We start from the raw sequence: 56,434 nt of genomic DNA, 5'->3' as shown, positions 1-56,434 counted from the left end.
CCCTTTGATGCTTGCTTCGAAAAAGGCGTGGCGGTCGTCGGTGAAGGGGCGTAGTACGAACAGGGTGAGCGATGACGGCTTGACCCTCCGCACCCTGACCACCGACGACCTGCCCGCACTTTCGGACATGCTGGCGCGTGCTTTTCTCGCCGACCCTTCGGAAGGGTTCCAATACCGCGAAGGGCTGGTGTTCGAACCCGAGCGTTCACACGGCGTCTTCGAAGGCGACGAGCTGATCGGGATGGGGGAGATCCTCACTCGGAAGATCACCGTTCCCGGTGCGGGGCCGACGCCGTTCGCGGCGATCACGTCGGTCGGCGTCGCGCCGGGGCATCGGCGGCGGGGCGCGCTCACCCGGGTCATGCGGGCGCAGCTGCACGGCCTGCACGACGAGGGCCGCGAACCGATCGCCGCGTTGTGGGCGTCCGAGGCCGTCATCTATCCCCGCTTCGGATACGGGCTCGCGGCGCAGTTCTACCGCGCGAAGATCCGCGCGAAATCCGCGTTCCGGCCCGGTGTCGAACTCGAAACCGAGCGGGTGCGCGAAATCGGCCGCGAGCAGGCGATCCCGCTGATCAAGGCGATCTACGAAAAGGAAGCGCCCCAACGGGTCGGCGCGCTGGACCGGCCAGGGGCGACGTGGGAGTTCAACCTCGACGACCCGGAACGGCGGAGGAACGGCGCGACCGCGCTGAGGTTCGCCGTCCTGCCCGACGGCTACGTGATCTACCGGGTGAAGAACGACTGGAACGAAGAGGGCCCGCGAGGGATCCTGAGCGTGCAGGAACTGGTCGCGACCACGCCGGAGGCGTACGCGACGCTGTACCGCTTCCTGCTCGACTACGACCTCGTCGTCACGGTGGAGGTGTTGGCCGCTCTCGACGAACCGCTCGTTCATCTGCTCGCCAACCCGCGTGCCATGACCCGGTCCGGCGGCGATTCCCTGTGGCTGCGCATCGTCGACGTCGATCGAGCCCTCGTCACCCGGCGCTACAACGGCCCGGTGGACCTGGTGTTCGGTGTACGCGACGCCTTCTGCCCGTGGAACGCCGGGAACTGGCGGCTCGTCACCGACGCCGACGGCCACGCGGAAGTGACGCGCGTGGAGGACGCGCCGGATCTCGAACTGGACGTCACCGACCTCGGCGCCATCTTCCTCGGCGGGACCAGGCCGAGCACCTTGGCCGCCGCGGGCCGGATCAAGGAGCGGACCGCCGGCGCGGTTTCGCGGGCGACGGCGGCGTTCGCAACCGACCGCGAGCCGTCCTGCCTGGAATCCTTCTAAGGGTTCAGGATTCCGTGCTCGGTCACCACCGCGGTGATCAGCCCGTGCGGCGTCACGTCGAAGGCGGGGTTGAACACTTCCGCGCCTTCGGGCGCGACCTTCGTGCCGCCGAAGGCCAGGATCTCGCCGGGATCGCGTTCCTCGATCACGATCCCGGCGCCGTCCGGCATCGCGGTGTCCACAGTGGACGATGGGGCGACGACGACGAACGGGATTCCGTGGTGCTTCGCCGCGATCGCCAGGCCGTAGGTACCGATCTTGTTGGCGACGTCGCCGTTGGCGGCGATCCGGTCGGCGCCGACGAGGACGCAGTCGACCAGGCCCCGGCTCATCGCCGCGGCGGCCGCGCCGTCGGGCTGGATCCGGTACGGGACACCGGCTTCGGCCAGTTCCCAAGCGGTCAGGCGGGCACCTTGCAGCAGCGGCCGGGTCTCGTCGACGAGCACGGACTCGACCAGGCCGCGGGCCTGCAGATGCCAGACGACGCCGAGCGCGCTGCCCCAGGCGACCGTCGCGAGGTGCCCGGCGTTGCAATGGCTCAACAGCCGCAACGGCCGCCGCCCGCAATGCTCGATCACCACGTCGGCCGCCAGCCGGGAGGCCTCGTGGTTGATGCGCTCGTCCTCGTCGAGGATCGCCAGGGCTTCGGCGAGAACGGCTTCCGACCCCTCCGGGAGCTTCGCGAGGGCGCGGGAAACGCCCCAGCTCAGGTTGACCGCCGTCGGCCGCGCCTGCGCGACACGGCGCGCCTCGGCCTCGACGTCGCCCTGCGCGCGGGTGGCGAGCACGACGCCGAGCGCCCCCGCCGCGCCGAGCGCCGGCGCCCCGCGTACCGCGAGCCGCTGGATGGCGGCGACTAGTTCGCCGACCGTGCGCAATTCGAGCACGCGGTACTCGGCGGGTAGAACGGTCTGGTCGATGATCGTGACCGCGTCACCGGTCCAGTCGATCGTCCTGCGCATGGCTCCCCCGTGAAATCCGGTTGTCCCGTCGCGACCGCCTCGGTGAGGATGCGGCTCGTGACCATTGAACGCCACCATCCGCCCGGTCTGCACCCCACTCCCACCTACCACCACGTGACCATCGTCGAAGGCCGGAGGGACGTCCACCTCGCCGGCCAATGCCCGCTCGCCGAAGACGGCAAGGTCGTCGAAGGCGACGTGCTCGCCCAGGTCGACCAGGTCGTCGCGAACACCGCCGCCGCGCTCGCCTTCGCCAAGGCGACCCCGGCGGACGTCGTGCGCACGGTGATCTACGTGGTGACGCCGGACGCGGACGTCCTCTCGGCGGTGTGGGACCGGTTCGTCGAGTCGGCGATCGGGGAGGCCTTCACCACCGCGAGCACCCTGCTCGGCGTCGCGCAGCTCGGCTATCCCGGGCAGCTCGTCGAACTCGACGTCACCGCCGCCACCGCCTGAAGCTGAGGTACATGAAGGCCCCCTTCCTGTACCTAGGCGCAAGGATGGGGGCCTTCATGTACTGGGAAGGTGTGAAGGTCCAGTACCGCATGCCTGTCGGTCAGAGACCCGCCATGAGGTCGGTCTCCGTGATGCCCGGCCCCTGCCCGGCACGGATGAACCACTCGACGCCGAACGCCTGCGCGAAAGCCTCGTCGGGCATCGCCAGGAAGAACGAGTCCTCGCTGATCTGACTGGCGTGCGCGCGCATCGCGGCCCGCTTGGCAGGCAGGTACGCGGTGACGTCGACCCTCGCCGTCAGGATCGCCTCCGGCTTGCCGAATTCGGAACCGTCCTCGAAATCGGGAAGGTCTTCGGCCTTCATCTGCCCGGTCCGCACCGCCTCCTCCATGCCGCGGCGCATCTCGTCACTGTTGCTCGTCGCCTCGTAGACCCGCGGCGTGCCCGCCAGCTCGGCCGCGCGCATCCCGACGCGGTGCACCTGGATGTGGTCCGGATGCCCGTAGCCGCCGTTGTCGTCGTAGACGGTCAGGACGTCGGCCTGCTCCTCGCGCAGGATCGCGGCCAGCCGCTGCGCGGCCTCCTCGACGTCGGCCTGCCAGAACGTGCCGGGCACGTCGTTGCGCGGCTCGCCCATCATGCCGGAATCGGTGTACCCCAGGAACTCCACACGCTTGGCCCCCAGGACCTCGGCGGATGCGTGCGTCTCCTGCACGCGGCGCTGCCACAACTCCTCTCCGTCGTCGAGGAACCCGTCCGGCACCTCGCCGACCTCCCCCCTGGTCGCGACGACGAGCACGACACGGTGACCTTCCTCGAAGGCCTTGCGCATGACGCCTCCCGCGACGATGCACTCGTCGTCGGGGTGGGCGTGAAAACTCACCAATGTGGCCATGGTGGGGAAACTACCGGGAGGCACCGACATATTCCGGTGGACGCCGACGCCGCCCGTCCATCAGCGCCCGGGAACGCCGCCGTCACCGACCGTGAGGGTCACAAGTCGGTAACCGTGGAAGCCTCGATCTTCTTCGCGGGTTGCGGAACGCACCTTCGAGGCGACTCTCCCGGCAGGCGCCGAGCATGGAGGTCGGATGAAAAACCGGGACGGCTATTTCCCGTTCGAACTGGAACTGGAGCCGGAATGCCTCGGTCTGGTTCGCGGCGCCGCCTCCACCACGTTCGGGGAATTGCACTATGTGCGAACCGCCGAGGAGGCGAGATCCGGTACTCAAGTGACACTGTTCGTGCACGGGGTGGCCAACGATTGGTCGACCTGGACGCCGCTTTTGCGGCAAGCCGAGAAAGACGGTGTCGACCTTGGCGACGTCATCCTCGTCGACCTACCGGGATTCGGGGAATCCCAGAACCGCAAGTCCGATCTGGAAAGCGGTGAGGTGGGCCGGGTACTGATGGAACTGGTCGCCGATTGCGGCTATCACTCTTGCCGTCTGGTCGGGCACTCGATGGGCGGGTTCCTGGTGCTGGACATGGCAGGCCGGGGTGACGACCGGATCAGGTCCGTCCATCTGGTGGCGGGAGCGTACTTCTCCGTGATCGAAACGGTGCAGAACCCGTTGCGAAGCCTCGTTCTCCTGAAAAAGGTCGCCATCGCGTACTGGATGCAAAGCGTGCTGGCCGCGCTGGGAAGGCCGGGGCTGCGCATGGTCAAGGTCGGCAGCGCGATCGGTCTGCTCCCGCTGGCGCTCAACGGTTTCCTCGCTCATCCCTGGGGGATCGGCAAGAGCTTTCGCAAGTCGCTGGTCAAGGGGATGCGGCCGGATCAGTTCGTCCTCGCCGCGCAGAACGGCCTCGACTACGACCCCGATCAGCACTGGTCGGAGATCAGCTGTCCCATCCACGCGGCCTTCGGTGTCGAGGACAAATTGGTTCCGCCCCGTGACATGGTGCGCTTGGCCGCGATCTGCGAAAGTGCGAAAACGGTCCTTGTCGGTGACTCCGCTCATTTCCCGCATGTGGAGCGTCCTCGCGAGACCTTGGCCGTGCTGTTCGGGACGGCGCTGTCGTGAACGGGAAAAGACCCTCGCGGCCGTCGCGCCTGGCGTGGGAAGTCGGAATCGTCATGGTCCTCCCCGTCATCATGCTCTACATGACGGCGTCGACGATCCTGTCCGGAGACTTCGCCGCGGCGGGCTGCGGGTTCGGCCGGATCCTCCGGCTGACCCTTTTCGGCCCTGACGCGAGCGGAGTCGCCTGCGTCAGGCTGCCTTTCAGCGCCGATATCCCCAGCATCGCACTCGGGATCACTTCGGAAGTGGCCGTGATCAACTACGTGCTGCTCGTGCGCAGGCTCAGGTCTCTCGATATCCAGCTCTCACACGGAGAACGCAGCCTGTTCGCGGCCGATCAGCTCGAGCGTGAGCCGATGAAGGTGCACTACGAGCGCATCGGGCGCTGGCTCAGGGTCCGGCTTCGCTGGCAACTTCTGCTGCTGGCGTTGGTCTTCACCGTGGGAACATGTTTCTATCTCTGGGTCGTCGAAAACAACCACTTGTTCAAGGCCATGGCCTCGATACAGGGCGATGCGCGGCCGAGCGGCGCCGTTCGCGACGGATTCCGTGACAGCTGGTGGGCCTCTTGGGAAAGAAACCCCGGTATGGCGATCTCATGGACCGTGGTCGGATCCCTCGGAACGTACTTCGCCTGCTGTCAGGCCTACCTTTACTACCACCTGTCCAAGATCTTCCGCACGGCTCCGGGTTTGATGGTCTTCCGGCACGTTCCCGCCCGCGTGGACCGGGACCACGGCTGGCGCCCGATCGGCCGCATCATCGCCATCGCCTATGTCTCCTCGATCTCCTTCATCTGTTCGGTCATCGCGCTCATCTACATCCTGCGTGATCCGGAGGCGATCCCGTTGGTCAGGAACACCATCACCGGGATCCTGGTCTTCGTCGCACTCGGCGGTACCGTGCTGAACATGCTGCTGGTGTCCACGCTCCGGCTCGGCGTGGCGAGGACGTTCGCCAATACCGTGAGACTCAAGTTGATCAGATTGAATCAGGAGATCCGGGAGCTGCTGGAACGGGGGAACAACGTCGAAGCGCGTCTGGTCCTGCTCGAAGCCGAGCAGCTCGCTCGCGAAAAGCCGTATCCCATCCAGGGGACCGCGATCCGGGTGTTGTCGCTCGCTTCCGGGGTGATCCCGGTTTCGAAACTGCTCAACGACATATTCCATCTCGTTTTCTGAGTTCGGCCTAGGATCACGCCGGGTAGGTCCGCCCCAGGAACTCCAACGTCAGCGCCCAGGCCGCCGCGGCGGGCTCCGGCTGATGGAACATCGGCGCCACGTGGTTGTGGAACGCGTGCCCCGCGCCCTCGTGGATGTGGATCTCCGCGCCGTCGTGGGAGGCGACGGCGTCGGCGAGGCGACTCACCCCCTCGGCGGGAATGTAGGGATCCGCGCCGCCGAACTGGAACTGGATCGGGCAAGTGATCTTGTCCAGCAACGGAAGTTGCTCGGGAACGCGGGAGCCGTAGTACGAGACCGCGACGTCCGGGTCGCCTTCGGCGGCGGCCGCGTAGGCCATCGAGCCGCCGAGGCAGAAGCCGAAGACGCCCGCGCGGCCGCCGGTTTCGGGCAGTGCGCGCAGTGTCGCGAGGGTCGCGAGCACGTCGGTGACGGCGCTCGCCGGGTCCAGCCGGCCGGCGACGGCCATCGACGCCGAGACACCGGCTTCGTCGTGCGTGGCCGACCAGCCGGGGGAGATCCGCCAGAACAGTTCGGGCACCGCGACGACGTAGCCGAGGGCGGCCAGGTCGGCGGCCACCGACTTGAGGTAGTCGTCGAGACCGAAGATCTCCTGGATCAGCACCAGCCCCGGGCCGGAGCCCGATTCGGGCAGCCAGAGCGGGGCGTCGAACGAGCCGTCGGCGACGGTCACCTTGGTCATCGGGGTCCTTCCAGTGCGCGCACGAGGCAGTCCGTCACTAGGGCGGCCTGCGTGCCGTCGGGGTCGAGGTCGGGATCGAAGATGGTCAGTTCCAGCCCTGCGGCGCCGGGGATCGCGAGCAGGCCCCGGAGCAGCTCGACGAGCTTGTCCGGGCTGAGCCCTCCGGGATCGGGACTGTCCACGGCGGACACGAATTCCGGGTCGAGGGTGTCGATGTCGATGTGGATCCAGAAACCGTCCAGCGGCGCGAAGATCTCCCGGGCGGCGGCGAGCGCGCCGTCGGTGCCGGACGCCATGATCTCCTGGCTGGTCACGATCCGGAGCCCGGCGTCCCGTGCCTCGGCGGACTCCTCCGCGCGCACGCCGAGGACGAGGACGTTTTCGTCGCGGACGTAGGGCTTCAGACCGTCCACATCGGCCAGTTCGGGTTGGCCACGGCCGGTGACGACGGCGAGGGCCTCGCCACCCACGTTGGCGACGTACTCGGAATTGCCGAGATGCCGGAAGTCGTCGTGTCCGTCGAAGTAGACGATGCCGTAGCGGCCTTCGCGACGCAGCGTCAGCATCGCGGCGAGCGCGATCGAGCAGTCGCCGCCGAGCACTACCGGGAAGCCGCCGTCCGCGCGGATCTTCGCGAGACGTGCGGCGAGGGCCTCGGTGTACGCCGCGATCCCGGCCGCGTTCCGCACTCCGCCATCGGGTGACCATGCGGGCAGATAACGCGGTGGGGTGACGACGCCGCCGTCGGTCGCCCCCAACCGGGTGAGCAGGCCGTGGTCACGCAGCGCGCCCGGTGCCTTGTAACAGCCGGGGACCACGCCTTCGGCGGGCGGGCGCAGCCCGAGATTGGACGGTGCGTCGAGCAGTACGAGATTCCCCATGGTCACACCGTAGTAGCGATGTCTGGTGCCGCGCCGTCCGTCCCTTTAGGTTGAAGGGACGGACGGAGGAGGCTCAATGGCGGAGCGGACCAAATACATCCTCGACGAAGCGGACATGCCGACCAGGTGGTACAACGTCGTCCCGGATCTGCCGGAGCCGCCGCCACCGCCCTTGCATCCCGGCACCCGCGAGCCGGTCGGCCCGGACGATCTCGCGCCGCTGTTCCCGCAGGCGCTCATCGCCCAGGAGGTCAGCACCGAGCGGTACATCGACATCCCGGAAGAGGTCCTCGACGTCTACCGGCTCTGGCGTCCGTCACCGCTGTTCCGGGCGCGGCGGCTGGAGAAGGCGCTCGGCACCCCCGCCCGCATCTACTACAAGTACGAGGGCGTCAGCCCGGTCGGCTCGCACAAGCCCAATACCGCCGTGCCGCAGGCGTTCTACAACGCGGCGGAGGGCGTCACCAGGCTGACCACCGAGACCGGCGCCGGGCAGTGGGGCAGCGCGCTCGCGTTCGCCTCGGCCACCTTCGGGCTCGAGTGCGAGGTGTGGCAGGTCCGCGCTTCCTACGACCAGAAGCCGTATCGCAAGCTGATGATGGAGACCTTCGGCGCGACGGTGCACCCGAGCCCGTCCGAGCTGACCGAATCCGGCCGCGCGATCCTGGCCGCCGACCCGGACTCGACCGGGAGCCTCGGCATCGCGATCAGCGAGGCCGTCGAGCAGGCGGCGCAGGCGGAGAACACCCGCTACGCGCTCGGCAGCGTGCTCAACCATGTGCTGCTGCACCAGACGATCATCGGCGAAGAGGCACTCAAGCAGTTCGAGCTGGCCGGGGACACCCCGGACGTCCTCGTCGGCTGCACCGGCGGCGGATCCAACTTCGGCGGCCTCGCCTTCCCGTTCCTGCGCGAGAAACTCGCGGGCCGGATGGACCCGGTGATCCGCGCGGTCGAACCGGCCGCCTGCCCGACGCTCACCCGCGGGAAGTACGCGTACGACTTCGGGGACACCGCGGGGCTGACGCCGTTGCTGAAGATGCACACGCTCGGTCACGACTTCATCCCCGACCCCATCCACGCCGGTGGTCTGCGCTATCACGGGATGTCCCCGCTGATCTCGCATATCTACGAACTCGGGCTGATCGACGCGATCGCCATCGGGCAGGAGGACTGCTTCGCCGCGGGCGTGCGGTTCGCGCGCACGGAGGGCATCATCCCCGCGCCCGAGCCGACGCACGCGCTCGCCGCGTGTATCCAGGAAGCTTTGCGGTGCAAGGAAACCGGGGAGGAGAAGGTGATACTGACCGCGCTGTGCGGGCACGCGCACCTCGACCTCCCGGCGTACGGCGCGTACCTGGCGGGCGACATCTCCGATCACGCCCTGCCCGACGAGGCCCTCGAGAAGTCCCTCGCCGGCCTTCCCTGAGCGCGTATCGCATTCAGAGGACGAAACGCGGGGGTCAGCCGGTCACCTGGTAGCCCGAAGTCCGGTTCCGCCCGGTGTTCTTGGCCTCGTAGAGCGCCCGGTCCGCTACGGCGATCACCGTGTCCAGATCGGCGACGCCCGGCCGGTCGGCGAGCCCGATCGACACGGTGACGTGCTCGGGCAGGTCACCGGCGCGCGAAGCCACGCTCGACCGGATCCGTTCCGCGATCGCGTGGGCGTGCACGGCGGGTGTGCCGGGCAGCAGGACGACGAACTCCTCGCCGCCGAAGCGCCCGACCAGATCCGTGCCGCGCACCTCGGTACGCAGCGTTTCCGCGATCGCCGCCAGATACCGGTCGCCGACCAGATGCCCGTGCCGGTCGTTGATCAGTTTGAACCGGTCGACGTCGACCATCAGCAGGCTGGTGTGCCGTCCCGCGCGCCGCGCGCGGTCGAGTTCGTCGGCCGCGGCCTCACGCCACGCCTTCGCGTTGAGCAGCCCGGTCTTGGCGTCGCTGCGCGCCTGCCGTTTCAGCTGCCGCAGCAGGACACCGCGATGCAGCACCAGCGTGATCCCGACGACCAGCAGCAGCACCACCGGCCAGTCCCGCAGCGCCCACGCGACGATGACGCCGAGCGCGATCGTCGCCGCTTCGAGCGCGTACTCGAACGGCTTCGCCAGCGCGTCCCGGAGGCGTTCGTGCGGCGTGCCGTAGTACACCGCGACCGTCATCAGCACGGTGTTGACCAGCAGGAACACCCCGCCCGCCGCGACAACCGACCCGAACGACGACGCATCGCGGGGGAGCACGTCGAACGGCACCGCGTACCGGGACAGGTAGGCGGCCGCCGCGAACCCCGAGAGCACGGTCGCCGAGGTGGAGAACACCCGGCGGAACAACGGGTTCGGCTGCCCGCGGAACCAGCGGTAGAAGAACGACACGGCGATGACCAGCGCGGCGAGCGCCGGATGCACCAGCAGCACGGCGGCGAAGGTCCACACGCTGTCGAGTGAGATGTGCGGCGTGCCGGCGAACCGTTCCCGCACTCGCTCCACCGGACGCGACAATTCCGTGTAGAGCACGGAGCTGAGGATCAGGATCGCGAAGGGGAGCGCGTCGCCCTCGGTGAAGGGGACGCGGAGAAAAGACCAGGCGGATCCGGCGATCGCCGCGACGTCCACCAGGAGGACGAAGCCGATCAAACCACGGTTGGGTAGCCGCCACAGCGCCCAATTCGTTAGCGCCACGGAGACGAACGTAATCGGTTGGATACTAGGTGTCACTACGCTGTATGGGTAGGCGTGGGTGCACCACGCGTGACCGGAACGGGGAAGCGGAGGGGGTGAGCCCTATGCGCGGGCAGAACTGGTGAGTACCGGGTTCCGGTCTAAAGGGGGTGCGGTGGGGCCACGTGGCGCCAAGCCCGGGTGGCCGGAACAGCCACTACGAGACCGGCGAGTGCGATGACCGAGACCGTCGTCGCCGGTGAACCGAGCACGCCGACGAGCAGGCCGCCGGCGATCAGCCCGATTCCCTGCACGGCGATGAGTCCCGACCCGGCGAGGCCGAAGGCCTGGCCTCGTTCGGTGTCGGGTACCAGCCGCATGAACGTGGTGCTCGCGGTGACCTGGTAGGCCGCGCACATCCCGGACAGCACGAGCAGTCCGGCGGCGTAGGGGAGCGACGGCCGGAACCAGAACGCCGCGAGCGGCACGATAGCGCCGAGCGCCAGCGCGCCGACCAGGCGCAACCGGATCTCGGGCCGCACGAGGCGGCCCAGCACGAACACCCCGAGCACGATCCCCGCGGGATGCGCCGCGAGCAGCAGGCCCGCGGTCACCGCCCCGCCGCCGATCTCCGCGGCGTAGGGCACGGCGAGCCCTTCCGGCACGATCACGAAACCCGCCAGCCACGCCAGGCCGACCAGCGCGCGCAACCGGCGGTCACGCCAGATCGTCCCGGCGCCCGCCGAAAGCCGCCGCAGGGTCGACGTCGCGGGGCCTGCCGCGCCCGTCGCGGACCGCGCCCGCACGCCCAGCCGCAGGACGATGGCGGAGACGGCGAACGTCACCGCGTCCAGCGCCAGCCCGCGGCCCGGCCCGATCGCGGCGATCACCGCGCCGCCCAGCGCGAACCCGGCGAGCTGACCGATCTGGTTGGTGATCTTCAGCAGGGACTGGCCGAGCACGTACCGGTCCCCGCTGAGCACCGACGGGAGGACCGCGGCCTGCGCGGCCGTGAACGGCGCGTTGGCCAGCTGCACCACCACCAGCACGGCGGCGAGCACGGGCAACGGGATACCGGGGACGGCGAGCACCGCGACCAGGAGCGCCCGGACGACGTCGGAGCAGACCATCACCGCGCGGCGCGGGTACCGGTCGGCCAGACCGCCGAGCAACGGCCCCCCGATCAGATCGGGGAGATAGGTGAGCGCGTACGTCAGCGCGGGCCACGTCGCCGAGCCGGTGCGCTGGAACACCAGCACCGACAGGGCGACCCTGGCCACCTGGTCACCGAGGATGGACTGGAGTTCCGCGAACCAGATCGCGCGCAGTTCACCGACCGCGAGGATCTGCCGGAAGGTCGCCTTGGGTTCCACGAGGTGACCACCCCCGCCCGGTCGAGTGAGTCACTCAGCGTACCGCTCCGGGCGCGGGTGGTGAACCCTCCTGGCTACTCAGTGCCGCAGGTGATCTTCGGCTGCGGGTTGTAGTGCACGTTCCGGGTGTGGCGCCGGATCTCGCGGCCGCTCGCGGCGTCCTTGATGACCCGGGTGTCCGACGTGGTGAAACCGGGCGCGCCGTTGCTGGGCTTGCAGTTCTCGGCGGGGCCGGGTTTCGTCGGCGGGTCGGACGGGTTGGTGCGGCCGCCCGGGATCGACTCGACGGTGTACTTCTTGGTGCCCCACAGCCGGATCGTGATGTCCGACGGCGTCCAGATGGTCTGGATCGCGACGCCGGTGTCCCCGTCGTTGGTGAACTTCAGGTCGATCACGCTGCCGCCGTTGTGGTTCTGGAACACGGTCGCCTCGCGGGCGGCCGGGTAGCGGCTGATGTAGTAGCTGTGTTCCTTGTGTTCGGTGTCCTTCATGCCGGCGAAGTACGAGGCGTTGTACAGCGTGGTCGCGAACTGCGAGATCCCGCCGCCGACCTCGCGGCCGGGTGCGCCGTCCTTGATGACACCGGCCTCGACGTAGCCCTGCGCGGCACCGCGCGGCCCGGTGAACCCGTTGAGGCTGAACGTCTCGTTCGGCTTCACGATGGCGCCGTTGACCTTCTGCGCCACGACCCGGATGTTCGTCCCCGAGTCCGCGGCGAACCCGCCGGTCTTGAACTCGCTGACGACCTCCTTGATGCCGAGCTGGTTCGCCTGCTCGGTGGTCACCTTGGCCGGGGTCTTCTTGTAGGTCACCGGCAGCTCGCGGGGTGCGGCGCGCTTGAGCACGTCGAGCACCGGCTTGAGGCTCGGCTCCCAGTCGACGACGTTGGCGTCCTCGGACGGCTGGACGGTCGGCTTGCCGCCTTCGAAGACGATCTGCGCGTCCTTGCCCTCCTTCTCGGTGGACTTCAGCTGCGGACCCGCGGCCTCGATGATCTTGTTGTTGTCCACCTTCGGGTTCAGCACGCCGCCGTCGACGGGCTCGAAGGTCAGTGCGCCCGCGATGTCCTCGGGTTTGACGACGGCGTCCTTGCCCTCGCCCTTGATGACCATCGGCGCCGAAACGGCGGGCTTCGCGATTTGCTCGAGGGCGGCGTGGACGGCCTCCGGCGAGACCTTGACCGGGGTCTGGGTGACGGCGAGGTTCAACGGCTCGCCACCGGCCCAGCGCTCCAGGATGGTCTTCTTGGCGGCTTCGAGGTCGAGCTTCTGCCCGGTCTTCGGCTCGACGGCGACCGGCTTGGCCTCCTCGAACCGCACGGTGCCTTCGACGGGGTCGCGGTCGACCTTGTCGCGCAGGTTCTCCAGTGCGCCGGTGAGCTTGGCGTCGTCGGTCTGGGTGACGACGCCGACCTCGGTGGTCGAGAAGAACGACGCGATTCGCGTGAACGGGTTCAGCGGCTGATCGCCCGCCTGGTCCAGGGTGGCGGGCCAGTCGAGGCGCAGGCCGGCGTTGTTCGGCGCCAGCGACTCCTCGGCGTCGCCCGCGACGATCTTCACCGGCCGGGTCAGCCGCGGTTCGATGCCGCCCCGGAGCTCCTTCTCGGCCGCGGTGCGGTCCATCCCGCCGACGTCGACCCCGGCGACGGTGACGCCGCGGGGGACGCTGCCCTGGGAGACCAGCACGTCGAGGGCGTACGCGACGACCAGGAGGCCGAACACGCCGCCGCCGATGAAGGCGGCCTTGCGATAGCTGCGACGGCGTTTCGGTGGCGTGGGCTCCTGCGGCGTGGCAGACTCCGCGAACCCGGGCGTGACGACCGGGAGAATGTCCGTCTGCTCAGCGTGGGACTCGGGCCAGCGCGGTTCCTGCGGCAACTCTCCACCCTCCACGGTCCGGCGAGCGCCGGGCTTCGTGATCGAACATCCGGGCTTCCACATGTTCCGGACGTAGGTTCAAGATACGGGGCGCGTTTTGTGGGCCTGCAACTCGCCCGGTTGGGTGAGCGGGTCACTCCGTCGGGTGGTCACTGGGCGTCAGGTTCCGGGTTTTCGCCCACCCGCGCGAGAAAATCGAAGTCACAACCTTCATCAGCTTGCGTGATGTGTTCGGAGTACAACGCGCCGTAACCACGTTCGTAGCGCGGCGCGGGCGGGTTCCAGGCCTCCCGTCGGCGTTGCAATTCCGCATCATCGACGTCGAGGCTCAGCCGTCGCGAAGGGACGTCCAAGGTGATCGGGTCGCCGTCGCGGACGAACGCGAGCGGACCGCCCACATGGGATTCCGGCGCGACGTGCAGCACGCAGGCGCCGTAACTGGTGCCGCTCATCCGGGCGTCGGACACCCGGACCATGTCGCGGACCCCCTTGGCCAGCAGGTGATCCGGCAGCGGCAGCATCCCGTACTCGGGCATGCCGGGGCCGCCTAGCGGGCCGGATCCGCGCAGCACCAGGACCGAATCCTCGGTGATGCCGAGCGCGGGGTCGTTGATGCGCTTCTTCAAGTCCCGGTAGTCGTCGAAGACCACCGCGGGTCCAGTGTGGACGAGCAGCCGGGGCTCGGCGGCGATGTGCTTGATCACCGCGCCCGACGGCGCGAGATTCCCGCGCAGCACCGCGACTCCTCCTTCCGCGGCGACGGGATCGTCACGCGTGCGGATGACGTCGTCGTCGTGCACCCGCGCCGAAGCGAGGTTCTCGCCAAGCGTCCGGCCGGTGACCGTGACGCGATCGGTGTGCAGCAGCTCGGTCAGCCGGGAGAGCAGACCGGGAAGCCCGCCGGCGTAGTAGAAGTCCTCCATCAGCCAGTCGCCGCCGGGCCGGATGTTCGCCAGTACCGGGACCTGGCGGGCGATCGTGTCGAAATCGTCGACGGACAACGGGATCCGGCCGCGTCCGGCCATCGCGATCAGGTGGATGACGGCGTTGGTGGAGCCGCCGAGCGCCAGCACGGTGGTGATCGCGTCGGCGTATGCGCGCTCGTCGAGGATCTTCGTGATGGTGAGGTCCTCCCACACCATCTCGACGGCACGCGCGCCGCTCGCCGCGGCCATCCGGTGGTGCGCCGAATCGACGGCGGGGATCGACGCGGCTCCGGGCAAGGTCAAGCCGAGCACTTCGGCGACCGACATCATCGTGGACGCGGTCCCCATCGTCATACAGGTTCCGGGAGAACGGGCCAGCCCACGCTCCAATTCGGACAGTTCCTCGTCGCCGATCAGCCCGGCCCGCTTGTCGTCCCAGTACTTCCACATGTCGGTGCCGCTGCCGAGCACCTCGTTCCGCCAGTGCCCGCGCAGCATCGGCCCGGCGGGAACGAAGATCGCGGGCAGCCCGGCGCTCGTCGCGCCCATCAGCAACGCGGGCGTCGTCTTGTCGCAGCCGCCCATGAGCACCGCGCCGTCGATCGGATAGGACCGCAGGATCTCTTCGGTCTCCAGGGAAAGCAGGTTGCGGTAAAGCATCGGCGTCGGCTTCTGGAACGTCTCGGACAGCGTCGCGACCGGGAACTCCAGCGGGAATCCGCCCGCCTGCCACACCCCGCGTTTGACCTGTTCCGCCCGCTCGCGCAGATGCATGTGGCAGGGGTTGATGTCGCTCCAGGTGTTGAGGATCGCGATGACGGGTTTCCCGAGGTGTTCCTCCGGGTTGTAGCCGAGTTGCCTGCTCCGGGCCCGGTGGCTGAAGCCGCGCAGTTCGTCGCCGCCGAACCAGCGGTGGCTGCGGAGTTCCTCGGGATTCCTCATGACCGCGAGTATGGCATCTCATATATGATCGGCCCATGTCTTCGACCTTCAGCCTGCCCGCTTCACGGACCGAAGTGGTGCTCGACGAGATCCGCCGCGGCATCCTCACCCGGGAGTTGAAGCCCGGCCAGCCGCTGGTCGAAGCCGAACTCGCGGCACGGCTCGGCGTCTCGAAGACGCCGGTCCGCGAGGCGCTCAAGGTGCTGTCGAACACGGGACTCGTCACGTTCAGCCCGTACAAGGGCGCTTCGGTGTGCGTGGTGGACGCGGAGCTGGCGAAGTCCGTGTACGACGTCCGCATGGTGCTGGAGCCCGAGGCCGTGCGCCGGTCGGTCGAACGCCGCTCGCCGGACCTGCTCGAAGACGCCGCGGAAGCGCTGAAAGAGGCGTCGGCGGCGCTCTCGGACAAGGATCACGCCGCGCTCAGCCTGCTCAACCGCCGGTTCCACCGCGCGCTGTACAGCGGCTGTGGCAACCCGCTGATGGTCTCGATGCTCGACGACCTCAGGGACCGCGCCGCGTTGATCAGCGTGGTCGGCTGGGAGGCGAATCCCAGCTGGCGCAAGGAATGGAACGAGCACAAGGCGGTGCTGGCGGCGGCGAAGAAGGGCGACGCCGAAGGTGCGGCCGGGTTGCTGCGTACCCACATCGGCGATTTCCTGGAGCGGACCCTCGAAACCATCGGAGACGCTTGATGCGGCTGCTGCTCATCGCCGACACTCATCTGCCGCTGCGTGCGAAGGCGCTGCCGGAGCAGGTCTGGCGCGAGGTCGACGCGGCGGACGTCGTCGTCCACGCCGGCGATTGGGTCGAGGTCGCCCTGCTGGACGAACTCGAGGCCCGGAGCGGGCGGCTCATCGGCGTCCACGGCAACAACGACGGCGCGGATCTACGGGCGCGGCTCCCCGAGATCGCGCGGGCGGACCTCGGCGGCGTCCGGCTGGCGGTCATCCACGAAACCGGCGCCAAACAGGGCCGTGAACGGCGCTGCGACGAGCTCTTCCCGGACACCGACGTCCTCGTGTTCGGGCACAGCCACATCCCCTGGGACACCGTCACGCCGAACGGGATGCGGCTGCTGAACCCCGGTTCGCCGACCGACCGGCGGCGGCAGCCGTTCTGCACGTATCAGACCGCCGAAATCCGCGACGGCGAATTGCGCGATGTCACAAGGCATGAGCTGCCTCTTCGCCGCTGACCGGGTAGACAGGTAGACATGGAACCGGCGCAGGCGTTGAGGGAGATCGCGTTCCGGCTGGAACGCGCGGGCGAGCCGACCTACCGGGTGCGGGCGTTCCGGCAGGCGGCCTCGGTGATCGCCAAGGTCAAGCCGGATGACCTGCGTAAACGCGCCGAGGCGGGCACGCTGACCGCGTTGCCGAATATCGGCAAGGCGACCGCGGCCGTCGTCGAAGACGTCCTCGCCGGGCGCCGTCCCGCGTACTTCGAGAAGATCGGCGAGCCGAAGCTGCCCGACGGCGGCGCGATGCGGGCGGCACTGCGCGGCGACTGCCACACCCATTCGGACTGGTCCGACGGCGGGAGCCCGATCGAGGAGATGGCCGAGGCCGCCCGCGCGCTCGGCCACGAATGGATGGTGCTGACCGACCACTCGCCGCGGCTGACCGTCGCGAACGGGCTCTCACCCGAGCGGCTGCGCCGCCAGATGGACGTCGTCGCGGAACTGAACGAGACAATGGCGCCGTTCCGGATCCTGCACGGCATCGAGGTCGACATCCACCTGGACGGCACGCTCGATCAGGAGGAAGAACTGCTGGAGCGGCTGGACTTCGTCGTCGCGAGTGTCCACTCGAAACTCCGGATGCCCGCGAAGGAGATGACGCCGCGGATGATCGCCGCGGTGCGGCATCCGCGGGTCCGCGTGCTGGGGCATTGCACCGGACGGCTGGTGATGGGAGGCCGCGGGAAGCGGCCCGAGTCGGAGTTCGACGCGGAAGCCGTGTTCACCGCCTGCCGGGACAACGGGGTCGCCGTCGAGATCAACTCGCGGCCCGAACGCCGGGATCCGCCCACGCGGCTGCTGAACCTGGCCGTCGACCTCGGCTGCGATTTCGCGATCGACAGCGACGCGCACGCCCCTGGTCAGCTGGACTGGCTGGTCTACGGCTGCGAAAGGGCCAACGAACTGGGGATCGAGCCGGACCGGGTGATCAACACGCGGACCGCCGAGGAACTGCTCGCGGGCTAGTGAGGGTAAGTCAAAGGTGTCGGGGTCGCGGGCGCCCCGACCACTCGCCTGCGCCGGCCATCTCGCCGCCGGCGAACGTGTCGCGAAAGCCACTTTCGCGACGCCTGATGTCCCGAAAGTGGCTTTCGCGACACGTTCGACAGGCGGAATCCTGCGAAAGCCCCTTCCCGCCCCAGGGAGTAGAAGGTCTCCGCGGAGAACGACCATCGCCACTCACGGCCCCGGGCCGAAGGCTCCCTTGGCCGCGTCGGACGCGGCGATGGGAGCTTTCACCCCGGCGGAGGCCTCGCTCACGAACACGCCACCTTTGCCTTACCCCTCGATAGTTCACTCCCTCGCGTGTGTCATGAAAGGGTCGTTCAGGACGAAAGATGTCCTGAACGACCCTTTCATGACATGCGTCGCGGCGCGCTAGCCGATCTCGTACGGGTCCCCGTAGACCGCCCACTTGAGCGGTGTGTGCAGGTCGAGGTTGCCGTCGTTGAGCCACACCAGCTGGGCGGTGTCGATCCGCGAGGTGTCCGCGTGCGCCTCTTCCTGCTTCATGACCACGCGCCGCGCGTCGAGGAACGCCTTGAGGTACGCCGTCTCGTCACCACCCTGCGCGGGTGGCTTGGCCTGCTGGAGCGCGGCCGAGCGGATACCGCCGAAGCTGTCCTGGCTGGTGCCCGGGCCGTGCATCACGATGGCGTCGTAGTAGATGAATTGTCCCAGTGCGCCCAGGCCGTCCGATTTCGCCTGATTCACCGCGGGGTCGAAATAGACGCGGTCGCGTTCGCCGTTCTGCGCCGCCTTGAAGTCCTCGCGGCCGGCGGCCTCCCGCCACGCGTTTTCGAAACCGCTGCCGAGCCCTTCGTGCGAATCGGTGCCGTCGACCTTGCGCAGCGCCGGGAGGTATTCCGCGAGCGGGTTGTCCGGGACCGAGTTCGTGTAGCGCTCGACGAGTTCCAGCATGTCCCCGGTGCCGGAACAGAACCCGATGATGCCGGCGGTGTACCCGCGCCCGTCGTTGATGTCCTCGATGTAGGAGTACTGCGCTTTCCAGTCCAGGGAAGAGTTTTCCGCGCTGGAGACGATCTGCATCGCGATCTCCTTCTTCTCCGGCGAGGCGAGGTCGCCACCGGAGGCGAAGATCGACGCCGACGCCGGGACGGGCGCCGCGGACGCGAGCGAGGAGAGCGCGACGGGGCCGGAAACGGCGAGGGCGAGAACGGAGACCGCGCCGAGAGCACGACGCATCGCGGGCCGCAGGGTGTCACTCATGAAAGGAGTCCCTTTCCGCAGAGAATTGTCATTTTCTCATCAGGTGTTGCTGCGGCGTGGGCACACGATAACCACGGGTGACAGTTTCCGGCAAGAGGGAGAGCCGGTCGAAGATTTTCGTTACCGGCGGTCGCCGGTGTAGACGACGGCGGCGCACACCGCGTCGACCCCCGAGATCAGTTCGGCCAGCGCCTTCGGAAGGTCCCGATGGGTGGACTCGGCCCAGGCGCGCAGGCCCGCCCGATCGAGTTCCGGCTCGCAGAAGTCGTCGAGCCCGATGGTCCAGGCCAGCAGGGCCAGGCAGACCGAATGCGGATCCGGCTGTTCGGTGCCGAGGACGGCCGCCCGCACCTTGCTGCGCGCCGCCGTCGACATCAGCAGATCCCGCGGCGGGTACCGGTGATTCTTCCGGATGAGCATCCGGTCGGTCTCGCGGTCGATCACGCCGGCGGCGAGCAGATTGTCCGCGACCGTTTCCCCGAGGTCGTGCCGGAGATGGGTGACCCATTCCCGGACGGTGTGCCGTTCGCGTTCGCGGAGGATTTCCGAGAACACCCCGTCGAGCGGGGGATGGGCGAGGCCGCGTCGTGACAGCGGGCGGATTCGCTTGCGTTCCACGGTGATCCGCTCGGCGAGGAGGAGATCGCAGAGCGCGGAACCGGCCATTCCGATGCCGAGTCCCGTGCGGCGCAGCGCGGGTTTCCCGGTGAACTCGTCGTGGGCGAGAAAGAACAGGGAATCGACCAAGGTCAGCCGACGCATGAATGGCACGCCCTCCGGCGTTGTGGTGCGGGACGGCCAAAGTAGCGGTAGTGCGTGCACCACTGCGACCCGAGGTCCGTTTTTAGCCTGAACGGACGTACCTCGCCGGGGTGCCCGGCCCTAGGGTGGGATGGCTTCGCAAGATCAAGAACGTCCACACACCGCCAAACCGACGTCCGGGGGGACGGGTCCATGGGTACGCAAAGACCGCGGCGCGGTCTCGGTCATCGGCGGCTCGGGGCCGCCCAGATCGTGTTCTTCGTGGTGGCCGCGGCGGGGCCGCTCTTCGCCATCGCGGGCGGGGTCCCCACGAACTACGCGGTCACCGGCAGCATCGGGGTGCCGTTGTCGTTCCTTCTGCTCGCCCCGATCCTGGGCCTGTTCGCGGTCGGGTACGCGGCGATGAGCCGCTACATCACCAACGCGGGCGCCTTCTACCCGTACGTCGCCAACGGGGTCGGCAAATCCACCGGCGCCGGGATCGCGTTCGTCACGCTGATCTCCTACAACGCCATCCAGATCAGCATCTACGGCCTGTTCGGCTGGTCGGTGTCGACCTGGCTGGGCACGCTCACCGGATCCCCGCCGCCGTGGTGGTTGTGCGCGCTGGTGATGGTGCTTCTCGTCGGCGCGCTCGGCGTCCTGCGGGTCGATCTCAACGCCAAGGTGCTCGGGGTGGCGCTGTGCCTCGAGGTGGCCGTCGTCGCGATCGTCGACATCGCGTTGTTCTCGAATCCGGCCGGTGGCAGCGTTTCCCTGGTCCCGCTGGAACCGTCGAGCCTGTTCACCACCGGGGTGGGCGCGGTGTTCGCGTTCTCCGCGGCCGCGTTCATCGGCTTCGAGGGCGCGGCGACCTACGGCGAGGAGACCCGGGAACCCAGCCGCACGGTCGGCCGGGCGACGTTCGCCGCGATCGCGCTCACCGCGGTGCTCTACGTCGTCTCGTCGCTCGCGCTGGCCGTGGGTGCCGGGCCGGACGTCATCGTGACGACCGCGGCCGCCCAGGGGCCGGATCTGCTGTTCAACCTGGCGGGCGAACATCTCGGCGGCACGTTCTCCGACGTCGCGTACACGCTGTTCGTGACCGGCCAGTGCGCGGCGCTGCTGAGCTTCCACAACGCCGTCGCGCGGTACTTCTTCGCGCTGGGCAGGGAAGGGCTGTTGCCGCGTTCGCTGGCCAAGACCAGCAAACGCACCGGCGCGCCGGTCGCCGGTTCGCTCACGCAGACCGCGCTCGCGCTGGTGGTCGTGTCGCTCTTCGCGATCGCGGGCCGAGACCCGGTGACCGAATTGTTCACCTGGCTCGGCACGACGGCGTCCACCGGTGTCGTGGTGATCATGATCGCCGTCTCGCTCTCGGTGATCGGCTTTTTCAAACGGCGCCGCCACGCCGAAAACGCCTGGCGCCGCTGGATCGCGCCGTCGCTGGCGATCCTCGCGCTGTCGGCCGTCCTGGCGCTGATCCTGCTCAACTTCGATCTGCTGCTCGGCCCGGCCGGGACGTTCCTGTTGCGCTGGGGGCTGCCCGGTCTCGTGCTCGTCGCCGCGCTGGTGGGCTTCCTGCGCGCGGAAGTGTTGCGGACGAGGGATCCCGAGACGTACGCCGCCATCGGCGGCCCGCTCGAAGAAGACGAAGAACCGGTCAAGCTGAGGACGGGAAGATGATCGTACGCGCGGCGGAACCGTCCGAAATGGACACTGTGATCGATGTGCTGGCCGAGGCCTTCCAGGATGACCCGGTCAGTGTGTGGGTCTTCCCCGGTGACGAGCGGCGCGCGGTGGGGCAGCGGATCTTCCACCGGGCGGTGCTGGCGGGAGCGCTCGCCGTCGGCGGCCACGTCGACGTCACCGACGACCTTTCCGCCGCCGTCGTCTGGACACCCGGCGGCAAGGACGACCTCGACGGGGCCGCGTTCGCCGGACTGACCGGGGAAGAGCTCGGCAGGCTCATCGCGTTGTTCGACTTGATGACGGAGCGAGCCCCTGGCGGCGAGTACCACCACGCGCAGTTCATCGGCGTCCGCGAGAAGGCGCAGCGGCGAGGGATCGGCGCCCGGTTGCTGCGGCACGGGCTCGACCGGTACGCCCCCGTGCCCGCGTACCTGGAGGCGAGCAGCCCGGAGAGTGCGAAACTGTACCGGCGGCTGGGTTTCCGTGATCACGGGCCGGCTTTCGCGGCCGACGGCGGGCCGCCGATGCAGCCCATGTGGCGCGAGCCGTGACGGATCCCTCGTCGATATGTCTATAAAGGACTGGTAAAGTGGCGGGCAGATGACGACCACCCGTGCCCCCGCCGCACGGCACCGTTCCGTCTTCTTCCTGCTGATCTTGCTCGTCTTCGCCTTCGTGACACCGACCGTTCCCCATGGGCACGGCCGGGCCGCGAAGGAAGATCCCGTCGCCGTTTTCGCGACCCATCCGCTGCCCGCCTTCCACGGCGGGCAGGCCGTTCCCCTCGCCGACGCTCCCGCCGAAGCGGAGACCGTCGACCTCCCTGACGCCGGCCACGTCCCTGAGCAGGGCGAACCCGTCGTCATCACCCGTGCGGTGCCCCAGGCGCCCGCACGGGCACCTCCGCGCTGATCGGCGTCTTTCTGCCCGCATCAGCCATCCATCGGAGGTCTCCATGAGTTCCGGTCATGCCCTGCTGGCCGTCGGCGGGGCGTTCCTCGCCGCCGGTGTCATCGCCAGAGCCGGCGCCCGTATCGGGCTGCCCACGATCCCCCTGTTCATGCTGGCCGGTTTCGTCTTCGGCCCCAACACCCCCGGACTGTCCCTTGTGGACGATCCGAAAGAGCTCGGTGTGCTCGCCGGGCTCGGCCTCGTCTTCCTCCTGTTCTACCTCGGCCTCGAGTTCTCCCTCGACGATCTGGCGAAGGGCGGGCGCAAACTCGTCTGGTCCGGGCTGATCTACCTGATCCTGAACATCGGCGGTGGGCTCGCGTTCGGTTTCCTGCTCGGCTGGGGGACCAGGGAAGCGCTGGTCATCGCCGGTGCCATCGGGATCTCGTCGTCGGCGATCGTCACCAAACTCCTGCTCGAATCCCGCCGGATGGACAACCCCGAATCCCGGCTGATCATGGGCATCATCGTGATCGAGGACATCTTCCTCGCCCTCTACCTGGCGTTGCTGCAGCCGGTGCTGTCCGGCGCCGGGAGCTTCGGTTCGGCGCTCGCCGACTTCGGCAAGGCCTTCGCGTTCCTGATCGTGATGGCCGCACTCGCCCGCTGGGGCGGCCGGGTGGTGTCGAAGCTGTTCGGCTCGGCCGACGACGAACTGCTGACCGTCTGCTTCGTCGGGGTCGCGGTCATGGGCGCCGCCGTCGCCGAGGAGGTCGGGGTGTCCGACGCCATCGGCGCGTTCATGGTCGGCATGATGCTCGGCGGCTCGAAGGTCGCGCCGCGTATCCACAAGCTGGTGCTCCCGCTGCGGGACGCGTTCGGCGCGCTGTTCTTCTTCATCTTCGGGCTCAGCATCGACCCGAACGCGGTCGGCTCGGTGGTCGTGCCGGTGCTGATCGCGGTGGCGCTGACGATCGTGCTGAACCTGGGCGCGGGCGCGCTGGCCGCGCGGGTGAACGGGTTCGATCGCCAGGCCGGGGTGAACATCGGGCTGACCGTGCTCACCAGGGGCGAGTTCTCGCTGGTGCTCGCGGCGATGGCGACCGCGGCCGGGCTCGACTCGCGGGTCGCGCCGTTCGTCGCGGGCTACGTCCTCCTGCTGGCCGTGATCGGTCCAGTCGCGGTCATCCGCTCCGAGAAACTCACCTGGTTGCTACCGGCGAGTATTGTCCGAGGCTCGACCCGCCGCGACGAGCCGGCCAGGGCGACGTGACGAGGAGGCCTGGGTGACGGAGCGGTTCGGCGGCTACCAGAACGAGATCTACCTGCAGGGACTCGGCGGCACCTTCCCGCCTTGCTCGACCGACGCCACGAAACTGGAGGAGTCGGCGCGGGAGATCCTGGAGCCTGGACCGTTCTGGTACGTCGCCGGTTCGGCCGGTTCCGGCGCCACCGCCCGGGCCAACCGCGAGGCCTTCGACCGCTGGCGCCTGGTGCCGCGGATGCTCACCGGCGCCACCGAACGCGATCTGTCCACGACCGTGCTGGGCACGCCCGTTCCGGCGCCGGTGCTGCTGGCGCCGGTCGGTGTCCAGTCGATCGTCCATGAGGGCGCCGAGCCGGCGGCCGCGCGGGCCGCGGCGTCGGTCGGCCTGCCCTACGTCATGTCGACGGCGTCGTCCACGAGCATCGAGGACGTCGCCGAGGCCAGTGGTGAGGGGCCGCGCTGGTTCCAGCTGTACTGGCCGACGGACAACGACGTCTGCGCGAGCATCCTGGCGCGGGCGAAGGCCGCCGGGTTCACCACGCTCGTCGTCACCCTCGACACCTGGACGCTCGCGTGGCGCCCGAACGACCTCGACCACGCGTACCTGCCGTTCATCAAGGGCGAAGGGCTCGGCGTCCCGCTGAGCGACCCGGTGTTCCGCGGCCTGCTGGAGAAGACGCCGGAAGAAGACGCGCCGACCGCGATCCTGCGCTGGATCTCGATGATCACCGGCACCGACAGCACCTGGGACCGGCTGCCGTTCCTGCGCGAGCACTGGGACGGGCCGATCGTGCTCAAGGGCATCCAGCACCCCGACGACGCGCGCCGCGCCGTGGACGCCGGGATGGACGGGATCGTCGTGTCCAACCACGGCGGCCGCCAGGTCGACGGCGCGATCGCGTCACTCGACGCGCTCCCGGAGATCGTGGCGGCGGTGGGCGACCGGCTGGAGATCCTGTTCGACTCCGGGATCCGCACCGGTGCCGACATCGCCAAGGCCTTGGCGCTCGGGGCGAAGGCCGTGCTGGTCGGGCGGCCGTGGGTGTACGGCCTGGCGCACGCGGGGGAGGACGGCGTCCGGCACGTGCTGCGGAGCCTGCTCGCCGACCTCGACCTGACCATGGGCCTGTCCGGACACCGGCGGCTCGCCGACCTCACTCCGGCCTCCCTCACCCGCATTTAGTCCTCTGGATGCGGTAGTTCGCGCTGCCGACTACCGCATCCAGAGGACGAAATGCGTGGGGTGGTGGTGACGTGCGGGATATTCGGAGGCCCGGATCGTGACGCACGGCTATCCTGGTGCCGGTCATGGCTGCTCAACCTTCCCCGCTCGGCGCCCTGCGCGCTCGCCTGCCCGAATTGATGTCGCGCGACGAGCACCGCCTCCGGCGCCGGCTCGACGGTGCCCGCAAAGCGCGTAACGCCCAGAGCGTCACCGCGCAGATCGAGGCCGACATCGAGGCCGCCGAACTCCGGATCACGCGCAGGCGTGACGGCGTCCCGAAGATCTCCTTCCCCGAAGAGCTGCCCGTCAGCCAGCGCAAGGACGAGATCGCCGAGGCCATCCGCGACCACCAGGTGGTGATCGTCGCGGGGGAGACCGGGTCGGGCAAGACGACCCAGCTGCCCAAGATCTGCCTCGAACTCGGCCGCGGCATCCGGGGCCAGATCGGGCACACGCAGCCGCGGCGGCTGGCCGCGCGCACGGTCGCCGATCGCATCGCCTCCGAGCTGAACACCGAACTCGGCGAGACCGTCGGCTACAAGGTCCGGTTCACCGACCAGTCCGGCCAGGACACGCTGGTCAAGCTGATGACAGACGGCATCCTGCTCGCCGAGATCCAGACCGACCGGATGTTGCGGCAGTACGACACGCTGATCATCGACGAGGCGCACGAGCGCAGCCTCAACATCGACTTCATCCTCGGCTACGTCAAGCAGCTCCTGCCGCGGCGCCCCGACCTCAAGGTGATCATCACCTCGGCGACGATCGACCCGGAGCGGTTCTCCAAGCATTTCGACGACGCGCCGATCGTGGAGGTCTCCGGCCGGACGTATCCGGTGGAGGTCCGCTACCGGCCGATCATCGACCCGGACGATCCGGACGCCGATCAGGACCGGGACCAGACACAGGCCATCTGCGACGCCGTCGACGAACTCCAGCACGAGGGACCGGGCGACATCCTGGTGTTCCTGTCCGGCGAGCGGGAGATCCGCGACGCGGCGGACGCGCTGTCCAAACAGGACCTGAGGAATACCGAGATCCTGCCGCTGTACGCGCGGCTTTCGTCGTCGGACCAGCATCGGGTGTTCCAGCGACACACCGGGCGGCGCGTCGTACTCGCGACGAACGTCGCCGAGACGTCACTGACCGTGCCGGGTATCAAGTACGTCGTCGACCCCGGCACCGCGCGGATCTCGCGGTACAGCCATCGCACCAAGGTGCAGCGGCTGCCGATCGAGCCGGTCTCGCAGGCGTCGGCGAACCAGCGCAAGGGCCGCTGCGGCCGGACGTCGGACGGTATCTGCATCCGGCTGTACTCCGAGGACGACTTCGACGCCCGGCCCGAGTTCACCGATCCGGAGATCCTGCGGACCAACCTCGCGTCGGTCATCCTGCAGATGACTTCGCTCGGCCTCGGCGACATCGCGGCGTTCCCGTTCGTCGAGCCGCCGGATCGCCGCCAGGTCACCGACGGCGTCCAGCTGCTGCAGGAGCTCGGCGCGTTCGAGATGTCGGATGGCAAGAAGCTCACCGAGACCGGCCGCAAACTCGCGCTGCTCCCGGTGGACCCGCGGATGGCGCGGATGGTGCTGGAGGCCTCGCGCAACGGCTGCGTCCGCGAAGTGATGATCATCGCGGCCGCACTGTCCATTCAGGACCCGCGTGAGCGGCCGGCGGAGAAGCAGCAGGCGGCGGACGAGCAGCACGCGCGGTTCGCGGACAAGACGTCGGACTTCCTGGCGTACCTCAACCTGTGGGAGTACGTCAGCGAGCAGCAGAAGGCGTTGTCCACCAACCAGTTCCGCCGGATGTGCCGCAACGAGTACCTGAACTACCTGCGCATCCGCGAATGGCAGGACATCTTCAGCCAGCTGCGTCAGCTGGCCAAACCGCTCGGCATCACGCTCAGTACCTCCGGCCCGGCCGATCCGCAACGTGTGCACACGTCGCTGATCGCCGGGCTGTTGTCGCATGTCGGCCTCAAGGATCCGGCCAAGGGCGACTACCTCGGCGCACGTGGGGCCCGGTTCTCCGTGTTCCCGGGATCGGCGTTGTTCAAGAAGCAGCCGCGGTTCGTCATGTCGGCCGAACTCGTCGAGACCTCGCGCCTGTGGGGCCGGGTGAACGCGCGGATCGAGCCGGAATGGGTCGAGCCGCTCGCCGGGCACGTCGTGAAGCGGAACTATTCCGAGCCGCACTGGGAGCGCAAGCAGGGCGCGGTGATGGCGACGGAGAAGGTGACGCTGTACGGCGTCCCGCTCGTCGCCGACCGCCGGGTGAACTACGGGCGCATCGATCCCGAGGTGAGCCGCGAGCTGTTCATCCGGCACGCGCTGGTCGAGGGCGACTGGGAGACCCGCCACCACTTCTTCCGCGAGAACCGCGCGCTGCTCGACGAGGTCGAGGACCTGGAGAACCGGGCCCGCCGTCGCGACATCCTGGTCGACGACGAGACGTTGTTCGAGTTCTACGACCAGCGCGTCCCGGCCGACGTCGTCTCCGCGCGGCATTTCGACAGCTGGTGGAAGAAGGCGCGGCACACCGAGCCCGACCTGCTGAGCTTCGAGAAGACGATGCTCATCAACGAGACCGCGGGCGGCGTGCGCGAGGCCGACTACCCCGACTTCTGGACGCAGGGCACGCAGACCTTCAAGCTCACGTACCAGTTCGAGCCGGGTGCCGACGCGGACGGTGTCACCGTGCACATCCCGCTGCCGGTGCTGAACCAGGTGACCCCGGACGGCTTCGACTGGCAGGTCCCCGGCTTGCGCGAAGAACTGGTGACGCAGCTGATCAAGTCGCTGCCCAAGGCGATCCGGCGCAACTTCGTGCCGGCCCCCGACCACGCGAAACTGGTGTTGTCGAGGGTCGGCCCTGCCGACGGGCCGCTGCTGCACGCCGTCGCCGACGAGCTGGAAGCGTTGCGCGGCGTGGTGATCCCGGATGACGCCTGGCAGCTGTCGACGGTTCCTGAGCATCTGAAGATGACGTTCCGCGTCGTCGACGTGCGTGGCAAGAAGGTGTCCGAAGGCAAGGACGTCGAGGCGCTCAAACGGGATCTGAGCGGCCAGGTGCGCGCGACGATCTCCAAGGCCGCCGACAGCATCGAGCGCGAGGGCCTGACGACGCCCGCGTTCGGCGAACTGCCGAAGGTGTTCGCGAGCAAGCAGCGCGGGCACGACGTCAAGGCGTATCCGGCGCTGGTCGACGAAGGCGGTTCAGTGGCGGTGCGGCTGCTGGACACGCCGGGCCAGCAGGAACAGTCGATGTGGGCGGGCACGCGGCGGATGCTGCGGCTGAACATCCCGTCGCCGATGAAGTTCATCACCCGCAACCTCGGCAACTCGTCGAAACTCGTGCTGAACCGGAATCCGCACGGCTCGGTGGCGGCGTTGCTCGAAGACTGCGTGGATTGCGCGGTCGACAAGCTCGTGGCCGACAACGGCGGACCGCGCTGGGACGAGGCAGGTTTCGCCGTACTGCTGGAAAAGGTGCGCGCGGGCTTGAACGCGGGAGTGCTCGACGTGCTGACCAACGTCGAGAAGATCCTGCGCGCGGCCAACGACGTCGAGACCCGGCTGGCCGACACTCGCGGCCCGAAGGACTCGCTCGCCGACGTCCGCGCGCAGCTGGACGGGTTGGTGCACAAGGGTTTCGTCACCGAAACGGGGCAGGACAGGCTCAAGCACGTCGTCCGGTATCTGCGGGGCATCGAGCGGCGGCTGGAGAAGCTCCCGACCGAGCCGACCCGGGACATCCAGCGCACCGGCGACATCGCCTGGCTGCGCAACGAATACCAGGCCGCGCTGGACGCGCTCCCGCCGGGCACTTCGTCACCCGCGCTGCGGGAGATCCGGTGGATGATCGAGGAACTGCGGGTGAGCTTCTTCGCCCAGACGCTGGGCACCGCCCACCCCGTCTCCCTGAAGCGCGTGATCAAGGCCCTGGACGACGCCGCCCGCATTTAGTCCTCTGAATGCGAGAGTTCGCCGTTCAATCACGCGAGTTCCGCCCCCAATCACGCGTGTCGTCCCTCTGATCACGCGAGTTCGCCGCCTGATCACACGCGTTCCGCGGCGGGGAAAGCGGAACTCGCGTGATTGGACGGACGACACGCGTGATCAGACGGCGAACTCGCGTGATTGAACGGCGAACTCGCGTGATTGGGGGCGGAACTCACTTGGCGTCGGCGTAGGTGTCCACGGCGGCGATGTGCAGCGGGAACCGGACCGGGCAGGCGGCACCGAAGAGCAGCCGCGCCGCCTCGGCCATGCTGTCCACAATGGACTGCGAGACCTCGTCGGCGAACTCGGCGGGGGTGTGCACCAGGACCTCGTCGTGCTGGAAGAACACCAGGTGGGCGGGGGCGGGCAGCCTGCCGCGCAGGGTCGCCAGCAGGACCGCGGTCATATCCGCCGCGCTCGCCTGTACGACGAAGTTGCGGGTGAACCGGCCCCAGTTCCGCGACGCCTGTCGCGCCTTCAGCTCGCCGGCCTCGTCCGCCGCGACCCCGCCGGTCAGCGCGCGCCAAGCCTCCGACGGCGCCGGCGACGTCCGGCCCAGCCGTGAGCGGACGCGTTCCCCGCGTTCCCCGGCCTGCGCGGCACGCTCCACATAGGACACCGCGTCCGGGAACCTGGTGCGCAGCAACGCCAGCAGCGGCCCGGCCTCGCCGGACGTGCCGCCGTACATCGCCGACAGCATCGCGATCTTCGCACGGTCCCGATCGTCCCTGTCGTCCCATGCGGGCACGGGCACCCGGCGCACGCCGGAGAACATCGCCTCGGCGAGGCTCGCGTACAGATCGGTGGCCGCGGCGACGTCGGCCAGCTTGCGGTCTCCGGACAACGCCGTCAGTACCCGCGGCTCCAGCTGCGCGGCGTCGGCGACCACCAGCTTCCAGCCCGGATCGGCCCGGACACAGGTCCGCAGGACCTTCGGGATCTGCAGCGCGCCCCCGCCCCGGCTCGCCCAGCGGCCGGAGACGACCCCGCCGACTACGTAATGCGGGCGGAACCGGCCGTCGCGTACCCACTCGTCGAGCCAGGTCCAGCCGTTGGCCGAATGCAGCCGCGCGAGCTCCTTGTACTCCAGCAGTGGCGGGACGGCGGGGTGGTCGATGTCGCGCAGCAGGTACTTCCTCGCCGACGAGACCTCGATGCCCTCCCGCCCGAGCGCGCGGACGACGCTGGCCGGGGCGTCCGGGTTGACCGGGCGTCCGCCGAACGCGTCGCTGATCTTCGCCGCCAGCTCGACCAGCCGTTTCGGCCGGTGCCCGGCGGGAACACGGGGCCCGAGCTGGTCGGCGAGCAACGCCAAATGCAGGTCCGCCCGCCAGGGCAAGCCGTCGGCCGACATCTCGGCCGCCGCCAGCGCGCTCGCCGACTCCGCCGCGAAGAGCAACCGGAGCCGCTCCGGATGATCGGTCAGGGCGACCCGTTTCTCCTGCTCGGCCAGCACCCGGCGCGCCGCGTCGATCACCGTGACGCCGGCGGGCAGCCGCGGGCCGCGCGTCTCGAACAGCGTCGGCTGGTCGTCCTCGGCCCAGAGCGGCGGCTCGTCGGCGGGCGCCTCCTGCCCGTTCGCCCTGGCCAGCGCCGCGCGCAGGCTTCGCGACTCCTGCGGCCGCCCCTCGTGGGCCAGGAGCAAGCCCTCGATCAGCGTCAGGTCGTGACAGCGCCGCACCCGGACGCCCGCCTTGATCAGAGCGGGATACGTCCCTTCGACCGACGGGAACACCCAACGGGGTGAGTGCTCCGCCTCCAGATCGCGTACTTCGGCGACGAACTCCGCGAGCTTCAGACCGCGCCGCGGCGGCTGCCCGGAAAGTGCGATCGCGAAGTCGCCATCCTCCTCTTGACCTGCGATCGCCTGCACACTCACATTGTGGTGGTTCCCTCCGACATTTCTGTCACCAGACGGCTAGTGCGCCTGCGCTATCGGTCGGCTACTGTCGAGTAGCAACCCCATACCGCCGGTACGCGAACCGCCGGTGGCATGGTGTCTCGCCGCAGCAGCAACGGAGGTGCCCGGATGAGAAACCCCACCGGCCTCGCCACCCTGGTGGCGGGCAAGGTGACCGAGACCGTGCGCAGCATCGACGTGATGCGCCAAGCGGGCCTGCTCCCGATCCCGCGGGTGGACGAGGGCCTGCGTTCGCTGGTCATGGTGCGGAAGTGGGGCCCGTTCGCCGGCGCGAACATGATCGCCGCCCGCCGCGACCCGACCGCGACCGGCATCATCGACGAGCTGGGGCCGCTGACCTTCAAGCAGCTCGACACCCAGTCGAACGCGCTGGCCAGGGCGTGGTCCGAACGCGGCCTCGGCCCGGGTTCGGTGATCGCCGCGCTGTGCCGCGACCACCGCGGTCTCGTGCTGACGATGCTCGCCTCGGGCAAACTCGGCGCCAAGCTGCTGCTGATGAACACCGGGTTCGCCAAACCCCAGCTCGCGGACGTCGCGAAACGTGAAGGCGTCACGGCGCTCGTGTACGACCAGGAGTTCACCGAGCTGCTGGACGCCGTCGAGGGCGACGTCGAGCATTACCTCGCCTGGGTCGATTCGGACACCGCGCGCCCGGCCGGCATCCCGGTCGTCGCCGAACTGGTCGCCAGCACCGACGACCGTCCGTGGCCCGCGCCGGCCAAACCCGGCGGGTTCATCCTGCTGACCAGCGGCACCACCGGAACGCCGAAGGGCGCGCCGCGGCCGCACACCTCCGCGCTCGCCTCCGCGCAGTTCCTCGACCGCATCCCGCTGCGCACCGGCGAGGCGACCTACATGGGCGCGCCGCTGTTCCACGGCACCGGGTTGTCGCAGTTCATCCTGTCCTTCGCGCTCGGCTCGAAGGTCGTCATGCGGCGCAAGTTCGTACCCGAGGAGACGTTGCGCGGCGTCGCGGAGAACCGCTGCACCACGCTGGTCCTCGTGCCGACGATGCTGCAGCGCATCGTCGACCTGCCCGAGGAGATCCGCGCCAAGTACGACACGTCGAGCCTGCGGATCATCTTCGTCGCCGGCTCCGCGCTGTCCCCGGATCTCGGGAACCGCGCGACCGCCGCGTTCGGCGACGTCGTGCACAACCTCTACGGCTCCACCGAGGTCGCCGTGGCGACGGTCGCGACGCCCGAGGACTGGCGCAAGGCGCCGGGCACCGTCGGCCGCGCGCCGGTGGGCTGCAAAGTGGCGCTGTACGACGAAAAGGGCGGCAAGATCACCGAGCCGCATGTCACCGGCCGGGTGTTCGTCGGCAGCGGGCTGAGCTTCCAGGGCTACACCGACGGGCGCAACAAGGAGATCATCGACGGGCTGCTCTCCAGCGGCGACGTCGGCCACTTCGACGAGGACGGCCTGCTGTTCATCGACGGCCGCGACGACGAGATGATCGTCTCCGGCGGCGAGAACGTCTTCCCGATCGAGGTCGAGAACCTCCTGGTCGAACGTGAGGACGTGATCGAGGCGGCGGTCGTCGGCGTCGAGGATCCCGAGTTCGGGCAGCGGCTGAAGGCGTTCGTGGTGCGAGCTGAGAAGTCGGAGCTGGACGTCGACGGCGTGCGCGAGTACGTCAAGGCGAACCTCGCCCGGTACAAAGTGCCGCGTGACGTGGAGTTCCTCGACGAGCTACCGCGCAACGCGACCGGGAAGGTGCTGCGCAACAAGCTCCACTAGTACTCCCAGTCGATGCCGAACACGCCGGGGCCGAAGTCGAGCGCGACGGCGTGGACACCGTTGCCCTGGTCCGGTTTGAGTTCCTTCCGGTCCAGTGGTGACGTGCCCTGGCGCGAATATTGCCAGCACTTGGCCGGGACGGTGCCGGGGTCGAACCGGACCTCCAGCAGGTATTCGCGCACGGGACGCCGGAACTCGCGGTAATGCGTGTTCCGGCATTCCGGGTACGGCGGCCCGGGGTTGGTCAGCGAGTACTCGATCAGGTGGGTCTCGCCGCGATCGATGGGCCGGTCGAAGAGCAGCTCGGCCACCGTGAGCCCGTGCTCGTCGTCGACCTCGGCACGTCCGACGTGGCAGTTGCGCAGGGTGTTCAGCACCGGCGGCCCCGCTTCCGGGTCGCCCTGGGCGTACACCAGCAGCCAGCGGTCCTGCCCGTCCGCGCCCGCCTGGAACACCGCCCGCGCGGTCACCGCGCGTTGCCCGCCGTCCTCGGCGATCTCGCACAGATCGTGCAGGCCGACGAGTTTCAGCTGATGGTGTTGTTCGAGCGCGTTGGGCGCGCCGACCTTCTCCAGCAGCGCCTGAAGCGCTTCGAGCGGGAAGGTCAGCGGCTGCTCGGTGGTGGCCCGGCTGCGGCGTGACGACGCCCCGCGCGGCCGCGGCGGCGGCAGGAGGCTGAGCAGCGATCCGGCGGGGATCGCCAACACCTCTTCGAGCACCCGGACGGCGGACAGCGAACTCTGCCGTTCCGGCTGACGTTTGCCCGATTGCCAGTAACTCAGCGCGGTCACGCTCACCGACGCGCCGCGCGCGAGCAGCCGGGCTTGAATACGGTCGAGACTCAGGCCGCTCGTGGCGATGGCCGATCGCAACGCGGTGGCGAACGCGGTACGCGGTTGATCTTCATCGTCCGTGGTCACTCGGTCCGCCGCGCTCCCCGCCACCATATGCTGCCCGACCGCCCCCGTCTGCCGTTCCCTGACACCGCCCGGTTGATAACAACACGAATAACTTTAACAGTCTGAGGTAACGCTTCAGGGGCGCCTTCTGCCAGGCGAAAACGACTTTCCGGACGAGCGCCGTTACTCCGTATGGCCTAGTACTGGTAACTGTGAATCATTGCCCGGCCACCTGCGCACCGGCTTGCATGGCTCTCAACAACGATCATCCTCCCGGGTGATCCGCACGGCGCGGCAGGAAGGGAACCAGTGAGCAAGTCCCGGAAGAACCTGAAGTCCCGAAAGACCCGTAGCGGCCTCGTGGCGGGAGTCGCCCTCGCCGGTGTGACCGCGGCGGTCGCCACGTTCGGCGCGGGTGCGGCCAACGCCGACCAGCAGGGCGAGATCCGCGGCGCGGGTGCGGCCAACGCGGTCGGCGGCAGCTACATCGTCGTCCTCAAGCCCACCGCGGTCGGCCAGGGCGTCGCCGCGGCGAGCGAGATCACCGCGAACGTGGCCGCCAAGGCGCAGGGCCTCACCGGTCAGTACGGCACCACGCTGTCCCGCACGTTCGGCTCGGCGCTGAACGGCTTCTCGATCAAGGCCGACGAGGCCGCCGCGAAGCGTCTGGCCGCCGACCCGCAGGTCGCCTACGTCGTCCAGAACAAGACGTTCAAGATCAGCGAGACCCAGGACAACCCGCCCTCGTGGGGGCTGGACCGGGTCGACCAGGCGGACCTTCCGCTCGACAACAAGTACACCTACCCGGTGAAGGCCGACAACGTCACCGCCTACGTCATCGACACCGGTGTCCGCGGCTCGCACAAGGACTTCGGTGACCGCGCCACCGGCGGCAAGGACTTCGTCGACAACGACGACACCCCCAACGACGAGCACGGCCACGGCACGCACGTCGCCGGCACCATCGGCGGCACGGACCACGGTCTGGCCAAGGGCGTGAAGATCGTCGGCGTCCGCGTGCTGGACGCCAACGGCAGCGGCACCACCGAGGGTGTCGTCGCCGGTGTCGACTGGGTCGCGGCGAACGCCAAGGGCCCGTCGGTCGCCAACATGAGCCTGGGCGGCGGCGCGGACGACGCCCTGGACGCGGCGGTCAAGGGTGCCATCGACAAGGGCGTGACCTTCGCGCTCGCGGCGGGCAACGAGTCCTCCGACGCCGGCACCACCTCCCCGGCCAGGGTCAAGGAGGCCATCACGGTGGCCGCCAGCGACAAGACCGACAAGCAGGCCAGCTTCTCGAACTACGGTTCGGTCGTCGACCTGTACGCGCCGGGTGTCGACATCACCTCCACGTGGGGCACCGGTGACGACGCCACCAACACCATCAGCGGTACCTCGATGGCCGCGCCGCATGTCGCCGGTGCCGCCGCGCTGTACCTCTCGGCGCACCCTGACGCCACCCCGGCCCAGGTCGCCGAAGGTCTCGTCGCCGCCGCCGCGGACGGCAAGATCAGCAACCCGACCGGTGGAACGGCGAACAAGCTGCTCCAGGTCAAGTAAGACCCTTGAGGACAGGCTGCCCCCGGCGAACTCCAGGCGCCGGGGGCAGCCCCCTGTCCAAGGGGCTCCCAGACTTGTTACCAACGGGTAAGCTCCTGCCCATGGTCCTGCGGAAGAACATCCTGATCACCGGGGCGAGCTCCGGACTCGGCGAAGGAATGGCCAGGCAGTACGCCGCGAGAGGCCGCAACCTGGCGTTGGCCGCCCGCCGTGTCGACCGGCTCGAAACCCTCGCCGCGGAGCTCAAGAAGGCGTACCCCGGCATCACCGTGGTCACCCGGAAGCTCGACGTGAACGACCACGACCAGGTCTTCGCCGTCTTCGAGGAGTTCCGCGAGGAACTCGGCTCCCTCGATCGCGTGATCGTGAACGCGGGGCTCGGCAAGGGACAGCGGATCGGCACCGGTCGCTTCGACGCGAACCGCGAGACCCTCCAGACGAACTTCCTAGCCGCAGCCGCCCAGATCGAGGCCGCCGTCGGCATCTTCCGCAAGCAGAAGGACGGCCATCTCGTGGTCGTGTCCTCGTTCCTCGCGCTTCGCGGTGTGCCCGGCAACGCCACCGCGTACGCCGCCTCGAAGGCGGGTATCTCGTCGTTCGCCGAGGGAACCCGGATCGAGCTGCTGAAGACCCCGATCAAGGTCACCACGCTGCACCCCGGGTTCATCGAATCGGAGATGAACGAAGACATCTCGAAGCTTCCGGGCGCAGTCAGGGCGGAGCCGGGCGCGCAGGCGCTCGTGAAGGCGATCGAATCCGAGACGGCGAAGGCGTTCGTGCCGACGTGGCCGTGGAGCGTGCTTTCGAAGCTCTTCCCGTTCGTCCCGGCGTCGATGCTGAAGAAGTTCGGATGACCTTGGCCGCGGACAAGACCGTCGAGGTACGCGGAGAGGACTCGTTCGACCCGGCCGCGATGCACGCCTGGCTGGCCGCGCGGGTGCCCGGGCTCGGCGACGCGCCGCCCGGGGTCCGCCAGTTCCCCGGCGGCGCCTCGAACCTCACGTACCTGCTGACCTATCCGGATCGCGAGCTGATCCTGCGGCGTCCGCCGGTCGGGCACAAGGCCGCGTCCGCGCACGACATGCGCCGCGAGTTCCGGGTCCAGCAGGCGTTGCGGCCGGTCTTTCCTTACGTGCCCGAGGTTCTCGCCTTCTGCGACGACGAAACCGTGCTCGGCGGCGACTTCTACGTGATGGAGCGGCTCGAAGGCCTGATCCTGCGCGGAGATCTGCCCGCCGGTCTCGACCTGCCGCCCGACAGTGCGCGTGAACTGTGCGGCAAGGTCGTCGACCGGCTGGTCGAGTTGCACGCCGTCGACGTCGAGGCCGCCGGGCTGGCCGACCTCGGCAAGGGCGCCGGCTACGTCGAGCGTCAGGTGCGCGGCTGGTCGGAGCGGTTCCTCAAGGCCCGCACGGAGAACGTCCCGGACTGCGCCGAGGTGATGGCGTGGCTGAAGGAGAACCAGCCGCCCGAGGTCAAGATCTGCCTGATCCACAACGACTACCGGCTCGACAACCTGGTACTCGACGACGATCTCGGCATCGTCGGCGTGCTCGACTGGGAGATGGCCACTCTCGGCGATCCGCTGATGGAATTGGGCAGCACCCTGGCGTACTGGGTGCAGGACGACGATGACGACGTCATGAAGCTCAGCCGTCGTCAGCCGACGCACCTGCCGGGGATGTACACGCGTGAGGAATTCGTGCGACGGTACGCGGAGCGGTCCGGTCTCGAAATCGGCGACTGGACGTTTTACGAGGTGTACGGCCTGTTCCGGCTCGCGGTGGTGATCCAGCAGATCTACTACCGCTACCACGCGGGGCAGACGACCAATCCGGCGCTGAAGGACCTCTGGCAGTTCGTCGGCTACCTCGACGGCCGCTGCCGCCGGATCATCGCGAAAGGGCACGCGTGATGGGCGCGATCTATCTGGTCCGGCACGGGCAGGCGTCGTTCGGCGCGGAGAACTACGACCAGCTCTCGCCTCGCGGGTTCGAACAGTCCACTGTGGTCGGTGAGGAACTGCTCCGTCGAGGTGTCGAGTTCACCCAGGCGCGGGCGGGTTCCCTTGCCCGCCAACGGGACACGGCCGCGACGGCGTTGAAGGTGCTCGGCTCCGGCATCGCCGTCGTCGAGGACGAGCGCTGGAACGAGTACGACCACGTCGACATCGCGAAGTATCACGCCGCCGGTGTCCAGCAGACCGACTCGCGGGCGTATCAGGCCGCTTTGGACGGTGCCCTGAACGCGTGGGTGTCGGCGGGGGATTCGAGTCCGTGTGCCGAGACCTGGCCCCGGTTCCTGGAGCGGGTCAAGGGCGCGCTGGCGGATGTCGTGGCGTCGCTGGGCAAGGGCGAGCACGCCGTCGTCTTCAGCTCCGGTGGCGTGATCGCGACGGTCTGCGGCGCGCTCATGGGCACGCCGGAGGCGGGGCTGCTGAAACTGAACCGGGTCACCGTGAACGCGGGCATCACCAAACTGGTGTCCGGCCGCGGCGGGGTGACCCTGTTGTCGTTCAACGAACATCCGCATTTCGAGGCGGAAGCCGCACAACTGCTCACCTACCGCTAGGAGACATACGCGATGGCGTTCGGCGAGGTCACGGTCATCCCGGTCAACGGGCACGGTCCCGAGGACGTCGTGGTCGACGACCAGGGGCGGATCTACACCGGCGTCGACGACGGGCGGATCCTGCGCGTCACGCCGGACGGCAAGCGGATCGACGTCCTCGGCGACACCGGAGGCCGTCCGCTGGGCCTGGAGTTCTACGGCGAAGACCTCCTGATCTGCGACGCCAAGGCCGGTCTGCTCACCATGCCGCTCGCGGGCGGCCCGGTCACCACGCTGGCGACTTCGGCGGTGGGGCTCGACTTCGTGTTCTGCAACAACGCCGCCGTCGCCTCCGACGGCACGGTGTACTTCACCGACTCGTCGCGCCGCTTCGGCATCGAGAAATGGCGCGACGACCTGATCGAGCAGACCGGCGGCGGACGGCTCCTGCGGCGCACACCGGACGGGAAGATCGAGCAGCTCGCGGACGGTTTCCAGTTCGCCAACGGCGTCGCGCTGCCGCCCGACGAGTCCTATGTGGCCGTCGCCGAGACCGGCGCCTACCGGGTCGCGCGCGTATGGCTCACGGGCGACAAGGCGGGCACGCGGGACTACCTCGTCGACGATCTGTGGGGTTATCCCGACAACATCTCGACCGGCAGCGACGGGCTGATCTGGATCACCGTGGCGAGCCCGAAGGTGCCCGCGCTTTCCTTGGTGCAGAAGCTTCCCGCGCCGCTGCGGGCCGGTGTCCGGGCGTTGCCGACCGCGCTGCAGCCCGCACCCGCGCGGGAATGCGGGGTGCGGGGCGTGACTCCGGACGGGAAGCTGGTCCACGAACTGCGCGGGGAGATCGACGGGTTCCACGTGCTCGTCGGCGTCCGCGAACGGGCCGGGACCCTCTACTTCGGATCCCTGGAGGACAACGCGATCGCGGTGACGTCAGTCTAGGCAGAACTCGTTGCCCTCCGGGTCGTTCATCACGATGAAGCCGAGGCTCAACGGCTGCTCGGGCTCGAAACGCTTCACTCGCGTCGCGCCCAGGGCGACGAGACGGTCGCATTCGGCTTCGAGCGCCGCCATGCGCTCGTCACCCTGCAGGCCGGGAGCGGCGCGGATGTCGAGGTGGACGCGGTTCTTCGCGATCTTGTCCTCCGGGACCTGCTGGAAGAAGATCCTGGGCCCTTCGCCCGCCGGGTCTTCGAGGGCAGAGCGGCTGTTGCGCTGCTCCACGGGCATGCCGACCCGCTCGAGGAACTCGTCCCACGCGTCCAGCGGGTCGGTGCCCTCGGGCACCTCGACCCCGGGCGGGCCGGGGTGGACGTAGCCCAGGGCGTCGCGCCAGAAGGTGGAGAGGGCTTTCGGGTCGAGGGCGTCGAAGCTGACCTGGAATTCGCGGCTCTTGCGGTTCATGGGAGAAGTCTGACACGCCTAGCGGACAGGATCGGTCCGCTATCTCTGGCAGAGTGGGTGACATGGAGGACGAGCGCGGGACGACCGAGCGGGTGCTCACCCTGCTCGGGTTGTTGCAGCAGCGTGCCGTGTGGACCGGCCCGGAGCTGGGGGAGCGGCTCGGTGTCACGCCGCGCACGATCCGGCGGGACGTCGAGCGGCTGCGCGCGCTCGGTTACCCGGTGCAGGCGAGCAACGGTGTCGGCGGGGGCTACCAGCTCGGGCCCGGTCACGACATGCCGCCGTTGCTGCTGGACGACGAGGAGGCGATCGCCACCGCGGTCTCGCTGCTCGCCGGCGCGGGCAGCGGGGAAGCCGCTTTGCGGGCTCTGACGAAACTCGACCGGGTGCTGCCGACCAGACTGCGGCACGAGGTGAGCGCGTTGTCCGGCTCCGTGGTCGCCTTCGACGGAAGTCGCGCGCCGATCGACCCCGACGTGCTCATGACCCTGGCCCGCGCTTGCCGCGACGAGGTCGAGTTGGGCTTCGAGTATCCGTCTTCGGGTTCTACGGTGCGGCGGGTCGAGCCGTATCGGCTGGTGGCCTCGGGGCGGCGCTGGTATCTGTTGGCCTACGATCTCGACCGTGACGACTGGCGCACCTTCCGCGTCGATCGGATGACCGGAGTTTCCGCGCGGTCGTGGCGTTTCCGCCCGCGCGCGGCACCCGACGCGGCGGCTTACGTCCAGGAGAACATCGCCAGCCGGGTCTACCGGCACCAGGCACGGTTCTTGGTGCACGCGCCCGCTCCGGTCGTGCGTTCGCAGATCCCGGCGTCGGCCGCTGTCGTGCGCGAACGGGGGCGTTCGCGGTGCGAGGTGCTGAGCGGGGCCGGGGATCTCGATTTCCTGCTGATGCATGTGGTGGTGCTGGGGCACGCTTTCGAGGTGATCGAGCCGGTGGAGTTGGGCGAGCGGTGCCGGGTCCTTGCCGATCGGTTGCTGGGCGCTGCCGGGCACCTTTCGCATTTAGCCGACTAATTGCGTGGGGTTCTTCGCATTTAGTCGACTAAGTGCGTGAGGTGCGTTCGCGGGGTGATTCGGGGTCGGTGGCCGTTTCACTCTTCGGTGTTGTTCGTACGGTTTGCTGGTTGCTTAAAATTACGAACACGTGTTTGATTTAAGGGTGTATTATGAAGGGGTGTCCGAGACTTTCTTCCCCGAGTTGCCGCAGGAGCTGTGGCGTGCCGGCAAGCTGGAGCTTGCCCATGGCGTGCAGCACGCTTTGCAGGTGATCCGGATAGCGACCGCTTGTCTGGGGCAGTTTCTGGCGGAGATCGAGTCTCGGGGCGTCAAAGACTTGTACGGGCATGGCAGTACAGCGAGCTGGCTCGCGGAGATCGCGGGGTTGTCACGCGGTGAGGCCAGTGCGGTGGTGAAGCGGGCGATCGCGCTGAACCCGACGCGTGCGTTGGATGGCACGGAGGTTCCGCCGGTCGCTCCCGCGACCGCCGCGGTCGCTGCTCAGGGGTTGGTCGGGGATGAGCGGATCGATCAGATCCTGGAGATCTTGAAAAACCTCCCCGCCGACATTTCGGCTGAGGAGCGGGCGGGTGCGGAGCAGATCCTCGCCAATCTCGCTCCGAGTGCCGGTCCGCGGCAGCTCGCCAAGGCTGAGGCGAACCTGCAAGACTTACTGAATCCGGACGGCAACGAACCCAAAGACCCCGAGCCGAAGGAACCACGCCGCGAGATCACCCTGGAACGGCGCAAAGACGGCTTCTGGAAACTCACCGGCCTCCTCGATGACGAGACCGGCGCCCGCACCGCGGCAGCGTTGGAGGCGCATGCCCAGCCGCGGCCGGTGGATGAGTTCGGGCAGGCGGATCTGCGGATGAAGTGCGAACGCCTGGGCGACGCCTGGGCCGACCTGCTCGATCTGGCGATCGCCTGCCCGGACCAACCGGGGACCAGCGGCTACCGGACTTTGGTGCACGTGACCATCGGACTCGAGGAACTCAAATCCGGTCTCGGCACCGCCTGCCTCGACTTCGTGGGGACGATGACGGCGCGGGAAGCTCGGCTAGCGGCCTGTGATTGCCTGATGGTGCCGGTCGTGATGGGTGCCTCGGGCGAGCCGCTGGATATGGGGCGGCTGAGGCGGTTCGTCACTCCAGGCCAGAGACGCGCGTTGAACATCCGCGACGGCGGCTGTGCATTCCCCGGCTGTCATCGGAAACCGAAGAATTGCCATGCTCATCATATTGAGCACTGGGCAGACGGCGGGCCGACGGATCTCCGGAATCTGGTCCTGTTGTGTGGTTTCCATCATCGGTTGATTCACCACGGTGACTGGGAAGTACGCATGGCGGCCGATGGGTTACCGGAGTTCATCCCACCCCAATACCGAGACCCGCTCCGACAACCCCGACGCAACACCCTGCACCACGTCTGAACCCCGAAGAGCCCGCCAGCCACCCAGGCGACGGGCCCCTCGGCATGCCCGTGTGCGTTTTGGGACATCTGACGTTCCAAAACCCACACAGTCCATCGCTCGCCCGACCGAGACCCCTCAGGACCCGCCACTCGGCGACGAAGCCCTCCGTATCCGCGACTGAGGGCCTGCGCCATCCCAGATTCATCGACGACCGAAGCACTCCCTAACGGACGACCACCATGACTGGCTCGATCACGCACAACTGTGTGGATTTCAGGTCATCCAACGCACCAAAATCCACACAGTCCATCGTCACCAGACCGGTCACGACCGACCGGAGCCAGCCCCGACGGTCACCGAAAGAACTCACCGACCGGTCCATTGAGGCGAACGCCCAGCCGTCCACGCCGCATAGAACTCCCCATGATCCTTCGCCGTCATCAGCAAAGCCTGCGTGATCGCCTCCAGCTCGATGGAACTCCCCAGGTCCATATCGAGCTCACGCGTCAACAGAACCTTCGTCGTGCTGTAAGCCAAAGCCGGCCCATCAGCGAGCCGCCGAGCCAACGCGGAAGCCTCCGAAGCCAAGTCTGAGTCGGGAACCACCTTCGAAGCCAGCCCGATGGTCTCGGCCCGGGCGGCGTCGATCTTGTCGCCCAGCATCAGCAGTTCCGTCGCCCGGCCGAGCCCGACCAGCCGCGGCAGCAGGTACGCCGAGCCCATGTCCGCGCCGGCCAGCCCGACCTTCGTGAACAGGAAGGCGAACTTCGCCGACGACGCCAGCAGCCGGAAGTCGCTCGCCAGCGCGATCACCGAGCCCGCGCCCGCGGCGACACCGTTCACCGCGGCGATCACCGGGATGGGGCATTCCCGCAGCGCCTTCACCACCGCGCCGGTCATCCGCGTGAACTCCAGCAGTTCCGCGGACTCCATCTTCTGCAGTTCACCGATGATCTCTTCGACGTCGCCGCCGGAGCAGAAACCCCGCCCCTGCCCGGTGATGACCAGCACCCGGACGTCGCCGCGATGCGGCAATTCGGCCAGCAGGTCGCGCAGGTCGGCGTAGCTGTCGAAGGTGAGCGCGTTCAGTTTGTCGGGGCGGTTCAAGGTGACCGTGGCGACGCCGTCGTCCACGGTGAACTCGAAGTGCTCCCAGTCCGTCGTGATCGGCGGCGTGGCGCGGAACGGGCTCATGACTGGATCCCACCTCCATCGAGGACGAGTGTCTGTCCGTTGATCGCGGCGGCTTCGGGCGCCGCGAAGAAGGTCACCGCGTGGGCGACCTCGTCGGGTTCGAGCAGGCGGCCGAGTGGTGACGCGGCGGCGAGGGCGGCTTCCGCGTCGGCTTCGTCGCGGCCGGTCCGTTCCTGGATCCGGGCGACGGAGGCTGCCGTCATGTCCGTGCGCACGAAGGCCGGGCAGACGGCGTTCGCGGTGACGCTGGTGCCCGCCAGTTCCGCTGCAGTAGCCCGCATCAGGCCGACGGCGGCGTGCTTCGACGCGGTGTAGCCGGCGGTGTAGCGGTAGCCGATATGCGACGCCGTCGAGGCGACGGTGACGATCCGGCCGGTGTCGCGCGACCGCATGCCGGGCAGGACCGCCCGTGTACACAGGAAAGCGCCGGTCGCGTTGACCTCGAGCTGGGTCCGCCACTGCTCCAGCGAGGTCTTCGCCAGCGGGGCGCTCGCCGAGATCCCGGCGTTGTTCACCAGCACGTCCACCGGCCCGAGACCGTCGAAGTACCGCGCGACGGCGTCTTCGTCGGTGACGTCGCAGTCGGCCCGGCCGGGGGCGTGCACCTTGTCGCCGGCGGCCCGGAACCGGGCGGCGATGGCCGCGCCGATCCCGCGAGTCCCGCCGGTAACGACGACGATCCTGCTCACTCTGCCTCCACCCGGCGCAGCGCGCGCCGATCGAGTTTTCCGTTGGCGGTGCGGGGGAGTTCGGTCACGAACACCACCTCGCGCGGATACTTGTGCTTCGCCAGCTGGGCCCGCGCGTGATCCTTGAGTTCCTCGGCCGTGGCGGAAGCGCCCTCCGCCAGGACGACGCACGCCCGCGGGACGACGAGGCCGTCGACGGTCACGCCCAGCACCGCGCAGTCGACGACGGCGGGATGACCGATGAGACAGTCTTCGATCTCGCTCGGCGCGACGAACACGCCGGACACCTTCAGCAGGTCGTCGGCGCGGCCGTGGTGGTGGAAGTATCCGTCGGTGTCACGGCTGAACAGATCGCCGGTGCGCAGGGTGTCGCCGTGGAACGTCCGCGCGGTCTTCTCGGCGTCGCCGTAGTACTCGCGCGCGATCGTCGGGCCGGTCACCTCCAGCGTGCCGATCTCCCCGTCCGGCAACGGATCGCCGCTCTCGTCCAGCACGCGGGCGGTGTAGCCGGGGACCTCGCGGCCGAGGCTGCCGACCCGCTGCGCGCCGGGCACATTGGACAGATAGATGTGATACGCCTCCGACGAGCCGATCCCGTCGATCACCGGGACACCGAACAGGTTGTCCCACTTGCGATGCAGCTCCGACGGCAAGGCCTCACCCGCCGACGTCGCGAGCCGTAGCGAGTTCATGTCCACTCCTGCCGCCGATGGGTGGGCGATCATCGCGCTCATCATGGTCGGCACGTTGACCAGGATCGTCGGCCGATAGCGCTCGATCAGCGAGAACAGCAGGTCGGCGGTGCTGCGTTGCGGGAACACGATCCCGGACGCGCCCACGCCGAACGGGAACAACGCGGTCAGATCGCGCGCGTAGCCGAAGAACAGCTTCGGCACGGCCAGTACGCGGTCGTCCTCGCGGAGGCCGAGCACGCCGAGCGCGTACCGGTCGAAGCTTTCCAGCGCGCTGCGCGCCGGGTGCACACACGCCTTGGGCGCACCGGTGCTGCCGGTGGTGAACTTCCAGATCGCGACGTCGTCCAGCGTGGTCGGCGCGGCTTCCAGTTCGGCCGGCGCCGAGGCGATCAGCGTGGAGAACGAGTGCTCGCCGGGCAGCAACTCCACGTCTCCGACGACCAGCAGGTTCCGTGCCCCGGCTTCGCGCAGCGCGGGCAACGTCGAGGCGTCCGCGATGACGACGACGGCCTCGGTGTAGCCGAGGTAGTACGCGTAATCCTTGGGCTGCAGGAAGGAATAGACCTCGGCGGTGACCGCGCCGATCTTCTGCGCCGCGTACCAGACGGCCACGAACTCGACGCCGTCGTTCAGCGCCAGCAGAACCCGCTGTCCACTTCGGACACCGAGTTCGCGCAGCACGTTCCCCGCCCGGTTCACCAAGGCGCCGAGCTGCGCATACGTGACTTCCTCGTCGCCGCACAGCAACGCCGTCCGGTGCGCGGGGAGGCGGTCGACGAAATGGGTCGCCAGATTGAAGGTCATACGAGCTCCCGGATCGCTTCGACCAGGATGTCGGTGAGCACCGAGAAGGTCTTCTCGCCCTCCTCGGCGGTCGCCTGGGCGGGGGTGCCGCAGTAGGCCTCGGTCATCCCGGCCGAGGCGAAGTCCGTGACCCCGCCGCGCGCCAGGTCGACGTGGACCGCGGGCAGTCCGCGCTGGACGGCGGCGTCCACGAGATCCGGCCGGTCGGCCAGCACCAGCGACGTCTCGTACTGCCCGGCATGGCATTCGCCCGAGCGGAACTCGTCGGTGAGCCGCGCGGCGTACCGGCGGCGGACGAGGTCGACGAAGCCGACGTCCGCCGTCTCCGCCACCCGCCGCAGTACGGCGAGATGCGCCGGCTCGAAATGGTTGTTGACCAGCAGGATCCGGGTGAGCCCCTGCTCGGTGAGCGCGCCGCAGATCTCGGTCAGCAGCGCGTACAGGGTCTCTTCGCCGATCGAGACGCCGCCCGCGAACCCGGCGGCGAACCGCGTCACCCCGTACGGCACCTCGGGCAGGATCAGCACGCGCAAGCCGGGATCGCCTGCCAGGCGCGCGGCGGCACGTTCGCACATCCCGCGTGAGATCAGGGGATCGGTGCCCAGCGGCGCGTGCGGTCCGTGCGGCTCGACCGCGCCCACCGGGAGCAGCAGCACGGGAACGCGCGCGTCGGACGCGAGCGCGGCCACCTGACGCGAGCTCAACTCCGCGAAGTACGTCACTCGAATCAAGCTACACCGCAGCGGCCTGAGGTGTATAGAGTTGCGCTCATGCCCGAATCGGCCCCGCCCCACGGCGACCCAGGTCCCCAGGAACTGGTGATGACGCTGCTCGGCACCTACGTGTCGCCGCGCGAGAGCCGTCGTGTCTGGTCCGGCGGCCTGGTCGGCGTGCTCGCCGGGCTCGGCTTCTCCGACGGCGCCGCGCGGATCGCGCTGGCCAGGCTCGCCCGCCGCGACCTGCTCGCGAGGCATAAGGCGGGCAGGCTCGTCCACTACTCGCTGACCCGCCGCACGATCGCGCTGCTGGAGGACGGCGATCGCCGGATCTTCTCCCTCGGCAGGCGCGAGCGCGAGGTCGGGCAGTGGACCGTGCTGTGGCAGAGCATCCCGGAGAGCCGCCGTCAGGCGAGGGAGCGGTTGGTGCGACGGCTGCGTTTCCTCGGGTTCGGCCCGGTGCAGGACGGCACCTGGATCGCGCCGCACGACCGCGAGGCCGAGGTGCTCGCCCTGCTGGCCGAGCTGGACGTCGCCGAACACGCCGGGCTGATGCTCGGGAAACCGTCGGCGGGTCTCGACGTCCGGCGGTTCGCCGCGCGGGCCTGGAACCTCGACGGCCTCGCCGCGCGTTACGACGCGTTCGTCCGAGATTTCGGCGGATATTCAGGCGACCTGCCTGACGCCGAGGCGTTCCGGGTCCGAACCTGGCTGACGCACACGTTCCGCGCCTTCCCGTCACTCGATCCGGAGCTCCCGGTCGGGCTGGTGCCCGCTCCGCCGAGCCGGGCGGCCGCGGTCGAGTTGTTCCACGATCTCTATCAGGCGCTGGCCCCGGCGGCGCAACGCCATTTCGACGAGGTGACAGAAAAATGAACGACGACACTCAGGCCGCATTGAGTTACACGTCCTACCTTTCGCTGGACGAATTGCTGGACGCACAGCATCCGCGGTCCGACGAGCACGACGAATTGCTCTTCATCGTGATCCACCAAGTGTATGAACTTTGGTTCAAACAAGTTCTCCACGAGGCGCTTTACCTGCAGGAGCAACTCGAAGCGGGTAACACCGCTCACGCCGTCCGCACTTTGCGGCGAATCCTGACTATCTTCAAGGTGGTGGTCGCGCAGATCGATGTGCTCGAGACGATGACTCCGAGCCAGTTCACCAGTTTCCGTGCGCGACTCGACGCGTCGAGCGGGTTCCAGTCTGCTCAGTTCCGTGTCCTCGAGGCCGTCCTCGGCCGCCGGGACGAGCGGGTGTTCGCGCATTACCCCGAAGGCGGTGAACAGCGCGCCCAGATCGCGGACGCGATGTCACGGCCGTCGCTCTTCGACTCCTTCGCCACCTACCTCGCGGTGAAGGGGTACGACGTCCCGACCGGGCGCGATGTCACCAAGCCACTCGAACCCTCTCCGGCGCTCCAAGAGGTTCTGTTGCGGGTCTACCGCGACGACACCGGGCCGTCCGTCGTGGCGGAGCACCTGGTCGATCTGGACGAAGGGATGCAGGAGTGGCGGTATCGGCACGTGAAGATGGTCGAGCGCACCATCGGAGACAAGACCGGGACGGGGGGTTCGTCGGGCGCGCACTATCTGCGTACGACGCTTTTCTCCCCGATGTTCCCGGATCTCTGGGCGGTGCGGAGCAGGCTTTGACGAACCTCGACGAACTCCGCCGCGATCCCAACGCGCTCGCGGAGCACTACCAGGCGTTCGGTGTGGCGGACCGGATCCTGTTGACCGGGCACTCGCATCAGGCGTGGCCCGACGTCGCGCGGGAAGGTCTTCTGGAGGCCTTCGCCGACGCGGCCGAAGAGGTCGACACGAAATGGGACCGTGCCTTCGCGAAGGCCGACGAGATGCGGGCCGGGTTCCGGGCGCTGCTTGGTGACCCGCACGGCGGTATCGCGCTCGGCGCCAGTACCCACGATCTGGTGATCCGGTTCCTCTCGGCGATGGACCTGCCCCGCCGTCCGCGCCTGGTCACCACCGACGGCGAGTTCCACACCCTGCGCCGTCAGCTGGGCAGGCTGGCGGAGGAAGGCGTCGAGGTGGTCCGCGTCTCCGCGGCGCCGGTCGCCACGCTGGCCGAACGCGTCGCGGCCGAGGTCACCGAAGACACCGCCGCCGTGCTCGTCTCGGCCGTGCTGTTCGAGACCTCCCGGCTCGTGCCGGGCCTCGCGCATCTCGCCGACGTCTGCCTTTCGAAGTCGGTGAACCTCGTCGTCGACGCCTACCACGCGCTCGGCGTCGTCCCGTTCTCGCTGCACGACCTCGGGCTCACCAACGCCTGGGTGCTCGGCGGCGGCTACAAGTACCTCCAGCTCGGCGAGGGCAACTGCTTCCTGCGGATGCCCGCGCACGCGCAGGAACTGCGGCCGGTCGTCACCGGCTGGTACGCCGAGTTCGGCGCGCTCGCGGACGAGCGCCGGCCCGGCCAGATCGCCTACGCCGCCGGATCGGACAGGTTCGCCGGAGCGACCTACGACCCGACGAGCCACTACCGGGGCGCTCGCGTCTTCCGGTTCTTCGCCGAGCACGGTCTCACGCCCGAGTTCCTGCGGGAGGTTTCGCGGCACCAGGTGGGCTTCCTCGCCGAGGGCTTCGACAAGCTCGGGCTGCCCGAGGACGTCATCACCCGTGACCGGGAGACGCCGCTCGACCGCGTCGGCGGCTTCCTGTCGCTGAAATGCGCCGACGCCGGAGCGCTGCAGGCCGCCCTCGCCGAACGCGGCGTCCGGACCGACAGCCGCGGCGCGTATCTGCGGTTCGGACCGGCGCCGTATCTGTCCGATCGGCAGCTCGATTCCGCGCTCCGTGTCCTTCAAGAGGTCGTCGACGGCTGAGACACCTCGGCCCCGGCTTGGCGAACGGACCGGGGCGATCTAGGTTTGCGATGTGGCACCGTCGCCGCCGGACGACCTTCGTCGGGGACTGTGCCTTGTTGCAGGAACTTCGCACGTGAGCCACAAGCAGCGTGCACTCCAGGACAAGGAGTCACCACAGTGACCGAAGTGTTCGGCCAAGGTACCGGCCATGAACAGGTCGTCTTCTGTCAAGACCAGGCCACCGGCCTGAAGGCCATCATCGGGATCTACTCGACGGCGCTCGGACCCTCGCTCGGCGGGACCCGGTTCTACCCCTACGAGTCCGAAGACGCCGCGCTCGCGGACGTCCTCGCGCTGTCGAAGGGGATGGCGTACAAGAACGCGCTCGCCGGGCTCGACCTCGGCGGCGGCAAGGCCGTCATCATCGGCGACCCCCAGAAGCACAAGACCGAAGCGCTGCTTCGCGCTTTCGGCCGGTTCGTCCAGACGTTGGGCGGCCGCTACATCACCGCCTGCGACGTGGGCACCTACGTGCAGGACATGGACATCGTCGCCCGTGAATCGGAGTTCGTCACGGGCCGCTCGCCGGAGAACGGCGGCGCCGGCGACTCCTCGGTGCTCACCGCTTTCGGCACCTACCAGGGCATGCGCGCGTCCGCGGACGCCGTCTGGGGTGTCCCGGACCTCGCGGGCCGCAAGGTCGGCGTCGCCGGCGTCGGCAAGGTCGGGCACATCCTGGTCGGGCATCTGATCGAGGCGGGCGCGCAGGTGGTCATCACCGACGTCTCGCCCGCGGCGATCGAGCGCACCCGCGCGGCGTACCCCGGGGTCGAGGTCGTCGAGGACATCGACGCGCTGATCCGCACCGAACTCGACGTCTTCGCGCCGTGCGCGCTGGGCGGGGTGCTCACCGACGAGACCGTCGGCCTGCTCCGCTCGAAGATCGTCTGCGGCGCGGCCAACAACCAGCTCGCGCATCCGGGCGTCGGCAAGCAGCTCGACGACCGCGGCATCCTCTTCGCGCCGGACTACCTGGTCAACGCCGGTGGCGTGATCCAGGTCGACGACGAGCGGCACGGCTTCGACTTCGCGCGCGCCAAGCGCAAGACGACGGCCATCTTCGACACCACCAAGGCGGTCTTCGCGCTGGCGAAGGCCGACGGTGTCCCGCCGGCGACGGCGGCGGACCGGCTGGCCGAACGCCGGATGGCCGAGGTCGGCGGGCTGCGGTCAATCCTGACGGTGTAGGTCCCTGAACGCGGCCCTCTGAACGCAATGAAAGGTCCTTTCCTTGCAAATTTTGCAAGGAAAGGACCTTTCATGGCACTGGGGTGTGCCGGGGACTCAGCCGCTCTTGCGACGGAAGGTGCGCTTGTTCGCCGCCGGACCGTGCGCGTGCAGGTTCTTCCCGCCGCCGTTCTCGTGCGCCGAGCCTGAGCGGGCCTGAGCCTGCTTGCGCTCCAGGGCCTCGCGGAACTTGCGCTTCGTGTCGTCCTCTTCGCCATCCGCCGGTGACGGTGCGGGTTCAGTCATTCTTACCTCCGAGGTGACGACGTGTGACCACGCCAGCCTGTCAGGAACCGACCGGCTTGGCGAGTCGATTTACGTCACCTGGACGGCGCCGGCAGCTGGACCGGACCGCCGAACCGGACCCGGTCCCGCAGCAGCGGGTGCCAGCAGTGATCGCACAGCAGGATCGGCTTCAGCCGGTTGCCGCAGTCCACGTGCTCCAGCGTGATGTCCGGCTCCTGACCGGGGACCTCGAAACCCCGCGACCATTCGGCGATGAAGGCCAGCGCGGGGAAGAACGCGAGTCCTTTCGCCGTCAGCCGGTAGTCGTGCGCGTCGGTGCGGGTCTTCGCGATCCCGGTCCGCAGCACGCCGACGTCCACGAGTCTCGACAGCCGCCCCGAGAGCACGCTCGGCCCGATGCCCAGTTCGCGTTCGAACTCCGAGAAATGCCGTGCCCCGAGCAGCGCGCTCACCACGACCCCGGTCGACCATCGGTCGCCGAGGAGTTCCATCGTGTCCGGGAAGAACATCAGCGGATCGCCCGCGAGGGACTCGGCGTCCTTGCGGCGGAAGCGTTTCGACGCCGTCGCTTCGACGACGCCGGTCTCGTCGAGCCGCCGGGCGCGGACGTCGCGGGCGTCGACCCGGCGTTCGCACGAGGCGCAGCCGAGCGGCGCCGACGTGGCCAGTTCGCAGTCGAGATGGATCAGCGTCGGCAGTACCGCGCGCCGTCCCTCGACCCATTCCCGTTCCCACGCCCAGATCGAGATCAGCAGCGGCCACAGATCGAGGCCGCGTTCGGTGAGCCGGTACTCGTGCCGGGTGCGGCGCGCGTCCCGGTACGGCGTGCGGACGAGCACGCCCGCGTCGACCATTTCGCGCAGCCGCCCGGACAACGCGGTGGGGGAGATGCCGAGCCGCAGCCGGAGCTCCTCGTAACGGCGGAAGCGCAGGAAAAGGCTCTGCAGGATCAGCAAGGTCCACTGATCGCCGAGCAGTTCGAGCGCCCGTCGCAGCGGATCGCCCGCCGGCCGGACGCGGTGCGCCGTCGCCTCTGTCACGTGGTTCCTTCCGAGGGTGGTGTCGCTGTCAGCGTACTACTGACTACAGCAACAGAAGCCTCTTGACACCTGACTACAGAAATCATAGTGTCTCAGCCATCGGTCAACACGAACCAGCCGGGGAGTACCGATGACGAGCACCTCCGAGCAGCCGGTCCTGGTGGCAGCCGCCACCGGGGAACCCGAGGTCAACCCGTACCTGATGGGCGTCTACGCCCCGGTCGGCGAGGAGATCGACGCGAGCGATCTCGAGGTCATCGGCAAGATCCCCGCGGACCTCAACGGCGTGTACCTGCGCAACGGGCCGAACCCCCGGTTCGAGCCGGAGGGGCGCTACCACTGGTTCGACGGCGACGGCATGATCCACGCGGTCCATCTGGAGAACGGCAAGGCCCGCTACCGCAACCGCTGGGTCCGCACCAAGGCGTTCGAGGCCGAATCCGAAGCGGGCAAGGCGCTCTGGAAGGGCGTCATGGAGTCGCCCAAGGGCAACCCGTTCGGCAACACGCACGGCCTGAACGTCAAGGACAGCGCCAATACCGACCTGATCTTCCATCGCGGCAAGGTGCTCTCCACCTGGTACATGTGCGGCACGCCGTACGCGGTCGATCCGCTTTCGCTGGAGACACTGGGCGCCGAGGACTTCCTCGGCACGCTGGTCGGCGACATGATGGCCCATCCGAAGGTCGACGAGCGCACCGGCGAGATGTTCTGGTTCGACTACGGGCCGCGGCCGCCGTATCTGCGCTACGGCGTGATCAGCGCGGACGGCAAGGTCGCGAGCACGACCGACATCGAACTCCCCGGCCCGCGCCTGCCGCACGACATGGCGATCACCGAGAACCACGCCGTCCTGATGGATCTACCGCTGGTCCAGGACATGGAGGCGGCGCGCAACGGCCGTCACAGGCTGTTGTTCGACCGGTCGCTGCCGAGCCGGTTCGGGGTGCTTCCTCGCTACGGTAACGGTAGCCAGATCCGCTGGTTCGAAGCCAGCCCCTGCTACATCTACCACGTCGTCAATTCCTGGGAGCAGGGCGAAGAAATCGTCCTCGACGTCTGCCGCGTCCAGCGCCCGCAACCGCGCGCGGACGCCCGCACCCCGCTCGCCAAGATGCTGTCGTACCTGCGGCTGGACGCCTCGCTGCACCGCTACCGGTTCAACCTCCGGACCGGGCAGTGCCTGGAGAACCAGCTCGACGACGACAACACCGAATTTCCGTCCGTCGACTCGAGGGTGGTCGGCGGCCGGAATCGCTTCTCCTACGCGGTGCACATCTCGCCGGAGTCGACGCTCAAGTTCGACGGCCTGGTGTGCTACGACAATCTTGCCGGCGCCAAGACCGAACACCGTTTCGGTCCGGGCCGGTGGGGCAGTGAGGCGCCGTTCGCACCCCGCGACGGCGCGGCCGCCGATTCCGCCGACGGCTATCTGGTGACCTTCGTCCAGGACGAGCGTGAGGGGCGCTCGGAGCTGGACGTCTTCGACGCCGCCGATCTCGCTGCCGGACCCGTGGCCAGGGTCCTCTTGCCCCAGCGGGTCCCGCTCGGTTTTCACGCGACCTGGGTACGAGCGGACCAGCTGGAACCTTCCCGTGATCGATGATCCCCGTCGCACTCGCCCACCGGAGGGGGATGGGCAGGTGTGTCAGGGCCGGAAAGCCGCGTCCGAGTCGCCCCTTCCAGGGGGTGGGGCGACTCGGACCTGGCATCGTGGACGAAACGCCGGGCGAGCGCGCCGACCGCGGTCGCGGCGGTGAACACGAGGGCGGCGACGCCCGTCTCGGTCGTGAACTGGAGCGCGCCCAGTGTCCCGACGGTGAATCCCGAATGGACACCCCAGGCGATCACCGCCGTCCCGGCGGTCGCGGTCAAACGCGTCGCGACACCGGTGACGAGGACGACGAAACCCAAGGCCAGCAAGGAAAAGACGTGATGTCGCGCCGAGCCGAGGAGCCCGGCCACCGACGCCGCGACGACGACGGAGGCACAACCGAACGGGAAGCCGAAACACTCGGGATTCCTCATCCGCCCAGTCAACTCCGTGTCACCGGCCGAGCCGCGGGCGTGAACGCCTTCCCTACGGCTCCGCCTGGAACCTTGACGGAATCCTGACCCTTCAGGCCTTGCGCGCGTGCGCGATGATCGCGTCGGCGATCGCGGGCCACAGCTGCCGTGGCAGTTCGTGGCCCATTCCGGGGAACAGCAGCAGTTCCGCGTCCGGGATCGCCTCCGCGGTGGCCTTCCCGCCGCTGACGTTGATCAGCGGGTCGCTTTCGCCGTGGATGACGAGCGTGGGGACCTGGACGTCGCGCAGCTTCGCCGTGCGGTCACCCGAAGCGACGACGGCGGCGGCCTGCCGCAGTGCACCCTCGGGGTGATTCGCGCGGTCGTAATTGCGGGTGGCCTTCATACGCAGGAACTCTTCGTCGGACGGGTGACCGGGCGAACCCACGAGCTTGAACCAGGCGATGCCGTCTTCGATCGCCTGCTCCCGGGTGGCGGCGGGCGGCCGCGTCAGCCCGGCGAGCGCGGCGGGCTCCGGATGCCCGACCGAGGGATCCCCGGTGGTCGACATGATCGACGTGAGGCTGAGCAGCCGCTCCGGCGAGTCGATCGCGAGCTGCTGCACGATCATCCCGCCCATCGACGCCCCGACGACGTGCGCGCGGGCGAAACCGAGCGCGTCGAACAGGCCGGTGATGTCGGCGGCGAGATCGGACAGCAGGTACGGCGCGGAGGTCAGGTCACCCGCGGCGAGCGCGGCCAGATCCGGCGCGGGGAGATCGTCCAGATAGGACGAGAGACCGATGTCGCGGTTGTCGAAGCGGACGACGTGGAACCCGCCCTCGGCGAGCAGTGCGCAGAAGCCCTCCTCCCACGTCACCATCTGGGCGCCGAGTCCCATCACCAGGACCAGCGGCGGATCCGCGGGGGAGCCGAAGGTGTCGTACTCGAGTTCGAGACCGTTCACATGCGCGCGGGGCATGGCCTGATCCTGCCGGAAGCCCCCGCCGTCCGACCAGCCGAATGCGGATACGGTAGCCCGCATGCCGACTTTCTCCGAAGACGCGGGTTCCCGGCCGAGGTCCCGCGCGGCTTCCGGACGGCCGGCCGTCACCAGGGACAGGATCGTCGACGCCGCGCTGGAGCTGTCGGCCGAATCGGGCCTGGAGAACTGGACGTTGCGGCAGCTCGCGGCCGCCGTCGACGCCTACCCCGCGGTGGTCTACCACCACGTCGGCGACCGGGACACCGTCGTCGTCGCGGTGCTGGACCGGGTGGTCGGCGAACTGACGCTGCCCGACGAGGCCTTGTCGTGGCGGGACTGGTTCGACGAGTTCCTGCCGACCGTGCGGACCGTGCTGCGCCGCTATCCCGGTTCGGCGCGCCGCCTCGCCCTGTTCGGGCCGTCGGTCGCCGCCGCCGTGCCGACCATGAACACCGGCATCGGCCGTCTGCTCGCGGCCGGCTTCGGCGGTGAATCGCCGTTCGCCTACAACCTGCTGCTCGCCACGGCCTGCCAGTTCGTCGCGATGGAGGACGACCGGGAGAGCGCGATGGCGCTCCAGCTCGACCGATGCGAGGGCTACGCGGCGTACCGCACGCGCGAGGATCTGCCCGGCATGGCGGCGCTGGGCGAGTCGATCTCCGAGCTGGTCGCGGATCCGGACCTCGCGGCCGGTTACTACGAGCGGCTTTACCATTACGCCGTGCAGCGTTGTCTCGACGGTCTCGAGCTCCGGCTCACCCAGCTGAACGCAATCGGACGTTTGACAGAGCCGTGACAGGGAATCGGCGTAGTGTGGAGGAATACCGGTGCTCGTCACCGGTCCCGAAGCCCCTGGCACCAACCTCCCCCTCGAGGTGCCGGGGGCTTCTCCCTTTTCAGCCTCGCTGGATCTCCGGGAACACGTCGCCCACCAGCGTGACCAGCGATTTGCTGAGCAAGGTGTGCACCTGCGCGCGATCGAGTGAACCGCGCACGAGCCATTCGCGGCCCGCGGCCTTGACCATCCCGCCGAACGCGCGGACGAGCGCGTTCAGCTCCGGCCCGTGTTCGCTTTCGCGGGAGAGGCCGACGGCTTCGAGTACCCGGTCGGCCGATTCGCGATCGGCTTCCTCGAGGATCCGTTCGACCTCGAGATCCCGGCCGATGCCCTCCGGCGCGATCGCGGCCAGCCACATCTTCTCCTGGCTGGTGACCATGTCCAGGAACCAGTCGATGGCGACGTCGGCGCGCAGTTCGAGCGGGCCTTCCGGCAGGATCTCGACGGCGAGCCGCGGCACGGTCAGCGCCCGCCGGATGATCTCCAGATAGAGCTCGCGTTTCGTGCCGAAGTAGTGGTTGATCAGACCCCTGGCGACCCCGGCCTCGGCGGCGATGTCCGAAGTGGACACTTCCGAGTACGGGCGGTCGGAGAAAAGGCGGGCCGCGCAGGCGAAGATCTGCTCCTTGCGCTCGTCCGGTTCCAGTCTCCGCCATCTCGGCGCCGGCTCGGTGGTCATGCGGTCAATCTTCCCACGATCGATTCAGCGCGGCCGGACGATAGCCGAATCCGTGTGACATTCAAAAGCAAAGTGTCAGTTAATCCGGCGTGTACCGTCTGTTGGCCCGCTGGTCTTTACCGTCTTCAGTCAGGTGGCATGCCGTGCGCGCTGTCGGGGCGCGTTTGCCTCCTACCGGCCCGGCCTGGCGAGTAACCCCCCCTAGCTCGCCAGGCCCGGGCCTTCTTCTTTCGGCGAGGGGCGTTCGGCGGGCAGCAGCAGCGTGAACGTCGTCGGCGCCGGGCTGGTCAGCCGCAGCCGCCCGCCTTCCGCCTCGGCCAGGCTCCGCGCCAGCCGCAGCCCGATCCCGTTGCCTTCGTGGTCCTCGGTCCGGTCGACGGTCGCGAACGGATCGTGCCCGTCCTCGATGGCGCCCTCGTCGCTCACGTCGATGGCCAGCGCGTCCCCGGCGTCACGCGCGAGGACGGACACCGTGCCGCGGCCGTGGGTCGCCGCGTTGTCCAGCAGTACGGCGAGCACCTGCCGCACGGCCGCGTCCGCCGCCCGCGCCGGCAGGGCGTCCCGGCCGCTGATCCGCAGCGCGCGGCCGCGTCCGGCGAGCAGGCCGTGCCAGGTCTGGCGGACCTCCTCGAAGAGTTTGCCCAGGTCGAGCAGCGCGCGCGGGGCCCTCGTCTGTTTGGCCAGCGCCAGCAGGTCGTCGATGGTGCGTTCGAGCCGGTCGGCCGAGGCGATGCCGTCGCGGATCGTCGCGTAGGGGTCGCGGTCAGGGCTTTCCAGCGCCGCCTCCAGCTGCAGCCGAAGCCCGGTCAGCGGTGTTCGCAGCTGGTGGGAGGCGTCGGAGGAGAAGGTCCGCTCGCGGTCCAGCGTCTCGCCGATCCGCTCGGACGTGACGTCGAGTGCCTCGGCGACCTGATCGATCTCGTGGACCCCGGTCCGGCGCGTGCGGACGGTGAAGTCGCCTTCGCCGAGCCGTTCGGCGGTGGCAGCCAGATCCTCCAGCGGCCGCGCCAGCCGGGTGGCGATCCGGCGCCCGATCAGCCAGCTCGCGCCGATCGCGATCCCGGCGAGCGCGATCATCTTCAGCCAGGTCAGGCGGATCTTGGCGTCCAGTTCCGACCGGGGATGGGCGGCGCGGACCACCCCGACCAGCGACGGTCCGCTGAGTACCGGGACCGCCAGGACGATCTCGTCGTCGCGGGTGCCGGTCGCCATGTCGGTGTAGTGCGCTTCGCGGACGAAGCGGTCTTCGCTGTTCGGGCCGTTGCCTGCCAGGAGCCTGCCGGTCGGGGTGTAGACCGCGACCCTGATCCCGCGGATCCGGCCTTCCTCCTCTTTGACCGGCCTCAATTCCGGGATCCGGC

51 protein-coding genes (1 of these 51 only partly in view) are annotated in these 56,434 nt (G+C 68.8%); 28 read left to right on the top strand and 23 right to left on the bottom strand.

Annotated elements, in window-relative coordinates; translation table 11 throughout:
- Window positions 1-79: 79 nt before the first annotated feature.
- Entirely contained in the window at window positions 80-1,285 is a 1,206-nt protein-coding gene (locus AMK34_RS30825; RefSeq protein ID WP_228694634.1) for a GNAT family N-acetyltransferase, read from the top strand.
- Here the strand turns inward: AMK34_RS30825 and mtnA are convergent.
- Window positions 1,282-2,247, bottom strand: a complete 966-nt coding sequence (gene mtnA, locus AMK34_RS30820) for an S-methyl-5-thioribose-1-phosphate isomerase (protein ID WP_073847687.1) — start codon at window positions 2,245-2,247, stop codon at window positions 1,282-1,284. The two genes, AMK34_RS30825 and mtnA, sit on opposite strands and share 4 nt — an antisense overlap.
- Before the next feature lie 57 nt (window positions 2,248-2,304).
- Here mtnA and AMK34_RS30815 point away from each other — a divergent pair, with 57 nt between their 5' ends.
- A complete protein-coding gene (locus AMK34_RS30815; RefSeq protein ID WP_038524161.1) occupies window positions 2,305-2,703 on the top strand; it encodes a RidA family protein in 399 nt (132 codons plus the stop codon).
- Between the two features lie 100 nt (window positions 2,704-2,803).
- On the opposite strand, the gene AMK34_RS30810 is transcribed toward AMK34_RS30815, so the two are convergent.
- Entirely contained in the window at window positions 2,804-3,598 is a 795-nt protein-coding gene (locus AMK34_RS30810) for a PIG-L family deacetylase (RefSeq protein ID WP_038517736.1), read from the bottom strand.
- 196 nt (window positions 3,599-3,794) lie between these two features.
- Here AMK34_RS30810 and AMK34_RS30805 point away from each other — a divergent pair, with 196 nt between their 5' ends.
- Both AMK34_RS30805 and AMK34_RS30800 read left to right on the top strand, forming a co-directional pair.
- The gene (locus AMK34_RS30805; protein ID WP_073847686.1) at window positions 3,795-4,730 is read left to right on the top strand and encodes an alpha/beta fold hydrolase; all 936 of its coding nucleotides are present in this window, start codon (window positions 3,795-3,797) and stop codon (window positions 4,728-4,730) included.
- Between the two features lie 53 nt (window positions 4,731-4,783).
- On the top strand, window positions 4,784-5,911 hold the full coding sequence (locus AMK34_RS30800; RefSeq protein WP_038517731.1) for a hypothetical protein: 1,128 nt from the start codon (window positions 4,784-4,786) through the stop codon (window positions 5,909-5,911).
- Between the two features lie 13 nt (window positions 5,912-5,924).
- Here AMK34_RS30800 and AMK34_RS30795 read toward each other — a convergent pair whose 3' ends face one another.
- Together AMK34_RS30795 and AMK34_RS30790 are read right to left on the bottom strand one after the other, a co-directional pair.
- Window positions 5,925-6,614 (bottom strand): dienelactone hydrolase family protein, encoded by a 690-nt coding sequence (locus AMK34_RS30795; RefSeq protein ID WP_038517728.1) that lies wholly within the window; start codon window positions 6,612-6,614, stop codon window positions 5,925-5,927.
- Window positions 6,611-7,495, bottom strand: a complete 885-nt coding sequence (locus tag AMK34_RS30790) for an arginase family protein (RefSeq protein WP_073847993.1) — start codon at window positions 7,493-7,495, stop codon at window positions 6,611-6,613. The genes AMK34_RS30795 and AMK34_RS30790 overlap by 4 nt, the downstream gene beginning before the upstream one ends.
- Window positions 7,496-7,571: 76 nt before the next feature.
- Between AMK34_RS30790 and AMK34_RS30785 the strand changes: the two genes are divergently transcribed.
- Window positions 7,572-8,924 (top strand): TrpB-like pyridoxal phosphate-dependent enzyme, encoded by a 1,353-nt coding sequence (locus tag AMK34_RS30785; RefSeq protein ID WP_038517725.1) that lies wholly within the window; start codon window positions 7,572-7,574, stop codon window positions 8,922-8,924.
- Between the two features lie 34 nt (window positions 8,925-8,958).
- Here the strand turns inward: AMK34_RS30785 and AMK34_RS30780 are convergent, their stop codons facing one another.
- The 4 genes from AMK34_RS30780 to araD form a co-directional block, all read right to left on the bottom strand.
- Window positions 8,959-10,173 carry a GGDEF domain-containing protein gene (locus AMK34_RS30780; protein WP_241832900.1) on the bottom strand — a complete coding sequence of 405 codons (1,215 nt, stop codon included), beginning with the start codon at window positions 10,171-10,173 and terminating at the stop codon, window positions 8,959-8,961.
- A gap of 140 nt (window positions 10,174-10,313) precedes the next feature.
- Window positions 10,314-11,525, bottom strand: coding sequence for an MFS transporter (locus tag AMK34_RS30775; RefSeq protein WP_073847684.1), 1,212 nt, complete (start codon window positions 11,523-11,525; stop codon window positions 10,314-10,316).
- Between the two features lie 74 nt (window positions 11,526-11,599).
- A complete protein-coding gene (locus AMK34_RS30770) occupies window positions 11,600-13,402 on the bottom strand; it encodes a VanW family protein (RefSeq protein ID WP_073847992.1) in 1,803 nt (600 codons plus the stop codon).
- A 149-nt stretch (window positions 13,403-13,551) separates the two neighbouring features.
- On the bottom strand, window positions 13,552-15,270 hold the full coding sequence (araD, locus tag AMK34_RS30765) for an L-arabinonate dehydratase (RefSeq protein WP_073847683.1): 1,719 nt from the start codon (window positions 15,268-15,270) through the stop codon (window positions 13,552-13,554).
- 35 nt (window positions 15,271-15,305) lie between these two features.
- Here araD and AMK34_RS30760 point away from each other — a divergent pair, with 35 nt between their 5' ends.
- The 3 genes from AMK34_RS30760 to AMK34_RS30750 are packed head-to-tail and all read left to right on the top strand — an operon-like array spanning window position 15,306 to window position 17,479.
- The gene (locus tag AMK34_RS30760; RefSeq protein WP_038517715.1) at window positions 15,306-15,965 is read left to right on the top strand and encodes a GntR family transcriptional regulator; all 660 of its coding nucleotides are present in this window, start codon (window positions 15,306-15,308) and stop codon (window positions 15,963-15,965) included.
- Window positions 15,965-16,468 carry a metallophosphoesterase family protein gene (locus AMK34_RS30755; RefSeq protein WP_073847682.1) on the top strand — a complete coding sequence of 168 codons (504 nt, stop codon included), beginning with the start codon at window positions 15,965-15,967 and terminating at the stop codon, window positions 16,466-16,468. Before AMK34_RS30760 ends, AMK34_RS30755 begins: the two co-directional genes overlap by 1 nt.
- An 18-nt stretch (window positions 16,469-16,486) precedes the next feature.
- Window positions 16,487-17,479, top strand: coding sequence for a PHP domain-containing protein (locus tag AMK34_RS30750; RefSeq protein WP_073847681.1), 993 nt, complete (start codon window positions 16,487-16,489; stop codon window positions 17,477-17,479).
- A gap of 411 nt (window positions 17,480-17,890) precedes the next feature.
- Here AMK34_RS30750 and AMK34_RS30745 read toward each other — a convergent pair whose 3' ends face one another.
- Complete coding sequence (locus AMK34_RS30745) at window positions 17,891-18,742, bottom strand: chitosanase (protein ID WP_073847680.1); 852 nt, start codon at window positions 18,740-18,742, stop codon at window positions 17,891-17,893.
- A 120-nt stretch (window positions 18,743-18,862) separates the two neighbouring features.
- Window positions 18,863-19,504 (bottom strand): GOLPH3/VPS74 family protein, encoded by a 642-nt coding sequence (locus AMK34_RS30740; protein WP_038517704.1) that lies wholly within the window; start codon window positions 19,502-19,504, stop codon window positions 18,863-18,865.
- 192 nt (window positions 19,505-19,696) lie between these two features.
- Between AMK34_RS30740 and AMK34_RS30735 the strand changes: the two genes are divergently transcribed.
- The 6 genes from AMK34_RS30735 to hrpA all read left to right on the top strand — a co-directional run bounded on the left by AMK34_RS30735 (window position 19,697) and on the right by hrpA (window position 28,526).
- Entirely contained in the window at window positions 19,697-21,169 is a 1,473-nt protein-coding gene (locus AMK34_RS30735) for an APC family permease (protein WP_038517701.1), read from the top strand.
- Complete coding sequence (locus tag AMK34_RS30730; protein ID WP_073847679.1) at window positions 21,166-21,726, top strand: GNAT family N-acetyltransferase; 561 nt, start codon at window positions 21,166-21,168, stop codon at window positions 21,724-21,726. The genes AMK34_RS30735 and AMK34_RS30730 overlap by 4 nt, the downstream gene beginning before the upstream one ends.
- A gap of 49 nt (window positions 21,727-21,775) precedes the next feature.
- Window positions 21,776-22,087, top strand: coding sequence for a hypothetical protein (locus tag AMK34_RS30725; RefSeq protein WP_038517696.1), 312 nt, complete (start codon window positions 21,776-21,778; stop codon window positions 22,085-22,087).
- A 43-nt stretch (window positions 22,088-22,130) separates the two neighbouring features.
- On the top strand, window positions 22,131-23,339 hold the full coding sequence (locus AMK34_RS30720; protein WP_038517693.1) for a cation:proton antiporter: 1,209 nt from the start codon (window positions 22,131-22,133) through the stop codon (window positions 23,337-23,339).
- A gap of 13 nt (window positions 23,340-23,352) precedes the next feature.
- Window positions 23,353-24,516, top strand: a complete 1,164-nt coding sequence (locus AMK34_RS30715) for a lactate 2-monooxygenase (protein ID WP_073847678.1) — start codon at window positions 23,353-23,355, stop codon at window positions 24,514-24,516.
- Between the two features lie 125 nt (window positions 24,517-24,641).
- Window positions 24,642-28,526, top strand: coding sequence for an ATP-dependent RNA helicase HrpA (gene hrpA / locus AMK34_RS30710; protein ID WP_073847991.1), 3,885 nt, complete (start codon window positions 24,642-24,644; stop codon window positions 28,524-28,526).
- A gap of 208 nt (window positions 28,527-28,734) precedes the next feature.
- On the opposite strand, the gene AMK34_RS30705 is transcribed toward hrpA, so the two are convergent.
- Window positions 28,735-30,441: a bifunctional 3'-5' exonuclease/DNA polymerase gene (locus AMK34_RS30705; RefSeq protein WP_073847677.1), complete on the bottom strand. Its 1,707-nt coding sequence runs from the start codon at window positions 30,439-30,441 to the stop codon at window positions 28,735-28,737.
- A 150-nt stretch (window positions 30,442-30,591) separates the two neighbouring features.
- Here AMK34_RS30705 and AMK34_RS30700 point away from each other — a divergent pair, with 150 nt between their 5' ends.
- Window positions 30,592-32,226 (top strand): acyl-CoA synthetase, encoded by a 1,635-nt coding sequence (locus tag AMK34_RS30700; protein WP_037346774.1) that lies wholly within the window; start codon window positions 30,592-30,594, stop codon window positions 32,224-32,226.
- On the opposite strand, the gene AMK34_RS30695 is transcribed toward AMK34_RS30700, so the two are convergent.
- Window positions 32,223-33,173: a hypothetical protein gene (locus tag AMK34_RS30695; protein WP_143202661.1), complete on the bottom strand. Its 951-nt coding sequence runs from the start codon at window positions 33,171-33,173 to the stop codon at window positions 32,223-32,225. The two genes, AMK34_RS30700 and AMK34_RS30695, sit on opposite strands and share 4 nt — an antisense overlap.
- A 261-nt stretch (window positions 33,174-33,434) precedes the next feature.
- Here AMK34_RS30695 and AMK34_RS30690 point away from each other — a divergent pair, with 261 nt between their 5' ends.
- From AMK34_RS30690 to AMK34_RS30670, 5 genes are all read left to right on the top strand, one after another.
- Window positions 33,435-34,685 (top strand): S8 family peptidase, encoded by a 1,251-nt coding sequence (locus AMK34_RS30690; protein ID WP_037346775.1) that lies wholly within the window; start codon window positions 33,435-33,437, stop codon window positions 34,683-34,685.
- Window positions 34,686-34,786: 101 nt separating this feature from the next.
- Complete coding sequence (locus AMK34_RS30685; protein WP_038517674.1) at window positions 34,787-35,539, top strand: SDR family oxidoreductase; 753 nt, start codon at window positions 34,787-34,789, stop codon at window positions 35,537-35,539.
- Window positions 35,536-36,600 carry a phosphotransferase family protein gene (locus tag AMK34_RS30680; protein WP_073847676.1) on the top strand — a complete coding sequence of 355 codons (1,065 nt, stop codon included), beginning with the start codon at window positions 35,536-35,538 and terminating at the stop codon, window positions 36,598-36,600. The genes AMK34_RS30685 and AMK34_RS30680 overlap by 4 nt, the downstream gene beginning before the upstream one ends.
- Entirely contained in the window at window positions 36,600-37,256 is a 657-nt protein-coding gene (locus AMK34_RS30675) for a histidine phosphatase family protein (RefSeq protein WP_063271648.1), read from the top strand. The genes AMK34_RS30680 and AMK34_RS30675 overlap by 1 nt, the downstream gene beginning before the upstream one ends.
- Before the next feature lie 12 nt (window positions 37,257-37,268).
- Entirely contained in the window at window positions 37,269-38,186 is a 918-nt protein-coding gene (locus tag AMK34_RS30670) for an SMP-30/gluconolactonase/LRE family protein (protein ID WP_038517668.1), read from the top strand.
- On the opposite strand, the gene AMK34_RS30665 is transcribed toward AMK34_RS30670, so the two are convergent.
- Window positions 38,178-38,648, bottom strand: a complete 471-nt coding sequence (locus AMK34_RS30665; RefSeq protein WP_038517663.1) for a VOC family protein — start codon at window positions 38,646-38,648, stop codon at window positions 38,178-38,180. The genes AMK34_RS30670 and AMK34_RS30665 overlap by 9 nt on opposite strands.
- A 62-nt stretch (window positions 38,649-38,710) precedes the next feature.
- Between AMK34_RS30665 and AMK34_RS30660 the strand changes: the two genes are divergently transcribed.
- Together AMK34_RS30660 and AMK34_RS30655 are read left to right on the top strand one after the other, a co-directional pair.
- Window positions 38,711-39,667, top strand: coding sequence for a helix-turn-helix transcriptional regulator (locus AMK34_RS30660; RefSeq protein WP_073847675.1), 957 nt, complete (start codon window positions 38,711-38,713; stop codon window positions 39,665-39,667).
- Window positions 39,668-39,827: 160 nt separating this feature from the next.
- Window positions 39,828-41,081 (top strand): HNH endonuclease signature motif containing protein, encoded by a 1,254-nt coding sequence (locus AMK34_RS30655; RefSeq protein ID WP_073847674.1) that lies wholly within the window; start codon window positions 39,828-39,830, stop codon window positions 41,079-41,081.
- A gap of 348 nt (window positions 41,082-41,429) precedes the next feature.
- Here AMK34_RS30655 and AMK34_RS30650 read toward each other — a convergent pair whose 3' ends face one another.
- Genes AMK34_RS30650 through AMK34_RS30635 form a run of 4 tightly spaced genes read right to left on the bottom strand, consistent with a single transcriptional unit; the run spans window position 41,430 to window position 45,167 of the window.
- A complete protein-coding gene (locus tag AMK34_RS30650; RefSeq protein WP_038517657.1) occupies window positions 41,430-42,257 on the bottom strand; it encodes an enoyl-CoA hydratase family protein in 828 nt (275 codons plus the stop codon).
- A complete protein-coding gene (locus AMK34_RS30645; RefSeq protein ID WP_038517654.1) occupies window positions 42,254-42,946 on the bottom strand; it encodes an SDR family NAD(P)-dependent oxidoreductase in 693 nt (230 codons plus the stop codon). The genes AMK34_RS30650 and AMK34_RS30645 overlap by 4 nt, the downstream gene beginning before the upstream one ends.
- Window positions 42,943-44,445 (bottom strand): benzoate-CoA ligase family protein, encoded by a 1,503-nt coding sequence (locus tag AMK34_RS30640; protein WP_073847673.1) that lies wholly within the window; start codon window positions 44,443-44,445, stop codon window positions 42,943-42,945. Before AMK34_RS30640 ends, AMK34_RS30645 begins: the two co-directional genes overlap by 4 nt.
- Window positions 44,442-45,167, bottom strand: coding sequence for a creatininase family protein (locus AMK34_RS30635; protein WP_038517649.1), 726 nt, complete (start codon window positions 45,165-45,167; stop codon window positions 44,442-44,444). Before AMK34_RS30635 ends, AMK34_RS30640 begins: the two co-directional genes overlap by 4 nt.
- A gap of 48 nt (window positions 45,168-45,215) precedes the next feature.
- On the opposite strand from AMK34_RS30635, the gene AMK34_RS30630 reads away from it, so the two are divergent.
- The 4 genes from AMK34_RS30630 (at window position 45,216) to AMK34_RS30615 (ending at window position 49,239) form a co-directional block, all read left to right on the top strand.
- Window positions 45,216-46,037, top strand: a complete 822-nt coding sequence (locus AMK34_RS30630; RefSeq protein WP_073847672.1) for a PaaX family transcriptional regulator — start codon at window positions 45,216-45,218, stop codon at window positions 46,035-46,037.
- On the top strand, window positions 46,034-46,819 hold the full coding sequence (locus AMK34_RS30625; RefSeq protein ID WP_073847671.1) for a tryptophan 2,3-dioxygenase: 786 nt from the start codon (window positions 46,034-46,036) through the stop codon (window positions 46,817-46,819). Before AMK34_RS30630 ends, AMK34_RS30625 begins: the two co-directional genes overlap by 4 nt.
- A complete protein-coding gene (locus AMK34_RS30620; protein ID WP_073847670.1) occupies window positions 46,816-48,009 on the top strand; it encodes a kynureninase in 1,194 nt (397 codons plus the stop codon). Before AMK34_RS30625 ends, AMK34_RS30620 begins: the two co-directional genes overlap by 4 nt.
- A gap of 159 nt (window positions 48,010-48,168) precedes the next feature.
- Complete coding sequence (locus AMK34_RS30615) at window positions 48,169-49,239, top strand: Glu/Leu/Phe/Val family dehydrogenase (RefSeq protein ID WP_073847669.1); 1,071 nt, start codon at window positions 48,169-48,171, stop codon at window positions 49,237-49,239.
- Window positions 49,240-49,335: 96 nt separating this feature from the next.
- Here AMK34_RS30615 and AMK34_RS30610 read toward each other — a convergent pair whose 3' ends face one another.
- Window positions 49,336-49,524 carry a DUF5302 domain-containing protein gene (locus AMK34_RS30610; RefSeq protein ID WP_005162443.1) on the bottom strand — a complete coding sequence of 63 codons (189 nt, stop codon included), beginning with the start codon at window positions 49,522-49,524 and terminating at the stop codon, window positions 49,336-49,338.
- Between the two features lie 74 nt (window positions 49,525-49,598).
- Entirely contained in the window at window positions 49,599-50,564 is a 966-nt protein-coding gene (locus AMK34_RS30605) for a winged helix-turn-helix transcriptional regulator (RefSeq protein WP_038517637.1), read from the bottom strand.
- 130 nt (window positions 50,565-50,694) lie between these two features.
- Here AMK34_RS30605 and AMK34_RS30600 point away from each other — a divergent pair, with 130 nt between their 5' ends.
- Window positions 50,695-52,170 (top strand): carotenoid oxygenase family protein, encoded by a 1,476-nt coding sequence (locus AMK34_RS30600; protein ID WP_038517634.1) that lies wholly within the window; start codon window positions 50,695-50,697, stop codon window positions 52,168-52,170.
- Here AMK34_RS30600 and AMK34_RS30595 read toward each other — a convergent pair.
- Complete coding sequence (locus AMK34_RS30595) at window positions 52,119-52,592, bottom strand: hypothetical protein (RefSeq protein ID WP_073847668.1); 474 nt, start codon at window positions 52,590-52,592, stop codon at window positions 52,119-52,121. The two genes, AMK34_RS30600 and AMK34_RS30595, sit on opposite strands and share 52 nt — an antisense overlap.
- 91 nt (window positions 52,593-52,683) lie before the next feature.
- A complete protein-coding gene (locus tag AMK34_RS30590) occupies window positions 52,684-53,553 on the bottom strand; it encodes an alpha/beta fold hydrolase (RefSeq protein ID WP_073847990.1) in 870 nt (289 codons plus the stop codon).
- 61 nt (window positions 53,554-53,614) lie between these two features.
- Here AMK34_RS30590 and AMK34_RS30585 point away from each other — a divergent pair, with 61 nt between their 5' ends.
- On the top strand, window positions 53,615-54,352 hold the full coding sequence (locus AMK34_RS30585) for a TetR/AcrR family transcriptional regulator (protein ID WP_073847667.1): 738 nt from the start codon (window positions 53,615-53,617) through the stop codon (window positions 54,350-54,352).
- A 100-nt stretch (window positions 54,353-54,452) separates the two neighbouring features.
- Here the strand turns inward: AMK34_RS30585 and AMK34_RS30580 are convergent, their stop codons facing one another.
- Both AMK34_RS30580 and AMK34_RS30575 read right to left on the bottom strand, forming a co-directional pair.
- Entirely contained in the window at window positions 54,453-55,073 is a 621-nt protein-coding gene (locus AMK34_RS30580) for a TetR/AcrR family transcriptional regulator (RefSeq protein WP_038517625.1), read from the bottom strand.
- Between the two features lie 201 nt (window positions 55,074-55,274).
- On the bottom strand, window positions 55,275-56,434 hold the 3' portion of the coding sequence (locus AMK34_RS30575) for an ATP-binding protein (protein ID WP_038517622.1). Its footprint extends 205 nt past the window's final position; 1,160 of the gene's 1,365 nt are visible here — the last part of the coding sequence; its start codon lies off the right edge, out of view; the stop codon is at window positions 55,275-55,277.

This window comes from Amycolatopsis sp. CB00013, from assembly GCF_001905755.1.
In the GTDB taxonomy this organism is placed as follows: Bacteria; Actinomycetota; Actinomycetes; order Mycobacteriales; family Pseudonocardiaceae; genus Amycolatopsis; species Amycolatopsis japonica.
Note: the sequence above shows the minus strand (reverse complement) of the source record. Positions and strands in the feature narration are given on the sequence as shown.

Coding starts and splice junctions, on each gene's coding strand:
- mtnA (WP_073847687.1), bottom strand. CDS start 2,247: ATGCGCAGGACGATCGACTGGACCGGTGACGCGGTCACGATCATCGAC.
- AMK34_RS30810 (WP_038517736.1), bottom strand. CDS start 3,598: ATGGCCACATTGGTGAGTTTTCACGCCCACCCCGACGACGAGTGCATC.
- AMK34_RS30805 (WP_073847686.1), top strand. CDS start 3,795: ATGAAAAACCGGGACGGCTATTTCCCGTTCGAACTGGAACTGGAGCCG.
- AMK34_RS30800 (WP_038517731.1), top strand. CDS start 4,784: ATGGTCCTCCCCGTCATCATGCTCTACATGACGGCGTCGACGATCCTG.
- AMK34_RS30795 (WP_038517728.1), bottom strand. CDS start 6,614: ATGACCAAGGTGACCGTCGCCGACGGCTCGTTCGACGCCCCGCTCTGG.
- AMK34_RS30790 (WP_073847993.1), bottom strand. CDS start 7,495: ATGGGGAATCTCGTACTGCTCGACGCACCGTCCAATCTCGGGCTGCGC.
- AMK34_RS30785 (WP_038517725.1), top strand. CDS start 7,572: ATGGCGGAGCGGACCAAATACATCCTCGACGAAGCGGACATGCCGACC.
- araD (WP_073847683.1), bottom strand. CDS start 15,270: ATGAGGAATCCCGAGGAACTCCGCAGCCACCGCTGGTTCGGCGGCGAC.
- AMK34_RS30760 (WP_038517715.1), top strand. CDS start 15,306: ATGTCTTCGACCTTCAGCCTGCCCGCTTCACGGACCGAAGTGGTGCTC.
- AMK34_RS30755 (WP_073847682.1), top strand. CDS start 15,965: ATGCGGCTGCTGCTCATCGCCGACACTCATCTGCCGCTGCGTGCGAAG.
- AMK34_RS30750 (WP_073847681.1), top strand. CDS start 16,487: ATGGAACCGGCGCAGGCGTTGAGGGAGATCGCGTTCCGGCTGGAACGC.
- AMK34_RS30745 (WP_073847680.1), bottom strand. CDS start 18,742: ATGAGTGACACCCTGCGGCCCGCGATGCGTCGTGCTCTCGGCGCGGTC.
- AMK34_RS30740 (WP_038517704.1), bottom strand. CDS start 19,504: ATGCGTCGGCTGACCTTGGTCGATTCCCTGTTCTTTCTCGCCCACGAC.
- AMK34_RS30735 (WP_038517701.1), top strand. CDS start 19,697: ATGGGTACGCAAAGACCGCGGCGCGGTCTCGGTCATCGGCGGCTCGGG.
- AMK34_RS30730 (WP_073847679.1), top strand. CDS start 21,166: ATGATCGTACGCGCGGCGGAACCGTCCGAAATGGACACTGTGATCGAT.
- AMK34_RS30725 (WP_038517696.1), top strand. CDS start 21,776: ATGACGACCACCCGTGCCCCCGCCGCACGGCACCGTTCCGTCTTCTTC.
- AMK34_RS30720 (WP_038517693.1), top strand. CDS start 22,131: ATGAGTTCCGGTCATGCCCTGCTGGCCGTCGGCGGGGCGTTCCTCGCC.
- hrpA (WP_073847991.1), top strand. CDS start 24,642: ATGGCTGCTCAACCTTCCCCGCTCGGCGCCCTGCGCGCTCGCCTGCCC.
- AMK34_RS30700 (WP_037346774.1), top strand. CDS start 30,592: ATGAGAAACCCCACCGGCCTCGCCACCCTGGTGGCGGGCAAGGTGACC.
- AMK34_RS30695 (WP_143202661.1), bottom strand. CDS start 33,173: ATGGTGGCGGGGAGCGCGGCGGACCGAGTGACCACGGACGATGAAGAT.
- AMK34_RS30685 (WP_038517674.1), top strand. CDS start 34,787: ATGGTCCTGCGGAAGAACATCCTGATCACCGGGGCGAGCTCCGGACTC.
- AMK34_RS30680 (WP_073847676.1), top strand. CDS start 35,536: ATGACCTTGGCCGCGGACAAGACCGTCGAGGTACGCGGAGAGGACTCG.
- AMK34_RS30675 (WP_063271648.1), top strand. CDS start 36,600: ATGGGCGCGATCTATCTGGTCCGGCACGGGCAGGCGTCGTTCGGCGCG.
- AMK34_RS30670 (WP_038517668.1), top strand. CDS start 37,269: ATGGCGTTCGGCGAGGTCACGGTCATCCCGGTCAACGGGCACGGTCCC.
- AMK34_RS30665 (WP_038517663.1), bottom strand. CDS start 38,648: ATGAACCGCAAGAGCCGCGAATTCCAGGTCAGCTTCGACGCCCTCGAC.
- AMK34_RS30660 (WP_073847675.1), top strand. CDS start 38,711: ATGGAGGACGAGCGCGGGACGACCGAGCGGGTGCTCACCCTGCTCGGG.
- AMK34_RS30650 (WP_038517657.1), bottom strand. CDS start 42,257: ATGAGCCCGTTCCGCGCCACGCCGCCGATCACGACGGACTGGGAGCAC.
- AMK34_RS30640 (WP_073847673.1), bottom strand. CDS start 44,445: ATGACCTTCAATCTGGCGACCCATTTCGTCGACCGCCTCCCCGCGCAC.
- AMK34_RS30630 (WP_073847672.1), top strand. CDS start 45,216: ATGCCCGAATCGGCCCCGCCCCACGGCGACCCAGGTCCCCAGGAACTG.
- AMK34_RS30625 (WP_073847671.1), top strand. CDS start 46,034: ATGAACGACGACACTCAGGCCGCATTGAGTTACACGTCCTACCTTTCG.
- AMK34_RS30610 (WP_005162443.1), bottom strand. CDS start 49,524: ATGACTGAACCCGCACCGTCACCGGCGGATGGCGAAGAGGACGACACG.
- AMK34_RS30600 (WP_038517634.1), top strand. CDS start 50,695: ATGACGAGCACCTCCGAGCAGCCGGTCCTGGTGGCAGCCGCCACCGGG.
- AMK34_RS30595 (WP_073847668.1), bottom strand. CDS start 52,592: ATGAGGAATCCCGAGTGTTTCGGCTTCCCGTTCGGTTGTGCCTCCGTC.
- AMK34_RS30590 (WP_073847990.1), bottom strand. CDS start 53,553: ATGCCCCGCGCGCATGTGAACGGTCTCGAACTCGAGTACGACACCTTC.
- AMK34_RS30585 (WP_073847667.1), top strand. CDS start 53,615: ATGCCGACTTTCTCCGAAGACGCGGGTTCCCGGCCGAGGTCCCGCGCG.
- AMK34_RS30580 (WP_038517625.1), bottom strand. CDS start 55,073: ATGACCACCGAGCCGGCGCCGAGATGGCGGAGACTGGAACCGGACGAG.